Source organism: Alphaproteobacteria bacterium (assembly GCA_024244705.1).
Classification (GTDB): domain Bacteria; phylum Pseudomonadota; class Alphaproteobacteria; order JAAEOK01; family JAAEOK01; genus JAAEOK01.
On record JAAEOK010000036.1, the window covers coordinates 1 to 57,671 of the forward strand.

The 57,671-nt window shown below is 62.7% G+C and carries 54 protein-coding genes and 3 pseudogenes (1 of these 57 running past the window's edge); 27 read left to right on the plus strand and 30 right to left on the minus strand.

The window, feature by feature from the left end; all coding sequences use genetic code 11:
• The 3 genes from GY791_04515 to GY791_04525 form a co-directional block, all read left to right on the plus strand.
• Nucleotides 1–120 (plus strand): IS630 family transposase (locus GY791_04515; GenBank protein ID MCP4327685.1); only part of this gene is annotated, 120 nt, incomplete at its 5' end.
• Between the two features lie 83 nt (nt 121–203).
• The gene (locus tag GY791_04520; protein MCP4327686.1) at nt 204–1,319 is read left to right on the plus strand and encodes a hypothetical protein; all 1,116 of its coding nucleotides are present in this window, start codon (nt 204–206) and stop codon (nt 1,317–1,319) included.
• A gap of 134 nt (nt 1,320–1,453) precedes the next feature.
• Nucleotides 1,454–1,810 carry a hypothetical protein gene (locus GY791_04525; protein MCP4327687.1) on the plus strand — a complete coding sequence of 119 codons (357 nt, stop codon included), beginning with the start codon at nt 1,454–1,456 and terminating at the stop codon, nt 1,808–1,810.
• A 30-nt stretch (nt 1,811–1,840) separates the two neighbouring features.
• Here GY791_04525 and GY791_04530 read toward each other — a convergent pair whose 3' ends face one another.
• The 6 genes from GY791_04530 to GY791_04555 form a co-directional block, all read right to left on the minus strand.
• Nucleotides 1,841–2,869, minus strand: a complete 1,029-nt coding sequence (locus tag GY791_04530) for a hypothetical protein (GenBank protein ID MCP4327688.1) — start codon at nt 2,867–2,869, stop codon at nt 1,841–1,843.
• A gap of 6 nt (nt 2,870–2,875) precedes the next feature.
• Entirely contained in the window at nt 2,876–3,517 is a 642-nt protein-coding gene (gene can / locus GY791_04535) for a carbonate dehydratase (protein ID MCP4327689.1), read from the minus strand.
• Between the two features lie 18 nt (nt 3,518–3,535).
• Nucleotides 3,536–3,781, minus strand: coding sequence for a hypothetical protein (locus GY791_04540; GenBank protein ID MCP4327690.1), 246 nt, complete (start codon nt 3,779–3,781; stop codon nt 3,536–3,538).
• Between the two features lie 91 nt (nt 3,782–3,872).
• A complete protein-coding gene (locus GY791_04545) occupies nt 3,873–4,631 on the minus strand; it encodes a lytic transglycosylase domain-containing protein (protein MCP4327691.1) in 759 nt (252 codons plus the stop codon).
• Between the two features lie 93 nt (nt 4,632–4,724).
• Nucleotides 4,725–5,378, minus strand: coding sequence for a hypothetical protein (locus GY791_04550; protein ID MCP4327692.1), 654 nt, complete (start codon nt 5,376–5,378; stop codon nt 4,725–4,727).
• Between the two features lie 53 nt (nt 5,379–5,431).
• Nucleotides 5,432–6,433, minus strand: coding sequence for a 4-hydroxyproline epimerase (locus tag GY791_04555; GenBank protein ID MCP4327693.1), 1,002 nt, complete (start codon nt 6,431–6,433; stop codon nt 5,432–5,434).
• 192 nt (nt 6,434–6,625) lie between these two features.
• Between GY791_04555 and GY791_04560 the strand changes: the two genes are divergently transcribed.
• The 6 genes from GY791_04560 to GY791_04585 all read left to right on the plus strand — a co-directional run bounded on the left by GY791_04560 (nt 6,626) and on the right by GY791_04585 (nt 11,580).
• On the plus strand, nt 6,626–7,441 hold the full coding sequence (locus GY791_04560) for an N-formylglutamate amidohydrolase (GenBank protein ID MCP4327694.1): 816 nt from the start codon (nt 6,626–6,628) through the stop codon (nt 7,439–7,441).
• A complete protein-coding gene (locus GY791_04565) occupies nt 7,438–8,577 on the plus strand; it encodes a carboxylate-amine ligase (protein MCP4327695.1) in 1,140 nt (379 codons plus the stop codon). The genes GY791_04560 and GY791_04565 overlap by 4 nt, the downstream gene beginning before the upstream one ends.
• Before the next feature lie 104 nt (nt 8,578–8,681).
• On the plus strand, nt 8,682–8,978 hold the full coding sequence (locus tag GY791_04570; protein ID MCP4327696.1) for a DUF1244 domain-containing protein: 297 nt from the start codon (nt 8,682–8,684) through the stop codon (nt 8,976–8,978).
• 41 nt (nt 8,979–9,019) lie between these two features.
• Nucleotides 9,020–10,360, plus strand: coding sequence for an 8-oxoguanine deaminase (locus GY791_04575; GenBank protein ID MCP4327697.1), 1,341 nt, complete (start codon nt 9,020–9,022; stop codon nt 10,358–10,360).
• Nucleotides 10,361–10,427: 67 nt separating this feature from the next.
• Complete coding sequence (locus GY791_04580; protein MCP4327698.1) at nt 10,428–10,670, plus strand: DUF2312 domain-containing protein; 243 nt, start codon at nt 10,428–10,430, stop codon at nt 10,668–10,670.
• A 55-nt stretch (nt 10,671–10,725) separates the two neighbouring features.
• Entirely contained in the window at nt 10,726–11,580 is an 855-nt protein-coding gene (locus tag GY791_04585) for a sulfotransferase (protein ID MCP4327699.1), read from the plus strand.
• Nucleotides 11,581–11,805: 225 nt separating this feature from the next.
• On the opposite strand, the gene GY791_04590 is transcribed toward GY791_04585, so the two are convergent.
• On the minus strand, nt 11,806–12,570 hold the full coding sequence (locus tag GY791_04590) for a TVP38/TMEM64 family protein (GenBank protein ID MCP4327700.1): 765 nt from the start codon (nt 12,568–12,570) through the stop codon (nt 11,806–11,808).
• Between the two features lie 161 nt (nt 12,571–12,731).
• Here GY791_04590 and GY791_04595 point away from each other — a divergent pair, with 161 nt between their 5' ends.
• Nucleotides 12,732–14,468 (plus strand): potassium transporter, encoded by a 1,737-nt coding sequence (locus GY791_04595; protein MCP4327701.1) that lies wholly within the window; start codon nt 12,732–12,734, stop codon nt 14,466–14,468.
• Between the two features lie 987 nt (nt 14,469–15,455).
• Here GY791_04595 and GY791_04600 read toward each other — a convergent pair.
• Both GY791_04600 and GY791_04605 read right to left on the minus strand, forming a co-directional pair.
• Nucleotides 15,456–16,055 (minus strand): hypothetical protein, encoded by a 600-nt coding sequence (locus GY791_04600; GenBank protein ID MCP4327702.1) that lies wholly within the window; start codon nt 16,053–16,055, stop codon nt 15,456–15,458.
• A 33-nt stretch (nt 16,056–16,088) separates the two neighbouring features.
• The gene (locus tag GY791_04605; GenBank protein ID MCP4327703.1) at nt 16,089–17,159 is read right to left on the minus strand and encodes a hypothetical protein; all 1,071 of its coding nucleotides are present in this window, start codon (nt 17,157–17,159) and stop codon (nt 16,089–16,091) included.
• Nucleotides 17,160–17,562: 403 nt separating this feature from the next.
• Here GY791_04605 and GY791_04610 point away from each other — a divergent pair, with 403 nt between their 5' ends.
• Nucleotides 17,563–17,859, plus strand: a complete 297-nt coding sequence (locus tag GY791_04610; protein MCP4327704.1) for a hypothetical protein — start codon at nt 17,563–17,565, stop codon at nt 17,857–17,859.
• On the plus strand, nt 17,819–18,319 hold the full coding sequence (locus GY791_04615) for a hypothetical protein (protein ID MCP4327705.1): 501 nt from the start codon (nt 17,819–17,821) through the stop codon (nt 18,317–18,319). The genes GY791_04610 and GY791_04615 overlap by 41 nt, the downstream gene beginning before the upstream one ends.
• 140 nt (nt 18,320–18,459) lie before the next feature.
• Here the strand turns inward: GY791_04615 and GY791_04620 are convergent.
• The 4 genes and pseudogenes from GY791_04620 to GY791_04635 form a co-directional block, all read right to left on the minus strand.
• Nucleotides 18,460–18,924, minus strand: a pseudogene (locus GY791_04620) (DUF4863 family protein).
• A 340-nt stretch (nt 18,925–19,264) separates the two neighbouring features.
• A complete protein-coding gene (locus tag GY791_04625) occupies nt 19,265–19,858 on the minus strand; it encodes a GNAT family N-acetyltransferase (protein MCP4327706.1) in 594 nt (197 codons plus the stop codon).
• Nucleotides 19,859–19,999: 141 nt separating this feature from the next.
• Nucleotides 20,000–20,431: an SRPBCC family protein gene (locus GY791_04630; protein ID MCP4327707.1), complete on the minus strand. Its 432-nt coding sequence runs from the start codon at nt 20,429–20,431 to the stop codon at nt 20,000–20,002.
• Nucleotides 20,432–20,640: 209 nt separating this feature from the next.
• On the minus strand, nt 20,641–21,360 hold the full coding sequence (locus tag GY791_04635) for an SDR family NAD(P)-dependent oxidoreductase (GenBank protein ID MCP4327708.1): 720 nt from the start codon (nt 21,358–21,360) through the stop codon (nt 20,641–20,643).
• 357 nt (nt 21,361–21,717) lie between these two features.
• Between GY791_04635 and GY791_04640 the strand changes: the two genes are divergently transcribed.
• Entirely contained in the window at nt 21,718–25,017 is a 3,300-nt protein-coding gene (locus GY791_04640) for an AAA family ATPase (GenBank protein MCP4327709.1), read from the plus strand.
• A gap of 167 nt (nt 25,018–25,184) precedes the next feature.
• Here the strand turns inward: GY791_04640 and GY791_04645 are convergent, their stop codons facing one another.
• Both GY791_04645 and GY791_04650 read right to left on the minus strand, forming a co-directional pair.
• Nucleotides 25,185–25,931, minus strand: coding sequence for an SDR family NAD(P)-dependent oxidoreductase (locus GY791_04645; GenBank protein ID MCP4327710.1), 747 nt, complete (start codon nt 25,929–25,931; stop codon nt 25,185–25,187).
• Between the two features lie 4 nt (nt 25,932–25,935).
• Nucleotides 25,936–29,418: an indolepyruvate ferredoxin oxidoreductase family protein gene (locus GY791_04650; GenBank protein ID MCP4327711.1), complete on the minus strand. Its 3,483-nt coding sequence runs from the start codon at nt 29,416–29,418 to the stop codon at nt 25,936–25,938.
• Between the two features lie 249 nt (nt 29,419–29,667).
• Between GY791_04650 and GY791_04655 the strand changes: the two genes are divergently transcribed.
• Together GY791_04655 and GY791_04660 are read left to right on the plus strand one after the other, a co-directional pair.
• A complete protein-coding gene (locus tag GY791_04655) occupies nt 29,668–30,648 on the plus strand; it encodes an SDR family NAD(P)-dependent oxidoreductase (protein ID MCP4327712.1) in 981 nt (326 codons plus the stop codon).
• Between the two features lie 154 nt (nt 30,649–30,802).
• A complete protein-coding gene (locus tag GY791_04660; GenBank protein ID MCP4327713.1) occupies nt 30,803–31,270 on the plus strand; it encodes a DUF4440 domain-containing protein in 468 nt (155 codons plus the stop codon).
• 77 nt (nt 31,271–31,347) lie between these two features.
• Here GY791_04660 and GY791_04665 read toward each other — a convergent pair whose 3' ends face one another.
• Nucleotides 31,348–33,141, minus strand: coding sequence for a long-chain fatty acid--CoA ligase (locus GY791_04665; protein MCP4327714.1), 1,794 nt, complete (start codon nt 33,139–33,141; stop codon nt 31,348–31,350).
• Nucleotides 33,142–33,262: 121 nt separating this feature from the next.
• Between GY791_04665 and GY791_04670 the strand changes: the two genes are divergently transcribed.
• The 3 genes from GY791_04670 to GY791_04680 are packed head-to-tail and all read left to right on the plus strand — an operon-like array spanning nt 33,263 to nt 36,679.
• Nucleotides 33,263–35,068: a M3 family oligoendopeptidase gene (locus GY791_04670; GenBank protein MCP4327715.1), complete on the plus strand. Its 1,806-nt coding sequence runs from the start codon at nt 33,263–33,265 to the stop codon at nt 35,066–35,068.
• Nucleotides 35,065–36,429 (plus strand): AarF/ABC1/UbiB kinase family protein, encoded by a 1,365-nt coding sequence (locus tag GY791_04675; protein MCP4327716.1) that lies wholly within the window; start codon nt 35,065–35,067, stop codon nt 36,427–36,429. Before GY791_04670 ends, GY791_04675 begins: the two co-directional genes overlap by 4 nt.
• A 40-nt stretch (nt 36,430–36,469) precedes the next feature.
• On the plus strand, nt 36,470–36,679 hold the full coding sequence (locus GY791_04680) for a DUF3565 domain-containing protein (GenBank protein MCP4327717.1): 210 nt from the start codon (nt 36,470–36,472) through the stop codon (nt 36,677–36,679).
• A 35-nt stretch (nt 36,680–36,714) separates the two neighbouring features.
• Here GY791_04680 and GY791_04685 read toward each other — a convergent pair whose 3' ends face one another.
• Nucleotides 36,715–37,362, minus strand: coding sequence for a cysteine hydrolase (locus GY791_04685; protein MCP4327718.1), 648 nt, complete (start codon nt 37,360–37,362; stop codon nt 36,715–36,717).
• A 312-nt stretch (nt 37,363–37,674) separates the two neighbouring features.
• Here GY791_04685 and GY791_04690 point away from each other — a divergent pair.
• A pseudogene (locus tag GY791_04690) lies at nt 37,675–38,241 on the plus strand (glycosyltransferase).
• An 859-nt stretch (nt 38,242–39,100) separates the two neighbouring features.
• Here GY791_04690 and GY791_04695 read toward each other — a convergent pair.
• The 3 genes from GY791_04695 to rpsU form a co-directional block, all read right to left on the minus strand.
• Complete coding sequence (locus GY791_04695; protein ID MCP4327719.1) at nt 39,101–40,765, minus strand: DUF427 domain-containing protein; 1,665 nt, start codon at nt 40,763–40,765, stop codon at nt 39,101–39,103.
• Between the two features lie 405 nt (nt 40,766–41,170).
• A complete protein-coding gene (locus GY791_04700; protein ID MCP4327720.1) occupies nt 41,171–41,599 on the minus strand; it encodes a hypothetical protein in 429 nt (142 codons plus the stop codon).
• Between the two features lie 240 nt (nt 41,600–41,839).
• Nucleotides 41,840–42,043 carry a 30S ribosomal protein S21 gene (gene rpsU, locus GY791_04705; protein ID MCP4327721.1) on the minus strand — a complete coding sequence of 68 codons (204 nt, stop codon included), beginning with the start codon at nt 42,041–42,043 and terminating at the stop codon, nt 41,840–41,842.
• Between the two features lie 152 nt (nt 42,044–42,195).
• Between rpsU and def the strand changes: the two genes are divergently transcribed.
• Nucleotides 42,196–42,756: a peptide deformylase gene (gene def / locus GY791_04710; GenBank protein ID MCP4327722.1), complete on the plus strand. Its 561-nt coding sequence runs from the start codon at nt 42,196–42,198 to the stop codon at nt 42,754–42,756.
• Nucleotides 42,743–43,384 (plus strand): COQ9 family protein, encoded by a 642-nt coding sequence (locus GY791_04715; protein MCP4327723.1) that lies wholly within the window; start codon nt 42,743–42,745, stop codon nt 43,382–43,384. Before def ends, GY791_04715 begins: the two co-directional genes overlap by 14 nt.
• Here GY791_04715 and GY791_04720 read toward each other — a convergent pair.
• From GY791_04720 to GY791_04730, 3 genes are all read right to left on the minus strand, one after another.
• A complete protein-coding gene (locus tag GY791_04720) occupies nt 43,381–44,496 on the minus strand; it encodes a 5-(carboxyamino)imidazole ribonucleotide synthase (GenBank protein ID MCP4327724.1) in 1,116 nt (371 codons plus the stop codon). The genes GY791_04715 and GY791_04720 overlap by 4 nt on opposite strands.
• On the minus strand, nt 44,493–44,996 hold the full coding sequence (gene purE / locus GY791_04725; protein MCP4327725.1) for a 5-(carboxyamino)imidazole ribonucleotide mutase: 504 nt from the start codon (nt 44,994–44,996) through the stop codon (nt 44,493–44,495). Before purE ends, GY791_04720 begins: the two co-directional genes overlap by 4 nt.
• 76 nt (nt 44,997–45,072) lie before the next feature.
• Nucleotides 45,073–45,279: a DUF465 domain-containing protein gene (locus tag GY791_04730; GenBank protein MCP4327726.1), complete on the minus strand. Its 207-nt coding sequence runs from the start codon at nt 45,277–45,279 to the stop codon at nt 45,073–45,075.
• A gap of 175 nt (nt 45,280–45,454) precedes the next feature.
• Between GY791_04730 and GY791_04735 the strand changes: the two genes are divergently transcribed.
• Entirely contained in the window at nt 45,455–46,006 is a 552-nt protein-coding gene (locus GY791_04735) for a TIGR02444 family protein (protein ID MCP4327727.1), read from the plus strand.
• 45 nt (nt 46,007–46,051) lie between these two features.
• Here GY791_04735 and GY791_04740 read toward each other — a convergent pair whose 3' ends face one another.
• Both GY791_04740 and GY791_04745 read right to left on the minus strand, forming a co-directional pair.
• The gene (locus GY791_04740; GenBank protein ID MCP4327728.1) at nt 46,052–46,357 is read right to left on the minus strand and encodes a hypothetical protein; all 306 of its coding nucleotides are present in this window, start codon (nt 46,355–46,357) and stop codon (nt 46,052–46,054) included.
• A gap of 350 nt (nt 46,358–46,707) precedes the next feature.
• The gene (locus GY791_04745) at nt 46,708–47,745 is read right to left on the minus strand and encodes a hypothetical protein (GenBank protein ID MCP4327729.1); all 1,038 of its coding nucleotides are present in this window, start codon (nt 47,743–47,745) and stop codon (nt 46,708–46,710) included.
• Nucleotides 47,746–47,987: 242 nt separating this feature from the next.
• Between GY791_04745 and GY791_04750 the strand changes: the two genes are divergently transcribed.
• Nucleotides 47,988–48,500: an SgcJ/EcaC family oxidoreductase gene (locus GY791_04750; GenBank protein ID MCP4327730.1), complete on the plus strand. Its 513-nt coding sequence runs from the start codon at nt 47,988–47,990 to the stop codon at nt 48,498–48,500.
• 22 nt (nt 48,501–48,522) lie between these two features.
• Here the strand turns inward: GY791_04750 and GY791_04755 are convergent, their stop codons facing one another.
• The gene (locus GY791_04755) at nt 48,523–49,122 is read right to left on the minus strand and encodes a UbiX family flavin prenyltransferase (protein MCP4327731.1); all 600 of its coding nucleotides are present in this window, start codon (nt 49,120–49,122) and stop codon (nt 48,523–48,525) included.
• A gap of 270 nt (nt 49,123–49,392) precedes the next feature.
• On the opposite strand from GY791_04755, the gene GY791_04760 reads away from it, so the two are divergent.
• Nucleotides 49,393–49,560 carry a DUF465 domain-containing protein gene (locus tag GY791_04760; protein MCP4327732.1) on the plus strand — a complete coding sequence of 56 codons (168 nt, stop codon included), beginning with the start codon at nt 49,393–49,395 and terminating at the stop codon, nt 49,558–49,560.
• Between the two features lie 45 nt (nt 49,561–49,605).
• Here GY791_04760 and GY791_04765 read toward each other — a convergent pair whose 3' ends face one another.
• Nucleotides 49,606–51,195, minus strand: a complete 1,590-nt coding sequence (locus tag GY791_04765; GenBank protein MCP4327733.1) for an AMP-binding protein — start codon at nt 51,193–51,195, stop codon at nt 49,606–49,608.
• Between the two features lie 5 nt (nt 51,196–51,200).
• Nucleotides 51,201–52,823, minus strand: a complete 1,623-nt coding sequence (locus tag GY791_04770; GenBank protein ID MCP4327734.1) for an acyl-CoA synthetase — start codon at nt 52,821–52,823, stop codon at nt 51,201–51,203.
• 136 nt (nt 52,824–52,959) lie between these two features.
• Between GY791_04770 and GY791_04775 the strand changes: the two genes are divergently transcribed.
• Entirely contained in the window at nt 52,960–53,727 is a 768-nt protein-coding gene (locus GY791_04775; GenBank protein MCP4327735.1) for an SDR family oxidoreductase, read from the plus strand.
• 50 nt (nt 53,728–53,777) lie between these two features.
• Nucleotides 53,778–54,221 (plus strand): cupin domain-containing protein, encoded by a 444-nt coding sequence (locus GY791_04780; protein MCP4327736.1) that lies wholly within the window; start codon nt 53,778–53,780, stop codon nt 54,219–54,221.
• Between the two features lie 62 nt (nt 54,222–54,283).
• Here the strand turns inward: GY791_04780 and GY791_04785 are convergent, their stop codons facing one another.
• Together GY791_04785 and GY791_04790 are read right to left on the minus strand one after the other, a co-directional pair.
• On the minus strand, nt 54,284–55,012 hold the full coding sequence (locus tag GY791_04785) for a DUF1013 domain-containing protein (protein ID MCP4327737.1): 729 nt from the start codon (nt 55,010–55,012) through the stop codon (nt 54,284–54,286).
• 138 nt (nt 55,013–55,150) lie between these two features.
• Nucleotides 55,151–56,482 (minus strand): annotated as a pseudogene (locus GY791_04790) (adenylate/guanylate cyclase domain-containing protein).
• Between the two features lie 164 nt (nt 56,483–56,646).
• Between GY791_04790 and GY791_04795 the strand changes: the two are divergent.
• On the plus strand, nt 56,647–57,671 hold the 5' portion of the coding sequence (locus GY791_04795) for a thiamine pyrophosphate-binding protein (protein MCP4327738.1). Its footprint extends 571 nt past the window's final position; 1,025 of the gene's 1,596 nt are visible here — the first part of the coding sequence; its start codon is at nt 56,647–56,649; the stop codon falls past the right edge of the window.

Genomic DNA, 57,671 nt, shown 5'->3' on the forward strand with positions numbered 1-57,671 from the left:
CGCGTCTTCAACTCATACGACGACATCGTCGACCACTGCTGTGACGCCTGGAACAAGCTCATCGATCAGCCCTGGAAAATCATGTCGATCGGACACAGGCAATGGGCACATAGGTCATGATCAACGGGATTTGGTATAACACTCCAGATCGGCGGCACGGCCAGCGAAGAATTCATCTATTTTCAATTCTGAGGACGAGCGTGATGGACCCGCGGTGGCGGAACTATTGGCGGACGGCGATCGGCACTGCATTGGGGCTGACCGTCGCCCTCTACGCGCTTGTTGTCCTGGTCGATCCGGATGATTCGCTTGCCCTTTCATTGCCGTTCGAGCGTGTGCCGGTCACCGGCAACCAGCGCTATCCCTATCCGGCCCTAGCGCGGAAGCCAAATTTCGACAGTGCCGTCGTGGGGACGTCGACGGTCCGTTTGCTTCGCCCGGACAAACTGAACGAAACGTTGGGCGGCCGCTTCGTCAACCTGTCGATGGACAGCGCGACCGCTTACGAGCAGGTCGAGTTGCTGGCGGTCTTCGCCCGCAACCATGCCAATGCCCGAAGGATCCTGATCGGTGTCGACAGGGTCTGGTGCGAGGTCGGCGACACATTGGTCAAGACCACGTTCCGGGACTTTCCGGAATGGCTCTATGACGACAATCCGTGGAACGACTACGTCAACCTGTTCAATGTCCGGGCCTTACAGGACACCTATCGCACACTGCGCTTCGCCTTCGGCCTGCGCGCGGGCCGGTTCGGGCGGGACGGCTACGCCAACTTCCTGCCGCCGGCCTCCGAGTACGATCTCGCGTGGGCGCAGCGGAAAATCTACGGGGAAAAGGGACCGCGTCGCCCGGAGCCGGCCGATGGCGCGTCGCGGCCGAGCCCGGAAACCCGCGCGGCCTGGCACTTCCCCAGTCACACCCTGATGAAGAAAGCACTCGATGCATTGCCCGTCGAGTCCGAAAAGGTCTTGTTCCTTGTCCCCTATCACCATTTCACACAAGGCGACTCCGGTTCCGAAAAGGCGGCCCGAATGGAGGAATGCAAAGACAGACTGACCGAAATTGCGGCACGGCACCCCAATACCGCCGTCCTCGACTTCATGATCCCGTCCCGGATCACGCTCCGCGATTCGAACTACTGGGACCCGATCCATTACACGGTCGAGATTGCCGACCGCCTCGCCGAGCTTATCGCGGTGGGGATCACGAACGACTGCGCCGTCGATGGTGTCATGCACCACCTCAGCAATGAAATGGCGACCGATGATGAAGGTAGCGTCACCCTGTGTGAACTCGATACGGGCACAACGCATCGTTGAATCGAACCCCAACTTTGGGTTCGGCTTGACCTGTTTCCGCGGGAAGTGCCACTCGCTAGTTGAACGGGCCGCTGAATGAGCTGATACCAAATGCAAGACCAACTGGCTAGAGATTCTCAGGGGGATTGGTAAGGGTGCGGCGCGGGTCCCACGCGGTCTTGTGGCGTCATTGGCTGCATCGAAATGGGAACACCTGTGACGCCGACGCCGAGGATCCTGCCTGTCTGCCACGCAACCAACATGGCTCCCTCAACGTCGTCACCGACGCGGCCGGGCTCTTGGTCGAACGCCTTTCCTTCGACGCCTGGGGCAAGCGCCGCGAGGCCGGGTGGACGGCGATGGCCGACCCGCTCGTCTATCAGCCGATCGTCACCCCGCGCGGCTTCACCGGCCACATCCGAAACCGCCCGCCGCGGGATGGCGTCGGGATAGGGGCATCGAGTTCGCCTCGATGCCCGGTGGCGGGGCGGGCGGCTCGGTGGTGGCGATAGGCCGCTGATCTCCCAGACCGCGCCGCATCCCTAGTACAACACGCCGTCGATCGGTTGCAGCGGCGGCGGCACCTCTTCATCGCCGGCCATTTGAAGCAAGTCGATTTCGATGGTTCGGGTTATCGCGCTGATCGGCACGTCGGTGGCCCCGCCCTCGAACGGGTCCTCGGTGCTGTCGCTCACCTTTTCCATGATGAAAAAGACCCACGAGATCAGGACCGTGAACGGGACCATGGTGAACATGTACTCGTGGCCGAGCAGCCCCGACAAGCGGTGAATCGTCAATTCGGCCTCGAAGGTATCGACGAATGCGAGCGGCAGGAGAAGGATGAACACCCAGGTGAACATCAATCCGAAATTCGCGACCTGGCGCGGAAACGGCGTGTTCTTGAGGCGCTCGCATTTGCCCTGATAATTATGGAACTCGGTAAGCAGGCCCATCATCTCGACCAGGCGGTAGCTGTCGAGAAAGCCGTCTTGGGCCAACTCGCGCAGGCGCTTGGCTTGTCGGTTGAGGATGTGTGTCGCCGGGTTGGCATAGCGCTCCATCTCCTCGACCTCGGCCGGCGACAGGTATCGGCGATAGGATTCCGGATCCTGATGAAAGGCCGGATCGTCGAACACCTTGCGATGGTCGAACAGATGCGTGACGTGCGATTCCTTCAACCGTCCGGTCTTGCGAAGTTGGTAGGCGAGCGCGTTGACCCAGGCCAGGTGGCGCCTGATCAGCTCGCGCTGAACCGTCGGGTCGACCTCCTTGTCGGGCGCATAGATCAGGTTCTGTGCGGCACTGGCCCAAGCGCGGCTGTAATTGACGATCAGGCCGAAGAGCTGGCGCGCTTCCCACCACCGGTCGTAGGCCGAATTGCTCTTGAACCCGAGGTAGAGCGAGACCGCGATGCCGACCGTCGTTACCGGCAATAGCGGTATGGCGACGAATTTCAGACCAAGGATTTCGTGCACGTAGACGACCAGCGACGCCCACAGCGCCGCGAAAACGAGGAACAGCCACGAGTCTCGAAACAGATGTTTGGCAGTGATGCCGCTGCGGACATACATCGACGGTTACCCGGCCGCGTCCGGGCCGCCGGTCCCGATCGCCAGGGGATCGATTTCGCCTTTGCTCACGCACATGTCCTTCAAAAGGCCATCGCGGATGCTGTAGATCCAGCCGTGCACATGGAGGTCGGCGCCGCGGCGCCAGGCGTCGCGCACGATCGTCGTCGTGCACACGTTCCGCACCTGCTCGGTGACATTGAGCTCACACAGCAGATCGACCGCCGCGTCCTCATCGAGCCCGGCAAAGCGATCGCGGTGCAGGCGGTGGACGTCCCTGATATGGCGCAGCCAATTGTCGATCAGTCCATGATCGTCGTTCGACATCGAGGTCTTGACGCCGCCGCAGCCATAGTGGCCGCAGACGATGATATGCTTGACGTGCAGGATCTCGACGGCGAATTGCAGGACCGAGAGGCAGTTGAGGTCCGACGGCACCACGACGTTGGCGATGTTGCGGTGGACGAAGACCTCGCCCGGCGGCAGGTCGATGATTTGGTTGGCCGGCACGCGGCTGTCGGCGCAGCCGATCCACAGCAATTCCGGCGACTGCTGGCGTGAAAGGTTGAGGAAGAAATCCGGATCGCTCGCCTTGACGCTTTCTGCCCACGCCCGGTTGTGGTCGAAGAGTTTCTCATAGTCGATCGGCATGCCGGCACGCCTCCGCCTTCAATTGCGGCGGAATTCCACCAGATCGGCGGGCCCGGAAGCAAGCGATTTACGCGATGGCACGGCTAATAGGCGCGTGGCGACGATGGCGAGCAGGACCAGGGTGCCGACCGCGAATGAAATCATCGACGCCACCACCGGGTCGCCGGCGTGGCGGGCGAGCACCGCATTGATCGGCGACTGAAGGCTAAGCGTGATCCCGGCGGCGGCGACCGCCGCAATGGTCAACAGGAGATAGGGCGACATCGGTAGGACCTGTTTTGGCGATGAGCGTCGACGGCGTCGACTGTACGGGTCGCCCAGGGCCCAGGCAATCGGCGACCGCCGCGCCAATGTGCTAACAGTTCGACGCGCTTTTGCCGCCGTTGGCCGCCTTGAGCCAGGGCGCCGGGCTCCACAACGAAACCTCGCCGTTGCTCTGTGCGCCGAAGGCGACGATGCCGTCATAGAGCCACAGTACGCGACGAACATAGTCACGGGTTTCGTCATACGGCGGAATGCCGCCATGGGCGATGACCGCGTTTTCGCCGGCGTTGTATGCCGCCAAGGCCAACGGCAGGCCGCCAGAGAAGTGATCGAGCAGCCAGCGCAGATACTTCATGCCGCCGGTGATGTTGTGCCGCGCATTGAACGGATCGCCGACGCCGAAGCGGGCGGCAGTCGCCGGGATCAGCTGCATCAGGCCTTGCGCGCCCTTGGGCGAGACGGCACGGCGGTGGAAGCCGGATTCGACCGCCATCACCGCGATCACCAGACGCGGGTCCAAGTCGTATTCGGTCGCCAGTTCGGTGACGATCTCGACATATTGGCGGGGCGGCCTCCGGAGGCGCTGGACAGCGGTGCCGTCTTCGAGCAGGGCCTGTGTGCTGCCGCCGCCGAGATAAGACCAGCCGATATCGGTCTCGGGGTGAGAGGTGCCGTTCTGCCGGCTGCCGCACGGCGCCTCCACGCCGTTTCGCGGCTGATGGAGGGTATGCCCGTTGACTGCGTGATCCTGGGCCGACCGGAAAAGGGCGGCGGTTTCCGTGGAATCGGCAACTCCCGCGGCGAAAAACACCGCGACACTCGCAACACAAACCCCACATGCGCGCTTCATGACAACGCAAATCCAACCCAAGACAGAGCAACCCACCCCTATATTAGGACGGTTTGGTCGATTTTCATGGGATTTCTTGTCGGACCCCACGCCTCATTCGGGCGCGTCCTTAGAGCGACGCATGTCGTTTTTCGACCAGATCGTGGAGCGCCTGCAGCCGGCGGTCGGGAATGCCGGCGCCATCCAGCCCCTCGACCAATCGCGCCAGGTAGTCGGCGGCGCTGCCGAATTTGCCGTGGGCGGTCGCCAGGCGCTCGACGACCTCGATGATCGGCAGCTTGCCGAGATAGGCCTCGTAGCCGGGGTCGGCGACGAACGTGATCGCGCGGCGGGGTCGCGTTCGGTGTCCGCTTTCACCCAGACCGGGCGATAGACGCCGCTGTACATCTCACGCCGCCACAGCACGTCGGTTTCGGTCGCGACGTCGGCCGGTGCGATGCGCAGCGCGATTCCCCGGCACGAGCCGCCGCGATCGAGACCGAGGGCGAGGCCGGGCCGCTTGGGCGTGCCGCGGGAATAGATGGTGCGCAGGCAACACGCACAGTGATAACCATAGATCCGCGCCGGCTCCGCCCGGTCGTGGCGGATCTCCGGGTTCCAGATCAACGAGCCGTAGGCGAACACCCAGATGCCGTCATGCGGATCGGCTTGTTCGACGAAGGGCAACCGGGTGGTGTCGCGCTCGGCTTGGGTCAGCACGCGGAGCGGGATTCGCTGGGGCGCTAATTTTCCTCGATTGGTGGTCATGGACCCCGGCGAACGATGTTGTTGCTCGATCGTTGTTCTCGCCGGTCCCGGCGCTACACCACCTGGAAGCCGTGGGCGTAGGGGTCGCGGTCGTCGATGAAGATGGTGTTGAGCCCGGTGATCCGCGCCCAACCCTCGATCGACGGCACGATCGCGGGGTGGTTGCCGACCCGCGCCTCGGCCTCGACGCGGCCCTTGAACAAGCTGCCGATGATGCTCTCATGGACGAATTCGTCGCCGACCGCGAGCCGCCCCTGGGCCGCCCACTGCGCCATGCGCGCCGAAGTGCCGGTCCCGCATGGCGAACGGTCGATCGCCTTGTCGCCATAGAAGACGGCGTTGCGGGCGTCGGCCTCGGCCGCGGTCGGCGCCCCGGCCCACAGCACATGGCTGACGCCGCGAATGGTGCCGTCCTCGGGGTGGACCGGTTCGACCACGGCGTTGACCAGGTCGCGGACGATCGGACTGAGCCGCTGCACGCCGGCCGGGCCGAGGTCGGCGAGATCGCGGTAGCCTTCCTGTGGATCGACGATGGCGTAGAAGTTGCCGCCATAGGCAATGTCGAGGCGCAGCCGGCCGAGCTCCGGGCAGTCGATCTCGACGCCCTCGCTGTGAAGGTATGCCGGCACGTTGCGAATGCGCACCGCGTCGACATGACCGTCGTTCTCCCGATAAGCCGCCTCGACCACGCCGGCCGGCGTGTCGAGCCTCAGCAGGCCGGGCTCCTTGGCCGTCGCCAGGCCGCGCTCGAGGGCGACGGTGACGGTGCCGATGGTGCCGTGGCCGCACATCGGCAGGCAACCGCTGGTCTCGATGAAGACGATGCCGAGGTCGCAATCGTCGCGGGTCGGCGGGTAGAGCAGGCTGCCCGACATCATGTCGTGGCCGCGCGGCTCGAACATCAGGCCGGTGCGGATCCAATCGTAGCGGGCGAGGAAATCCTGGCGCCGCGCGCTCGCCGTGGTGCCGGCGAGCGCGGGCTGGCCCTCGGCGACGACGCGCACCGGATTGCCGCAGGTATGGGCGTCGATACAGAAGAATGTGTGGCTGGCCATGGCCGGTGATCTAATCCCACGGCTCGCGGTGCGTCAATCGGTATGCGCCGGGCGACTCATCCACCGCGATGACACCGCGATCCCTGGTGAAAAATCCGGGCTAGGGTTGCGCGTGGGCGCCGCAAGGGATACATCCTAGAGCGCCGGATCGAGCGATTCCGAGCCTGTGAATAAATATCTTTCGGGAACTGCATGTCAGCAGAATTGGCAGAATCCGGTGCCGCTGAACCCGTGCTCGGTGCCGATGACCCGCCGCCGTTCGATTGTCTCAACGGTGCGGCGCCGGCGCCCTATGTGCTCGTCTGCGACCATGCCAGCAACCGCATCCCGGGGCCGCTCGACCGGCTCGGCCTCGACGACGCGGCGCTCGGCCGCCATATCGCCATCGACATCGGCGCCGGCGATCTCACCCGCGCGCTGTCCGAACGGCTCAAGGCGCCGGCCATTGTCGCCACCTATTCGCGGCTGGTCATCGACAACAACCGCTACCTGCACGATCCGACCTCGGTTCCGGAGATCAGCGACGGGACGGTGATTCCGGGCAACCGGGGCCTTGCTCCGATCGATCTCGAAGCGCGGAGGGATCGGCTGTTCCGCCCCTATCACGCGGCGCTGGATACGGCGCTTGACGAAATGGTCGCCCGTGTTCCCCTGCCCGGACTGGTCTCCATTCACAGCTTCACGCCTTTTTTCAAAGGGATCGAGAGGCCGTGGCACGCCGGGTTGCTGTGGAACCGGGATCGGCGCCTGGTACGGCCGCTCTATGATGCCCTGGCCGCCAACCGCGGCGTCATCGTTGGCGAGAATGTCCCCTATTCGGCGCGCGACCCCTATGGCTACACGGTCGCCGAGCACGCCGACGTCCATGATCGGCCCAATATCCTGATTGAAATGCGGCAGGATCTTATCGACACTCACCAGGGCATCGAGACTTGGACCGAAATTCTCGGTGACGCCCTGGAACGGGCGCTGGCCGATGACGGACTCTATCAGGGAGAAACCCCGTGACGTCACTCAAGGAGCCGACCTTCACCGTCGGAATCGAAGAAGAATACCTCCTCGTCGACCGCGAGACGCGCGACCTCGCCAGCGACCCGCCGGCCGAGGTGTTGCGCGACTGCGAAAAGGTGTTGGAAGGGCAGGTCACTCCGGAGTTCCTGCGCTCCCAGATCGAGGTCGGCACCCGCGTCTGCGGTTCGATCAAGGAGGCCGCCGAAGACCTCAAGCGCCTGCGCCGTACCATCATCGATGTCGCCGATAACTATGGCCTCGGCATGATCGCCGCCTCGACCCACCCGATGGCCGATTGGGGCGAGCAGAAACACACCGACAAGGATCGCTACAACATCCTCGCCCGCGACCTCCAAGCGGTCGCCCGGCGGCTGCTGATTTGCGGCATGCACGTCCATGTCGGCATCGAGGACAATGACCTGCGCATCGACCTGATGAACCAGGTCACTTACGTCCTGCCCCATATCCTGGCCTTGAGCACCTCGTCGCCGTTCTGGCGCGGCGACAAGACCGGGTTGATGTCCTACCGCATCGCGGTGTGGGACGAATTGCCCCGAACCGGCCTGCCGGAACGGTTCGACGGCTGGGAGCACTACCAGCGCTTCGTCGACATGATGTGCCGTTCGGGCGTGATCGAGGACGCCACCAAGCTGTGGTGGGACGTCCGCCCGAGCGCCCGTTTCCCAACCCTGGAAATGCGGGTCAGCGACATCTGCACCCGGGTCGAGGACACGATCTGTATCGCCGCCATCTACATGTGCTGGCTCAGCATGCTCTATCGGCTGCGGCGGCGGAACCAGCGCTGGCGCATCTACTCGCCGCTGTTGATCCGCGAGAACCGGTGGCGCGCCCAGCGCTACGGCCACGCCGAAGGGTTGGTCGATTTCGGCCTCGGCCAAGTGGTTCCCTATAGCGGGCTGCTCGATGAGATCTTCGACCTGATCGGCGAGGACGCGGAGCGCCTCGACTGCGTCGAGGAGATCCGCCATGCGCGCAAGATCGTCGAGGATGGCACCAGCGCCCACCGCCAGATCGCGGCCTTCGACCAGGCTTGTGCCGACGGCGCCAGCCACCGCGAAGGTTTGATGGCGGTCGTCGACATGCTGATCGAGGACACCAAGGTCGGGCTATAGGCTCTGAGCGGTGTCTTAGCCCGCCAGGCTACGGACGAATGGCGACAGGTTGGCCGGTGCCGTCGGGCGGGCTATATAAGAGCAAACATTCGGGAGCAAAGAACATGGACGATTCCACACGCACCGAGCTCGAGGCGGCCGCCTTCCGCCACCTCGTCGGGCATCTTCGCGAGCGCAACGATGTGCAGAACATCGATCTCATGAATCTGGCCGGGTTTTGCCGCAATTGCCTGTCGAAATGGTACCGCGCGGCGGCCGAGGAAAAAGGCATCGACATGACCAATGACGATGCCCGCGAGATCGTCTACGGCATGCCCTATGACGAGTGGAAGGCGAAACACCAGACCGAGGCGACGGCGGAACAGAAAGCGGCCTACGAGCAGAACCGGCCGCGCGACTGAGCGCCGAGATATCGTGACGCGGTGAGACGGCGGGCGCTCCGGTGACGACCTGGATCAAGAATCCGCTCGCCATCCTGGCCGACGGCGCCGCCGGTGGCGTCGTCATCGACGGCGCCGAGATCGTCGAATTGGTGGCGGCCGGCGCGGCGCCGCGGACAGCCATCGATACGGTCTTCGATGCGTCGCAACATGTTGTCCTGCCGGGGCTGATCAACACCCACCACCATTTCTACCAGACCCTGACCCGCGCCCATCCCGAGGCGCTCGACAAGGAGTTGTTTCCCTGGCTGCTGGCGCATTATCCGGTATGGGCGCGGATGACGCCGGAATCGGTGCGGGTTGCGGTGCGGATGGCGATGGTCGAGTTGATGCTGTCGGGGTGCACGACGACCTCCGACCATCACTACGTTTTTCCGCGGCATATCGGCGACGCCATCGATATCGCGGTCGACGAGGCGCGCCGGCTCGGTATGCGGGTCGTTCTGACGCGCGGCTCGATGGATTTGTCGGAGAAGGATGGCGGGCTGCCGCCCGACGAGGTCGTGCAGCCGGCCGAAATCATCCTCGCCGACAGCGAGCGGCTGATCAAAGCCCACCACGAAACCGGCCCCGGGGCCATGGTGCAGATCGCCCTCGCGCCCTGCACGCCGTTCACGGCGTCGCGCGAGTTGATGCGCGATACCGCCGAGCTCGGGCGCCGGCTCGGCGTTCGCCTCCATACCCATCTCGCCGAGACCGAGGACGAGAACGCCTATTGCCTCGAGCATTTCGGCCACCGGCCGCTCGACTACCTGGATTCCGTCGGCTGGCTCGCCGATGACGTATGGCTGGCCCACGGGGTATTTTTCAACAGCGACGAACGAAAGCGTCTCGGCGCGGCGGGCACCGGGATTTGCCATTGCCCGAGTTCGAACATGATCCTCGCCTCCGGGTTCTGCCCGGTGCCGGATCTCGAGGCCGAGGGCTGCGCGGTCGGGCTCGGCGTCGACGGCTCGGCGTCGAACAACTGCTCCAACCTGATCCAGGAAGTCCGTCAGGCCCTGCTGCTGCAGCGGGTGGCGCGCCGCGACCCGACGATCAGTCACCGCGACGCCCTGCGCTGGGCGACGCGGGGGTCGGCGGCCTGCCTCGGCCGCACCGACATCGGCGAGATCGCGGTCGGCAAGCAGGCCGACCTTGGCCTCTACCGGCTCGACGATTTGCGCTTCTCGGGCCATGGCGATGCGCTCGCCGCGCTCATCCTGTCGGGCGCCCACGGGGTCGACCAGTTGATGATCGCCGGCCAGTGGCGGGTGGTCGACGGCGCCATTCCCGGTTTCGATGTGGGCCAATTGCGGGCCCAACACCAGGACGCCGCCGCGCGGTTGGCCGCACCGTCTTGATCGCCGCCCGGGGCGCCGCTATCGTGCCGCTCTCGCGCTCTCATATCCGGACAAACAGGAGTAACGCATGACCAATATCGGCGGCATCGCCGCGGACCAGTTGCGGTCCTACATCGAACGCATCGAGCGGCTGGAAGAGGAGAAGGCCGCGCTGGCAGCCGATATCCGCGAGGTCTTCGCCGAGGCCAAAGGAAACGGGTTCGACGTCAAGACGATGCGGCAGGTGCTGCGCCTCCGTAAATTGGATCGCGCCGACTTGCAGGAGCAAGAGGCGATTCTCGATGTCTACCGGCGCGCGCTGGGTGTGTAGGACGATGTCCGGTCCCGGTATCCCACCCGGCCCGCGGCAGCGATAGGCGAGGGTCATGCAAAGCCATGCCGACTCGCCCTGTATCTTTATCGGCGGCCGCCGTCGTACCGGCACGACGATGGTGCACGGCCTGATCTGCAAAAGCGACGACACCATCGAACTGACGCGGGAGTGCACCTATCTGTGGCAGTTGATGCACGCCTACGGCGTCTCGAACGCTCTGTTCGACGATCATGTTTCCGACTACTTCGAGTCCCGGGAGGAATTCACCGCGTTTCACCGCGAGGCCGTCGACCGCTATCTCGGCCATGTCGCGGCGCGCTTCGGCCCCGAGCGCCGGATCGTCCAGAAGGCGCCACGGCTGACGCCGCACTTCGAGGACCTTGCCGGCCTGTGCCCGAACGCAAAATTCCTGGTCATGATCCGCGATCCCCGCGATACCGTGGCCTCGCAATGGGGACGCTGGCATCGCATCAACAAGCGCCTCAACATCGTCGACGAATTGCAGCGCTTCGTCGGGCTTTATAAGTCTCTCAACCAATCACGGCAGGTCTTGGGCGGCGGGCGGTTGCTGTTCGTGCGCTACGAGGGGCTGGTCGTGTCGCCCCGCGAGACGCTCGGCGAAATCGCCAAGTTCCTCGATATCTCGCCGCCCGCCACCGACGACGATCTGTCCTGGCCGGTGAAGCGGCCGCCGGCGGACCCCAGCAGTACAGAGCTCGACGGACAGCCGCCGTCACGGTCGCGTGTCGGCGCCTACAAAGGCATTCTCAAGAAGGACATCCTCGACGCCATCGAACGCAACCGGGCGGTTATCGCGAAGGAAACCGGCATCGACTGCTTCGCCGCCGACGAGCCGGAAAACAAGGAACGCTTTGCCAACACCTGGCCGCTCGCCGCGCCGAATTAGGGCGACGGCCAGATGGCGGCCTGTTCATCGTCGGCGGGTTCGTAGCGCATGGCCCAATGCTCCGTTTTGGGGCTTGATTCACATTTGAACCATTGCGAACAACAACTGCCGCAAGTCCGAATATGGAAGCATAGCGGACTCATACCCGTGGCATTGGGGATGTCCGCTTTTGACCCTTTTGAGACGTTCCTCCACGAAACCGGGGCAGCTCCAACACAACCCAAGCTATCGTGCGTGCCTCCAGCCCTTGACCAATCGACGGGCACACCAAATCGCTGCGAAAAGCCAAAAGATCGCGACTGCAATCAAGCCGACCACATTGACCGTGGTTGGCTGATGAATTGCCTTGTCAGGCCTGTCTTCGAATATCGTCAGAACAATGATTCCTGGCACGGTCCCGAGCAGAGTCCCGACCGAGTAGCGCCCAAAGCCGATACGGAGGACGCCAGCGGCCAGGCCGCTCAGCATCAAATTTACGACCTGTGACCAGTTGACGGCCGCAACGGCCAAAATCTCGTGACCGGCGAGCATTGCGGTGACCTGATCCAACTGGCGACTGAACAGGAATCCCAGGCTCCTTCGTGCAAAGACTCGCCCCAAGCCGTAAAAGGCCAAAGCGTTCAGCAGACAGCCGAGGATCGCGTAAATGAAACCCCACAAGGGGCCAAATAACGCAAGACTCGCAAGGATGATCAACGTGGTCGGCAGCATCAGCAGCCCACTGACCGGATAAGCAGCCAGAACAACAATCACGGCCACCGGACTGTTCCCAAGGGCTCGCACTCGGTCGAGGAACTGGCCCAGGTCAACCCAGTCCCGAAGTGGCGTAACCTGCCACGCCACTGCAACTCCGCTGAGGACTCCGAAAGCCGCCAAGCCGATCAAAAGCCTTGTTACCGCCCAGCTTCGATCGTTGTCGGGGCCCCTGTCCTTCTTGATAGCGTCTTGATGATTGGTTGCCCTAATTGCAAGCTTCCTTGTCTTGATCATCTGTTAAATCGTCTCCCAAGCTCCCAGCCCGCGGCTATCAGAGTGGCAGTTTTCATGCCCTTGCTTTCGGGTGGCAGAGCCTAGCGAACGAGATACCTCTGTCCTTTTGGCCGCCGAGATGAGTTAAACGGTAGCAGGTCCGAGGGCGACTGGAGAAACGGATGCATGTTGAGACGCTAAATCTACGCGAGGTGGTGATTTTTCTCTTCGCCGCCGGCATCGTCGTGCCGCTAGTTCATCGCCTGAGAATCAGTCCGGTCTTCGGCTTTCTGATTGTCGGGCTTGCGATCGGACCCCATGGCGTGGCGCGCTTCGCCGACGCGCTGCCGTGGCTGCGCTATGCCGTGATTACCGACCTGGCCGGCGTCCGCCCCCTGGCCGAACTGGGCGTCGTGTTCCTGCTGTTCATGATTGGGCTCGGACTCTCGCTTGATCGGTTATGGGGAATGCGGCGCCGGGTTTTCGGACTAGGGGGCGCGCAGGTCGTCCTGACCAGCGCAGTGATTGCTGTTATTGCTTCGTTCTTCGATAATACCCTGGCCGCTGCAGTCGTGCTCGGCGCCGGCTTCGCGTTGTCCTCGACAGCGATAGTCATGCAGTTGTTGTCTGAGAAGCGCCGCCTGGGTACGGCAACGGGCCGCACCAGCTTTGCCATCCTTTTGTGCCAGGACTTGGCAGTGCTGCCAATCCTGTTTCTAGTCGGTGCCTTTACAGCCCAGAGCGACGGTCAGGTGCTGGCCGCATTTACCTGGGCGATCGGCCAGGCGTTTGTCGCGGTCGCGGCTATCCTGGCTATCGGCCGGTTGGTGATCCGACCGGTGTTTCGCTTCGTCGGCAGCACCGCTAGCCGTGAAATGTTTCTGGCGTTCGTTCTGTTGATCATAGTCGGCACCGCGCTCGCAACCGAACGGGTTGGCCTGTCAATGGCGCTAGGCGCATTCCTCGCCGGGCTATTGTTCGCCGAAACCGAATACCGACATGAAATCGAGGTCGACATCGAACCGTTCAAGGGCCTGCTGCTCGGCCTCTTCTTTGTTTCAGTGGGCATGAGTATCGACCTTGCCCAAGTGGCCGCCAAACCACTCTGGTTGCTTGCCTCGGTCTTCGGACTGTATCTCGTCAAAACACCAATCGTTTACGCCCTTGCGCGATGGTTCGGCGAGCCCCGATCGGTGGCGCTGGAAGCTGGTCTACTGTTGGGCCAGGGTGGTGAGTTCGCCTTCCTTGTTGTCGGCATGGCCTATAGGCTTGGCCTGATGCCATACGATACCGCCCAGTTCATGCTGATCGTCACTGGCATAACGATGATCGCGACACCGCCGGTGGCCCATATCGCCCGCAAGCTGGCCCACGCTACTGAAACCCGAGAAGCGGACCGTGGCCAGCGCGACAGCGATATTCCGACTGGACTTTCCGGCCATGTCATTGTTGTTGGCTATGGCCGCGTCGGCCAGATGCTCGGCTCAGTGCTCGCCGGTCAAGAGATCCCGTATGTCGGGCTCGATGTCGACGCAGATATGGTCGCACGCTTCCGGGCTGCCGGCGCCGGCATCTTCTATGGGGACGCGAGCCGAGCAGACATGTTACGCAGGTTCGACGTCGACAAGGCCGCGGCGCTAGTAGTGACTATGGACAGCCCGCATACTGCGGAGCATGTGGTCGCGACCGCCCGCCAGCACTGGCCGGATCTCATAGTCTACGCGCGCGCCCGTGACCGCGCGCATGCGGCACGGCTTATTGCCCAGGGCGCCACCCACGTTATCCCCGAGACCATCGAGGCGAGCCTGCAACTCGGCGAAATGGTGTTGATGGGTATCGGTATCCCGGATCAGGCGGCCCGCCGCATCATCGAGGCGCGCCGCCAAGCAGAGCAGGTCGCGGTAGACGAGAGCCGGTGAGCAAAGGCTGAGTGAACTCGCGACTGCCGCGAAAGTAAGAGATCAGCTTGGCGCATGGGGCGCAAAAGCGTCAGCGTGTTGTGCTGCCTGTCTCCTTTTCCGAAGCCACCCAGTCGGCGGGCAATCGCTCCTGCATGTGTTTGAGTGGGCCCGCCCTTCCCCCATTTTGCCGCGTGATACGGCCAAGGACGCTTCGCGGTTCCGCCGTACCAACCAATTGTGTATGGCCGGTAATAGCTAGGAGCCGTCGTTGTCGGCGACGGCCGACAGGGTCGCCATGGGGTGCTAAGCGGAAAGTCCGCAAAGTTTCGGCCGATCCCCGTTATTGAGTAGGCGGCCCAGAACTTCTCGACTCAGGGCCTGAGGTCGAGCTCGTGGGTCCAGGCGCTGCGCGCCCGGTGGTTGAGCTGGAAGTAGGTTTCGGCGATCGCCTCCGGGGCGAGTAGGGATTCGGGCCCGCGCTCCCGATCGCCTCTCTTGACCGAAACGACCGCCCGCGATGATGTCAGTCGTTTGCCAAACCAAGGTGTCGATCACGTGTAAAGCGGTCCAACACTCCGCTGTTATTCCATGGCCTTGATCAAGTCAGACCATTCATCGATTGATTTGGCGAATGCGCGTTCGGTGAGGTCTTCGATATATGAGCGACCTTGGTCCGACAGCGCTTGAACTTCATAAGCGACGCGAACGCGGGTCCGGTCAGGTCCTTCCGGTCTACATTGCACATCGACGAACGCCACGCGGGAAGCGGGCATCAGTCTCAGATAGCGCACATGCCATTGATCGGGTTGCCAAGCGACCCATCATCGCACCGTCCTCCTGCAAGTAAGCAGGAAGCACGGAATCACGGCTCGAAATCGATTACAACAGCGACTTTATCAACGGTATCGACCCTAAGGCGACATGCACAGGCTTCGCATGTAGGTCACGCGGACACCCGCGGTGCCTTGATGACGTGTCTCAGTAGAAATCGAGGGAGATTCGCCCTCAGGCGCTCGGCCGATGGGTTTTGACAAACTGCTCGATGGCCCTGAGATATTCCTCGCCAATCGCCCTGAGGCCGCTCTCGCCGTCAGTTATGCGTGATGAATCGGCTAGATCGTCCAGATTCGTCGTCTCGCTCTCGCCCGCGGCGATGATGTGGATAAACCACTCCGATGAGCTCGTATATTCATCCCAGATGAGATAGCCGCTGGCGGGCACGTCAATGCCGGCCGGGGTTGTGGCGCGCTTTGCGCTAACACTCTCGAACAGATTTCGACGTTCGATCATCGAGACGAAGCCTTGGTGGAAAATGGCTTCTCCGCTCGCAGCATAATCGATGGCTTCGGCAGGTTGGTATGGATAGTCGGAACGGAAAATCGCGCGGAGATGCGATTGTGGCGGTCCAACTATGATTACGGGGCCGCCGATCGGCGATGATAGCGGTGTCACCGGTTCAACCATTGCCCGATGGGTTAACTCCTCAATATGATCGAGCGCCGCTTCGGTGCCGTGGAATATCTGACCGTCAAGAGTAATTCGGGGACCACAAGCGCCGACGGCGAGCGGCAGGAAAACCAGGATCAGACCAGCAATCGCTCTCATGGCGACCTCCCATGACAGAGTCCACCTTTCCCCTCAGTTCATCCGGTAGGGCGTAAACTCTTGTGCCGGTCCACGCAGCGGGATCTCCATCGTATAAACCGTCTTCGTTTCGACGTCGGCAACCGGGACGATCAACGTCGCGTCGAGGATCGGACCATCGAAACCGCCCCGATGGAAATAGACGAACCCGTCGGCGATCTCGCTCGGCTCGAGCTTTGCGACCTCGAACGCGCTCGCGTCGAGGACGCGAGTTGCGGCTTCGCCTGTGTCGATCGCCTCCTGCCGCCTTGCGGCATCGAGTAGGCCCATGAACAGAAACGGCACCATCGCCAAGCCGGGTCCCGCCGGGACGTGAGGGAAGGAGCCGCCGTAATAGGGCGCCAGAAGTGCGCTCAGTTCGTGCTCGTCGAGCTGCTCGACTTGTGTCCCGTCGTCGAGCCTCGCGACGATCCGCGAGCGGTGGGTTTCGAGTATGCCCGGACCGTAGTTCCTCATGTGAACGCGGATCGGGACGACTTGGGATCGGCGCAGATCGAGTCCGGGAAATTCTGCGGCTTGCCGGTCAGTTTCAAGATAGGGATCGACGACAACTGAGACGAAGTTTTCCAATACACCTGCGACGGCCGCCGGCCCGAAACCTTCCGGAAGGTCCGCGGGCTTCAGGACTCGGGCCGCCACGGCGGCGGTCGCATAAGGGAACGCCCCAGGCCCCCAACGCCCTTCGGCAAACTGATGAAATTTTTGTGCGAATTCCAATGCTGCATTTTCCATCGCCGCCTTTGTTGCGACGCCGATTTGCCCCTGGTACTCCTGCCCACGCCCGTGTGCAATCAACTTGTCGATACGTGCTCCGTCTCTGCTAAAGAGGTCGAACTCGTAAGTGATCTTCGCTACAAACGGCGGCCTTTCAAAAATCGATACCTCATAAGCCCCAAGATAGTGTTCGAAATTACTGATCCTGGGCGCAATGATAGCATCTATTCCCGGATGGTCACTCGGCGCGAGGGATGTGCCAGGCAGTTCAACGGCGTTTTCAAAGAGAGCCGCGAACATATCTCGGAACATCGCGATGCTATCCTTGCCGAGAGCGTAGCCATCGCCCACCGGCGCCCACTCATAATCGCGAAGATCGGGACTGTAATAGACGCCCACGGTCTTGCTCACGACCTCGGGGAAGGCCGGAGCGTCCGCACTCGGATTTACCCGCCGTATTTCGCATCCGCCTGCAAACAGGGCGATTAGCAAGGCACCCACGCCAACCCATCGTGTCAATATCTTTGATTGCGGTCGCATTTCGTCGTTCCACCAATGCGACATTCCGTAGCGTGCCCCGACCTTCGCCGCATTGATGTGTATCAGCCCCCGGTTGCCGAGCGAGATCGTTTTCCGATAGGAACGTCTAGAACAGGGAAGGTCTATCGCAGCGGGACGTTGACGCATATCAACGCGTCCGAGTGCGATCTACGCTAGCCGTGTTTTCTTAATGCGTAGGATGTTGAGCCTCCTTATGAAGTCGACCTTGCCCTTGGGTTTTGGCGTTGTCCTAACGGTTCTCGTCGTCGCCTGTGCGATTCAACGCACCGATCTCTCCGTTGTTAGGGAAGGCGCGACCCGCGCGCAGGTTGAGCGCGTCCTCGGAAAGCCGATCAAGAGCGTCGGCATAGAGAACGGGCGGATCGACATTTACGAGTACAACCGAGGGTATGAACCGAAGCCGAGGAGAACCGCCGACTTGGGCAAAAGTGCTGCAGGGTTGGATATTGTTGCCTATCATCATCCCTGTCGCTCATTCGATCAACTATGAGGGACAGCGGGCGGAGATCGCTATCTTCTATGGGCCTGACGGACGTGTGGAAAAGACGGTCCGCAAGCAAGCAGGGAAACCGGGACTTGCCCACGAGCGTTATTGGAAGGAAGAGCAAGGCAGAGCGGACAAAGGCGATGCGAATGCCCAATGGAACCACGCCATAAACTATGCCATGGGCCCGGAACGGATTGACTACATTTGTCGCGCAGCAATGCAAGGACAGCCGGTGGCACTATATTCGCTCGGTCGCATGCGAGCAGAAGGTGACTACTTCTCCGATGCACCTGTCACAGCTGATTCGGTTCGCGCCTACATGTGGTACACGCTGTCTGACGAGAAGGCCTTTGCCAAGGCAGCGAACTACCGCAACGATCTCAGCAAGTCCATGACTCCCACCGAAATCGCCGAGGGCGAGCGTCTTGCTGCCGAGTGGACTCCCGTCCGCCCATGTCCGTGAAATGACCGGTTCTCGCTAGGGAGCGAAGTTCGGCAGGGTTTCGTAATTAGTCCGGCTTCGGGCGGCAAGCTGGCACAATGACCGAGTGCGCGCCACCGGTCCGCGCTCGACTTTGTTCCGCTTGCAATCCTAATCGATCTCTATTCGGTGAAATCTATCCGACCGTCCGGCAGCATATAGAGAATCAGCGCCCGGCCGCCCCTGACTTCTGGGTGATGGTCAGAGCCCGGCTCGAAAACGCACCAGCCGCGGCCTTGTCCGCAGAAAGTAGTCGTTTCCATGACCGGCATGACCATGCAGGTTTCGCCTGTCGGATGACGGTGGTGGGGGCCGCGAAAGTCGGTTATGTCGACAACATCAACGCTGAACCCAGCGCTTGCAGGTCCGGGCTCGATGACGCGGCCAAAGCGTCACCCCTCACCACCCTCTTGGCACATCCAACCGGCCGCAATCGCCGCGTGGCAGGCCCGCTCGATGGCATTGAATTGCTCGCCGTTGGCGGGAAAGAGCCGGTTCAAATCTTCCGCCAGGTCAGCATTGATCGGCGCTCCCCGAATCGCTTGTGTCACCGGTTGAATCAGGATCTCGAAGTCCTCAATGTCCATAGTAGGCTCCCTACTTTGCACCGGGCACTCTCCACCGGCCGTCTATAACGGACTGATCCACAGCGTGTCCGCTTCGCCCATGATTTCGTTTGCGCCGCCGCCATGATCAGACTTTCCTGGCAGTATAGCCGAAGGCCTGTTTCTGACCCTTTCCGGATCTTCAGCGGACACGGGTTTCTGATGATTCTCGACAGCGAGAGATGACCTCGGCGACGCATTAATCGCGCGATGCTTTTGGCGGCACGTCCAAACCCGCCCGGCGCAGCCCATCCATCAAGCCCTCGATAAGCTCCGAAGGCATGCCGCGCGTTCGAAACGGCGCACGAGGGACCGCACAAGATCAGGCGGTGAGGTCCTTGACCAGAAGCAGCGATTCGGTGCTGTCACAAACCCAGCCGTCCTTGATAATCGGGCGCCGGGCGACTTCGCGATAACCGTGGCACTCGTAAAGCCGACGTGCTCCGATGTTCCGGTCGAAGACGATGAGGCTCGTTTGCTTGCAGTCCCGGTCCCTCGCGAACCTTTCGGCCGCGCCCAGCAGGTGGCCGCCGATTCTTCCGTTGCGAAATCCCGGAAGCACGGCCAGCGCGTTGATGTACCAGCTTCCGGGAGCGAGGTCTTCGAGCTCCTGGAGGGGCACGAACATGGCCGGAAAGTCGGGTCCGATCACGACCGGTTCATCCGGCAAGGGATACCCGACGAGACCGCCCGCCGCGGTGCCGTCGATTTCCGCAATGTGACCATTGAGATAAGAAAACCCGCCCTCGCGCCGCCGGGCTCGGCGTTCCCCGACATCCCACAGGCTTTCGTCGGGGTCGGCCATCTTGGCCCATAGGTGTGCGGTCAGGCCCTCCGAGGCCATATCGATGAAACGCGACAGGGCGGGCGCGTCGTCGGGCGTGGCAGGGCGTAGAGATATCTGGAATGAGGTCAATTTATGAGGCCTCGCCGAATCCAAGAATACCGAATTGGTCGACAGCGACCCAGCCGGAACCGCCATGACCGCCCGCGATGATCTCAGTCGTTTGCCAAACCAAGGTGTCGATCAAATGCAAAGCGGTCCGACACTCCGCTGTTATTCCATGGCCTCGATCAGGTCAGACCATTCATCGATTGATTTGGCGAATGCGCGGTCGGTGAGGTCTTCGATATATGAGCGACCTTGGTCCGACAGCGCTTGAACTTTATAAGCGACGCGAACGCGGGTCCGGTCAGGTCCTTCCGGTCTACATTGCACATCGACGAACGCCACGCGGGAAGCGGGCATCAGTCTCAGATAGCGCACATGCCATTGATCGGGTTGCCAAGTGAGACAGGTCCAGAACGTCTTCTCGTCGCCCTCTCCGGTCGTGAAGATCATTTCCTCGCATGTTTCGCCGGACGCAGGTCGAATATAGGTGGGGTTCCATCCCGGTACCCATGCCTCCTCACCTTTTGGCGTGAATAACGGGAATGCCTCGGAAGCGGGGTAATCCACTACGATTTCGTGGGAGAATTCCTTTTTCATCGGTCACTTCAAATAAGGAGTTCTGACGATGGTCGGCGATCTTGAGATCATAGTCCCGTATCGCCCGCGGCGTCAAAATCGTGATCCGAGATTCGTCCGCTTTCGGCTAAGAGCCGCCCTTCGGGGCAACGAACGGCAGGACCCCTTGGGGAGTTTCAAAGCGAAAGGCGCAATAGATATTAGCCGATCCCGGTTATTGACTAGGCGGCCTAAAACTTCTCGACCCAGGGCCTGAGGTCGAGCTCGTGGGTCCAGGCGCTGCGCGCCTGGTGGTGGAGCTGGAAGTAGGTCTCGGCGATCGCCTCCGGCGCGAGCAGGGATTCGGGTCCGCGCTCTTTCTGCAGGTGGGCGTACTTGTCCGACAGGATCTGGCCGTCGATGATCGTATGGGCGACGTGGACGTTCTGCGGCCCAAGCTCGCGCGCCAAGCTTTGCGCCACCGCCCGCAAACCGAACTTGGGCGAGGCCAAATTGACGAAATTGGCGCCGCCACGTATTGAGGCGGTCGCGCCGGTGAAAATGATCGTGCCCTTTCCGCGGTGGGCCATCCGCCTGGCCGCCGCCTGGCCGACGAGGAATCCGCCATAGCAGCCGACCCGCCAGCAATGCTCGAAATCCTCGGGGGCGATATCGAGGACCGAGGCGCGGACGAAAGCGCCGGCGTTGTAGACGACGAGATCGGGCTCGCCCAACTCCTCGACCGCCGCCTCGAAGAACTTGTCTACGTCCTTGGCCTTGGTCGAATCGCAGTCATAGGCGCGCGCCTTGATCGTCATGTAGTTGTTGATCTCCTTGGCCAGGGGCTGGAGATGGCTTTTCTTGCGCGCCGCCAGGCCGACATTCATGCGGGCGTTGGCGAAGCGCCGTGCCAAGGCCGCGCCCAAACCGGGCCCGACGCCGACGATGAACGCTGTTCCGCTGGGCTCGATCGGCTCCGGCTCAGAGGTCTTACCGGCGCCCACGACGAATTCCTCCTCGCCGCCACCGTCCAGAACCTCAGACGCTTGGCAAAGCTCGCCGCCATACCACCGCCAAACCCGAAACCAGCGTAATTGCCATGCAAGGAGACCGATGAAGTAGAGGCAAAAAACACCTAAGACCCGCCCGGGAGTAAGTACGGGCGGAAACCAAAGGTCCGCTTCTACTAAGAGCGGACGGTCAGCGCGGTCTCATCGCCCACTTTATCAACGGTATCGACCCTAACCAGTCGTCGCGGATTTCGCCTAATAACTGCACCGGACGCATGCTAGGGTTCGGTTGAGACCAGTAGGATTGGTGCTTGGATTATGGATGTTGGAGCCTGGCTGAGGGGGCTTGGGCTGGAAAAATACACCGAAGCGTTCGCTGAGAATGGGGTGGACGCGGCCTTGCTTCCTGAACTCACCAACGATGACCTAAGAGACTTAGGGGTAGTCCGACTGGCCGATCGAAAGCGGTTACTCAAAGCCATTGCAGGTCTATTTGAGGGCGATGGACACGGCGGGATAATACAGGCTCAGCCAGTGGCGCCCATGGGTGAGCGCCGCCAGGTTACAGTACTGTTCGCCGATCTCTCAGATTTCACCCGGCTGTCAAGTGAACTCGGCGCTGAGGAGACCCATGCGCTCCTCAACCGTTATTTCGAGACGGTTGATGGCATTGTCGAAGGGTACGGCGGGACGGTCGATAAGCACATCGGCGATAACGTGATGGCGGTCTTCGGCGCACCTGTCGCCCACACTGACGATCCAGAGCGCGCCATACGGGCTGCCACCGACATCCATCAGGCCATGACGGGTTTGAGCGACGAGCTGGGTCGAGATCTGACGGCCCATATCGGCATCGCCAGCGGCCAGGTAGTAGCCAGTGGGACGGGTAGCGACACTCACCGCGAATACACCGTGACAGGCGATACAGTCAATCTCGCCTCGCGCTTAGACGATATGGCCGAGGCGGGCGAGACCTTCATTTCGGAGGCTGTGTGGCGCGCTGCCTCGCACATGGCCATCTATTCGTCACGCGGCCAAGTCTCGATCAAGGGTATTAGCCGGAAGATCGAAGTCTGGGCAGTTCAACAGCTAGTCCCGGAGCCATCATCTGACCGCCTGACAGCCTTCGTCGGTCGCCGCATGGAGCTGCGCCAGTTCGTGGTCTTGCTTGACGAGGCATTGGAGCACGGGACGGGTCACAGCCTCTTGGTTCGTGGCGAGCCCGGGATTGGCAAGACGCGCTTGATCGAAGAGTTCGTCAGGATCGCAGCCGATAATGGATTTGCGCCACACAAGGCTCTGATCTTCGATTTCGGTGTTGGCAAGGGACAGGACGCCATTCGCGCTTTGGTGCGCAGTGTGCTGGGGATTCCTCCTGGAAGTGGTAAGAGCAGTCGGCAAGCGGCTGTCGAGGCGGCCGTCCGCAATGGCGCCGCTGACCCCGACCAGAGGGTCTTCCTGAACGATCTGTTGGATCTACCGCAACCGGTGGCGCTGCGCTCCATCCACGATGCCATGGACAACACTACCCGCATCCACAGCACGCAAATGCTGGTTAGCAGACTCGTCAAGCAGGCTGGCGGGCAGCGTCCCATTCTCATGGTCGTCGAGGACGTGCATTGGGCTGACGGGCTGACGCTGGCCCACCTGGGCAACCTTGCGTCAACGGTCGCCCACTGCCGCGCCGTCTTGGTCATGACGTCGCGTGTGGAAGGCGTCCCACTCGATCAGGACTGGCGTGCGTCTCTAGCGAGCAGTTCGCTGACCACGATCGATCTCGGACCACTTCAAGACGTCGACGCGAGGAAGATTGCCGGTCACCTGCTCGAGCGCACAAGCCCACTCGTAGAAAGCTGCATCATCAAGGCCGGGGGCAATCCACTGTTTCTCGAAGAGCTGCTCCGCAACGCTGATGAGGGCACCGGCGAGGATATGCCTGGCTCGATTAGGAGTCTTGTGCAAGCCCGGATGGATCGTCTGCCGCCCTCGGACAAACAGGCCCTACAGACTGCCTCCGTGGTCGGCCAGCGGTTTACTTTGCCGATCCTCAGGCATTTGCTGAATAGCCATGACTACGACTGCGGGAAACTCGTCGAGCATCACTTGGTCAGACGGGAGGCTGACGACTACTTGTTCGCGCACGCGCTCATCCGGGAAGGAGTCTACGCCTCGCTGCTCACAGCTCGCCGCAAGAAACTGCACAACAGGACTGCCGAGTGGTTCTCGGAGCAGTGTCCTGATCTGAAAGCGGAGCATTTGGACCGCGCCGAAAATCCGGCAGCGGTGAGGGCCTACCTCGCAGCAGCCGAAAGCGAGGCCAAGCTTTATCACTATGAGCGTTCCATGGAGCTTGTAGCGCGGGGGCTTGAACTCGCTGAAGATCAGGGCGAGCGATATCTTCTGACATGCCTCAGGGGCGACCTACTGCATGAGGTTGGCGAAATCCGAGCATCAATTGACGCTTTTACCGAGGCTCGAAACCTTGCGATCGACGACCTTGAACTTTGCCGGGCCGAGATTGGCTTTGCCAGTGGAATGCGTATGATCGACGACTATGATGAGGCGTTCGCTGTGCTCGACCGAACAGAGCCATTGGCGAGAAGCAACGGTTATCACTTGCAGCTTGCGCGTCTTCATCACCTAAGAGGAAATCTTTGTTTCCCATTGGGGCAGATCGATCGCTGCTGGGAGGAGCACAACCAGGCGCTCGCGTGCGCCCGCTCAGCGGGATCACTGGAATGGGAAGCGCGTGCCCTGGGTGGCCTTGCCGACGCTGAGTACGCCCGGGGCCGTTTGTTGACGGTGGAATGCTACCTCGATCGCTGTATGGAAATCTGCCGGAGCGAGGGGTTCGGTCGGATTGAAGTCGCGAATATCTCCATTCTTGGTGGCGGGGGCAGCCGTTACTATAGGGGAGACCTTACGGGAGCGCTTGAGGTGAGCCTCGAGGCCGAGGCTTTGGCAAGGAAGGTGGGCCACGAGCGGGCGGAAATCCTTGCGCAAATCGGATGCTACATCAGCCTGGTCGCTATGGCCGAGATGGACCGAGCCCGCCAACATATAGCTCGGGCAAAGGAACTCGCGGAGAGGCTTGGCGCCAGGCGGTTTGTTGCACGTGCCTTGCAATTCGAGGGCAGAATAGACCATTGGAACAGCAACATGGATGCGGCACTCAACAAATTTCGAGAGGCTATGGCGATCAGCCGCGAAACGGGTATTCGATACGCGGGACCTGCTATTCTAGCGGATATTGCACTTACGACCGGTGATGGTGTCGAACGCCGCGAAGCACTTGAGGAAGGCGAATACTTGCTGGAAGGCGGTTGCGTAAGCGCCAGCTATTTCGAGTTCTATATTGGGGCGATGGAAACGTCGCTTCGAATTGGAGACTGGGATCGTGTGGATCGCTACGCCGCGGCTCTGGAAGACTATACCCGCGAGGAGCCCCTTCCGCTCATTGACTTCTTCATCAAGCGGGGACGCGCGCTCGCAGCTTTTGGGCGCAACAACCACAACGAAGACGTGGTCTCTCAAATACAGCGCCTACGCGACACGGCCGAACAGATGAATCTACAAACGGCCTCGCCAGCGATTGAAGCGGCGTTGCGTACACTCTAACGGTCGTGGAGCAGAGGTCTTGGAGCGCTGGTGGGGGAGCGTGCCGGTGCAGCCGAAACCGCTCTAGGAGCCGACGTTGTCGGCGACGGTCGGCGAGACCGCTTGGGGAGATTCAAAGCGAAAGACGCGCAAACGTTTCAGGCGATCCCCGTTTCTGAGCGCGCGGCCTAGAACTTCTCGACCCAGGGCCTGAGGTCGAGCTCGTGGGTCCAGGCGCTGCGCGCCTGGTGGTGGAGTTGGAAGTAGGTCTCGGCGATCGCCTCGGGCGCGAGCAGGGATTCGGGACCGCGCTCCTTCTGTAGGTGGGCGTATTTGTCCGACAGGATCTGGCCGTCGATGATCGCATGGGCGACGTGGACGTTCTGCGGCCCAAGCTCGCGCGCCAAGCTTTGCGCCACCGCCCGCAAACCGAACTTGGGCGAGGCCAAATTGACGAAATTGGCGCCGCCACGTATTGAGGCGGTCGCGCCGGTGAAGATGATCGTGCCCTTTCCGCGGTGGGCCATCCGCCTGGCCGCCGCCTGGCCGACGAGGAATCCGCCATAACAGCCAACTCGCCAGCAATGCTCGAAATCCTCGGGGGCGATGTCGAGGACCGAGGCGCGGACGAAGGCGCCGGCGTTGTAGACGACGAGATCGGGCTCGCCCAACTCCTCGACCGCCGCCTCGAAGAACTTGTCGACGTCCTTGGCCTTGGTCGAATCGCAGCCAAAGGCGCGCGCCTTGATGGTCATGTAGTTATTGATCTCCTTGGCCAGGGGCTGGAGATGGCTTTTCTTGCGCGCCGCCAGGCCGACGTTCATGCGGGCGTTGGCGAAGCGCCGTGCCAAGGCCGCGCCCAAACCGGGCCCGACGCCGACGATGAACGCTGTTCCGCTGGGCTCGATCGGTTGCGTCTTTGACACTTTGGCCATGGCTCTACTCCGCTGCCGTCATATGCGGTGTGGGGTTGAGGAGGTTCTCGAGCATTCTCGCGCGGTCGGCTTCGGCGGCCGCGACATGACGTTCTTTGACATGGCCATAGCCGCGAATGTGTTCCGGAAGCGACGCAATCTCGACTGCCAGCGAATGATTGTCGTGGTTGAGATTTTCGAGCAGGGTCTCGACGGTGGTCTCGTACTCGCCGATCAGGGCGCGCTCCCGTTTCCGCTCCGCGCTGCGGCGGAAGACGTCGAACGCGGTCCCGCGCAAGCCCTTGAACCTGGCCAGCACGCTGAAAGCACGCAGCATCCAGGGCCCAAAGGTGCGCTTCTTGAGGTGCCCGGTCTGCGGATCGCGCTCCGCCAACAGCGGCGGGGCGAGGTTGAATTCGAGGCGGTAGTCACCTTCGAACTGGTCGCCGAGGTGGCGCAGGAAATCGCCATCGGTATAGAGCCGGGCGACCTCGTACTCATCCTTGATCGCCAGCAGCTTGTAGTAATAGCGCGCGACCGCCTCGGTCAGGCCGGTCATGCCAGCCGCCTTGTCCTTCTCGACAGCCGCGACGCGCGCGACGAGGTCGGCGTAGCGTTGCGCATAGGCCTGGTCCTGGTACGCGGTGAGGTCGGCCACCCGTCGCGCCACGGTCTCGTCCAGGGACACGGACAGATGGTGTTCATCGTTGGGCGCCTCTTCGGGCAGCGCCGCCTGGCGCACCGCTTCGAGGTCGACGGCAGCCCGGCGGCCCCACTGGAAGGCGCGTTTGTTGGCATCGACGGCGACGCCGTTGAGCGCGATCGCTTCCATCAACGCCTCCTCGGAGACCGGGACCAGGCCCTTCTGCCAGGCAAATCCGAGCATGAACAGGTTGGTGGCGATCGAGTCGCCGAGCAGCGCCGTCGCCAGCCGCGTCGCGTCGACCGCGTCGGTCGCGTCGGGTCCTACCGATTGGCGTAGAATGTCGACCATTTCGGCGCCCGGAATCCGGAGATCGGGGTCGTGGGTGAAGTCGCCGGTGATCGTTTCCTGGGCATTGACGACAACACGCGTCGAGCCGGCCCGCATCTTGGACAGCACGTCCCGGCTGGCCGCGACGACCAGGTCGCAACCGAGGATCAGATCGGCTTCGCCGGCGGCGATACGGACGGCGTGGATGTTATCGGGCGTGGGCGCAATGCGAATATGGGAGGTGACGGCGCCGCCCTTCTGGGCCAGCCCGGTCTGGTCGAGCACGGTGATGCCTTTGCCTTCGATATGGGCCGCCATGCCGATCAGCGCGCCGATGGTCACCACGCCGGTGCCGCCGATGCCGGTGACTATGATGCCGTACGCCGGCTGGTCGATGGCCGGCAGCTCCGGCGCCGGCAGAGCCTCGGCGGCGGCCGCACTCTGTCCCTCGGCCTTGCGTTTGCGCACCCGGCCGCCGTGCACGGTCACGAAGCTCGGGCAGAAGCCCTTGAGGCACGAATAATCCTTGTTGCAGGATGACTGGTCGATCTTGCGCTTGCGGCCAAACTCGGTCTCGACCGGGATCACCGACAGGCAGTTCGATTGCACGCTGCAGTCGCCGCAGCCCTCGCACACCCGCTCGTTGATGAATATCCGTTTCGGCGGGTCGGGAAAAAGGCCGCGCTTGCGCCGGCGCCGTTTCTCGGCGGCGCAGGTCTGGTCGTAGAGCAGGACCGACACGCCCTTCCACTCACGCAATTCGCGTTGCACGGCATCGAGATCGTCGCGATGGTGGAAGGTGACCCCGGCGGCGAAGTTGGTGCCGACCGGGTACTTGTCGGGCTCGTCGGACACGACGGCGATGCGGCCGACGCCCTCGGCTGCGACCTGACGGGAGATATCATCGACCGACAGCCCGCCTTCGACCGGCTGGCCGCCGGTCATGGCGACGGCGTCGTTGTAGAGGATCTTGTAGGTGATGTTGACGTCCGCGGCGACCGACGCGCGGATCGCCAAAACCCCCGAATGCTTGTAGGTTCCGTCGCCCAGGTTGGTGAAAATGTGGTCGGTCGAGACGAATGGCGATTGGCCGACCCAGGGCACGCCCTCGCCGCCCATATGGGTGAAGGTGTCGGTTTCGCGGTCCATCCATAACGACATGAAATGACAACCGATGCCGGCCGTCGCCCGGCTGCCCTCGGGCACGCGGGTCGACGAATTGTGCGGGCAACCCGAACAGAAGTAGGGGATGCGGGTCACCGTCGGCGGGATGATTTCGAGCGCGCGCTCTTTCTGGTCGAGGAATTCGAGCCGTTCCTTGATCCGCGAGCTGGTATAGAAGCGGTCGATCCGGGCCGCGATGACGCGGGCGATATGCGCCGGCGTCAGCTCGTCCATCGAGGGGATCAGCCATTTGCCGTCCTCGTCGAATTTGCCGACGACGCGCGGCCGAACGTCTTCGCGCCAATTGTACAAATGCTCCTTGAGCTGGTTCTCGATCACCGCGCGCTTCTCTTCGACGACGAGGATTTCCTCAAGCCCTTCGGCGAAGTGGCGCATGCCCTCGCGCTCGATCGGCCAGGTCATGGCGACCTTGTAGACCCGGATGCCGATCTCGGCCGCGTGGGCGTCGTCGATGCCGATATCGTCGAGCGCCTGCATGACGTCGAGGTAGGCCTTGCCGGTGGTGATGATGCCGAGTCGCGGATTGGGGCTGTCGATGACGGTGCGGTCGAGTTTGTTGGCGCGGGCGAAGGCGATCGCCGCATAGAGCTTGTGTTTCTGCAGGCGGATCTCCTGATCCTGCGGCGGCCAGTCCGGCCAACGGATGTTGAGGCCGCCCGGCGGCATCTCGAAATCGTCGGGCAGGACGATACCGGCGCGATGAGGGTCGATATAGACGGAGGCCGAGCTCTCGACTGTTTCCGCGGTCACCTTGAAGCCGATCCAGCAGCCCGAATAGCGTGACATCGCCCAGCCGTAGAGCCCGAAGTCGAGGAACTCCTGGACGCCCGCCGGGTCGAGGATCGGCATCATCGCCGACATGAATTCGTGCTCGCTCTGGTGGGGCAGGGTGGAGGAGCGGCAGGCATGATCGTCGCCGGCAATCGCCAGGACGCCGCCGTATTTCGATGTCCCGGCGGCGTTGGCGTGTTTGAACACGTCGCCACAGCGGTCGACGCCGGGACCCTTGCCGTACCACATGCCGAATACGCCATCGACGGTGGCGTCGCCGTGGAGGCCGACTTGCTGGCTACCCCACACCGCGGTCGCCGCCATGTCTTCGTTGACGCCGGGCTGAAAGTGGATCTTGTTGTTTTCGAGGAATCGCCGCGCCGCCCACAACGATTGGTCGAGCCCGCCGAGGGGCGAGCCGCGGTAGCCGGAAATGAAACAGCCGGTGTCGAGGCCGGCCGCCACGTCCCGCTGGCGCTGCATGATCGGCAACCGCACCAGGGCCTGAATCCCGCTGAGGAATATGCGTCCCGATTCGAGTTGGTATTTGTCGTCGAGTGAGACGGCGGCAAGGGCCATGCCTCGGTACCTCCCAAAGAATGCGCGCGGCGAGTCAAAAGTAGTGCCGGGACGGGATAGTGGCAACGGCCACCGAGCCGGCTCACGGCATTTATGTCAGTATTATTGACCTAATTGGCTTCGCCGTCAAGGGATCCGCAAGCGCGCGCCGCGAAATCGGTCCCCAGGGCAAATGATCCATCAGTGGATGATTTTGTCACCGTTTGCCGCTATACGGTCGCGGTCCCTCACTCGCACGGAGCCGGTTACATGAAAGTCATTGTCACGGGCGCGGCCGGCTTCATCGGCTACCACGCCGCGGTCGCGTTGCTCGACGCCGGCGCCGCGGTGGTCGGGGTCGACAACCTGTCACCCTATTACGACGTCTCCTTGAAAGAGGCCCGGTTGGCGAATTTGACCGACCGCGAGGGGTTCGAGTTTCGCCGCCTGGATATCACCGACCACGACGGGATGGTTGCCCTGACCGAGGCCCATCCGGATACCTCCCACGTCCTTCACCTCGCGGCGCAGGCGGGGGTCCGCCACTCGCTGACCCATCCCGAGGACTATATCCAAATCAATCTCGTCGGCCATTTCGAGGTCCTCGAGGCGTGCCGGCGGCTGGGTGGCCTTGACCATCTCGTCTATGCGTCGTCATCGTCGGTCTATGGCGGCCTGCCCCATTTGCCTTATAGCGAATCCGATCCGGTCAACACGCCGGTCTCGCTCTATGCCGCGACCAAGAAGGCGGATGAATTGATCAGCCACAGCTACGCCCATCTGCACCGTATGAAGATGACCGGGCTGCGGTTTTTCACAGTCTACGGCCCGTGGGGGCGGCCGGACATGTCGGCCTTCATCTTTACCAAGGCGATCCTCGGCGGCGAGCCGATCGAAGTTTTCAATCACGGCGACATGCGGCGCGATTTCACCTATGTCGACGACATCGTCGCCGGCGTCATGGCGTGCCTCAAGGCGCCGCCGGAGGACGATGGGACCGCCGCACCGCACCGCATCTACAATATCGGCAACAATCGGGCCGAGGAATTGATGCATTTCGTTGGCCTGATCGAGGAGGCCTGCGGCCGCAAGGCCGAGATCCGCTTCCAGCCGATGCAGCCCGGCGACGTCAAGGAGAGCTGTGCCGACATCAGCGCAATCAAGCGCGACCACGGTTTCGAGCCGACCACCGACATCGACGTCGGCATCCCGCGCAGCGTCGCCTGGTACCGCGAGTTCTACGGCGTCTGATTGCGCGGCCGAAGGTCGCACAGCCTATCCGGACGGATAGGTGCGGGGCCATGTCCGGCCGGGTACATTTGTGTTTGGGCCGCGAATAACGCGGCCCGGTGAGGCTGACGCCGGCAACTCGCCGATAGATTCACGCTGAGGAGAAATAACCGACATGCGATTTGCACACATTGCCAAGATATGGACTGTCGTCCTGGGCCTTGCCATCGCCATAGCGGCGGCACCGGTATCGGCCGGGGACGCCCGGCAGGAACTCGACGCACTCAATGCCGACTGGGTCAAGTTGTTCAAGGACAAGGATGCGGCGGCCATCGCCGCGTTCTATGCCGACGACGGATTGTTTTTGCCGCCAAACGCGGCGCCGATCCAAGGCCAGGGACCGATCGGCGAGATGTGGACCACGCTGACGCAGATGCCGGGCGTCGCGTTCAGCATTGCGACCGAACGCCTCGAGATCGCGGCTTCCGGCGACCTGGCCTACGATTACGGGGTCTATGATCTCGCCTACGACGGCGATAACGGCCGCGTCACCGACCGGGGCAAATATGTCGTCGTGTGGAAGCGTGTCGACGGCGGGTGGCGCGTGGCCGCCGACATATTCAACAGCAACGGTGCGCCATAGACCTGTTTGGATTTCGGTGAGGCCGCGGCACGACCGTCCCATCGGCGGCTTCTCCGATACCACGATTCCGGCGGCGTCTATTTCCCGTAGAGGGCGTCGAGCTGCGGCCCGTATTCGGCGCGGACGACGTGTCGCCGTATCTTCAAGGTCGGCGTCATCATGTTGTTTTCGACCGTGAAAGGGTCCGGTGCGATGAGGAACCGTCGTACTTTCTCGATCGACGACATTTCGCCGTTGACCCGATCGATCGCCGCCGCGACGACGTCCCTGAAACCGGGATCGTCGGCGAGAACGGCGAGGTCGGCAGGCATGCCATTCGCTTTCGACCAGCTCTCGACGATTTCCGATTCCGGGACGATCAAAGCCACCAGGTACGGCCGCCGATCGCCGTAGACCATCGCCTGGCTGATCTCCGGCTGCAGGGTCAGAAACCCCTCGACGCGCTGCGGCGACACGTTATCGCCGCCGGAATTGACGATCAGGTCCTTCTTGCGGTCGGTGACCTGGATATAGCCGTCCTCGTCGATGCGGCCGACGTCGCCGGTATGGAGCCAATCGTCGCGAATGGTCGCCGCCGTCGATTCGGGATCGTTCCAATAACCCTGCATGACCAGTTCACCGCGGATGAGAATTTCTCCGTCGTCGGCGGTCCGCACTTCGACACCGGTGAGCGGCGGCCCGACGGTGTGCAGTTTGAGCTTCTCGACCGGGTTGCAGCTGACGATGGGCGCCGCCTCGGTCTGACCATAGCCCTGCAGCAGACGCACGCCGAGCGCGGTAAAGAAGCGGCCGACCTCGTAGTTGAGCGGGGCCCCGCCCGAGACGAAGAACTTGAGCCGACCGCCAAACCGCTCGCGCACCTTCTTGCGCACGAGTAGATCGAGGATATTATCGACGATTCGTTCGAGCAGGGTTAGGCCGTCCGCGTTCTCATAGCGTTTGGAACCGAGGATGACGGCGCGCTCGAAAAGGCGCTCCTTGACGCCGCCGCTGCGTTTCAGCTGGGTCCTGATGCGTTGCAGGATGGTCTCGTAGAGGCGCGGCACCGCGGTCATGATCGTTGGCCGTGCCTCGGCCATGTTGGCGACCAGGCTCTCGACACCCTCGGCGTAGTAGATTTGGGCGCCGATACAAATCGGAAGGAACTGCCCCGCGGTGTGCTCGTAGGCATGGGATAGCGGCAGGAAGCAGAGGAAGACCTCGGAATCGATCGCGACGTGCTTCTTGAAGATGTTGAACGCGCCGTCGCAGTTCGAAATCACCGCGCCGTGGCTGAGCATGACGCCCTTGGGCGAGCCGCCGGTGCCGGAAGTGTGAATGATGCAGCACGTATCGGTGCGCTCGATGCGACCGACCGCGTCGGACAGATCGTCCGGCTGCGCCGCCCCCTTGGCCTTGATTTCGTCCCAGCCGAAAACGGTTGGGCCGATATCCTGGTGCAATTCGAGGGGCTCCATCGAGATCACGGAATCGACGCTCTGCGCCGTGTGGGCCGCCGGCAAAAGGGCGCGCGCCAACTTTCGGTCGGATACGAAAACCGCCTTGGCGCCGCTGTTGTTGAGGATGTGGAGGTGGTCTTCGACGGTGTTGGTCGTGTAGGCCGGTACGGTGATAGCGCCGCACGCCATGATGGCGCAATCGGCGATCAGCCACTTCGGTTGGTTTTCGGCGACCAGGGCGACGCGGTCGCCGGGCTCGATTCCAATCGCCTTGAGACCACGATAGATGTTGCTGATTTCGTCGCGGACTTCGATCCAGCTCTGCGGGGAATAGTTTCCATCTCGCTTCGACCATAGGAAGGGCCGGTCGCCCAGGCGCCCGACGGAATCGAGAAGAAGCGAGAGCAGGTTGGGTGCTTGCTCGAAACTCATGAGCCGCAATCTCGTGCCATTTCGTTCGTCGGGCCCCGCGCTTCCGGGTTCTGGTCGTCAGTTCCCGCTTGGTTGGCCGACAATCCAGTCCTATATCCGATGAGAACTCAAGGAGGAACTGATGACCGTCACACCCGCCGCCACCCGATCGCCCGATCTCGGCACCTTGCCCGAATGGGATCTGAGCGATCTCTACCCGGGGCCGGAGTCGACGGAATTGCAAAATGCCCTCGCGCGCGCGCGCGATGACGCCAAAGCCTTTCGCGACCGTTACCGCGGCCGTCTCGAATCCCTCAGCGGTGATGACCTGGCCGCGGCGATCGCCGCCTACGAAGCGATCGAGGAAGTCCTCGGCCGGGTCATGAGTTTTGCCGGCCTGCGTTACGCGGCCGACGTCGCCGATCCGGACCGGGCGCGGTTCAATCAGGACATGCAGGAAGCGGTCACCGATATCTCCACCCAATTGTTGTTTTTCACCCTCGAGATCAACCGGCTCGGCGATGCCGTCATGGAGGGCAAGCTCGAGTCGCCGGAGTTGCGGCATTACGCGCCCTGGATCCGGGACGTTCGGGCGTTCCGCGATCATCAGCTGGCCGACGACATGGAGGAGCTCCTGCATGAGAAATCGGTCGCCGGGCGCGCCGCCTGGGTCCGCCTTTTCGACGAGACGATCGCGGCGCTGCGGTTTCCGGTCTACGACCGGGAGCTGACCAGCCAGGAAGTGCTCAATCTGCTGACCGACACGGACGAAAATGTGCGGCAGCAGGCGGCCGAATCCATCGGCCGGGTACTCGGCGTCCATGCCCGGACCTTTGCCCTGATCACCAATACGCTGGCCAAGGACAAGGAGATCGAGGACCGGTGGCGCCACTATCCAAGGCCGGTATCGTCGCGGAACCTGGTCAACCAGGTCGAGGATGAGGTCGTCGATGCCCTGGTCGCGGCCACGCGCGCCTCGTACCCCCGCCTCTCGCACCGCTACTACGCGCTCAAGGCCAGGTGGCTGGGCAAGGATCGGCTCGCCTATTGGGATCGCAACGCGCCGTTGCCGGAGAGCGAGGACCGGCTCATCCCATGGCCCGCAGCCGCGGACATCGTGCTCGGCGCCTATGGCGCGTTTTCGGGCGAGATGGCGGATATCGGCCGGCGCTTTTTCGGCACCGGGTGGATCGATGCGCCGGTAAGGCCGGGCAAGTCGCCGGGAGCCTTCTCCCACTCCACCGTGCCCAGCGTGCACCCCTATATCCTGGTCAACTACCAGGGCAAGACCCGCGACGTCATGACCGTAGCCCACGAATTGGGCCATGGCGTTCACCAGGTGTTGGCGGCTCCGCAAGGATTGTTGCTGGCCGATACGCCGTTGACCCTCGCCGAGACGGCATCGGTGTTCGGCGAGATGCTGACTTTCCAGGCATTGTTACGCGCGACCGATGACGCGGCCCGTCGCCGCGCCCTGATCGCCGCCAAGGTCGAGGACATGCTGAACACGGTGGTCCGGCAGATCGCTTTCCACGAGTTCGAGCGCAAGGTCCATGACGAGCGTCGCGCGGGCGAATTGTCGATCGATCGTCTCAACGAGATATGGTTCGAGGTCCAAGGCGAGAGCCTGGGCCCGGCGATCGAACTGGATGGCGATTATCGCTACTATTGGACCTATATTCCGCACTTCATCCATTCGCCGTTCTACGTCTACGCCTATGCCTTCGGCGATTGCCTGGTGAATGCGCTTTATGCCGTCTATCAGGAATCGGAATCGGGCTTCGCCGACAGGTACCTGGATATGTTGCGTGCGGGCGGCACGAAGCGGCATCGCGAACTGCTCGAGCCGTTCGGCCTCGATGCCGGGGATCCGGCGTTCTGGCAGCGCGGACTCGGCGTCGTCGAACAATTGATCGATGAGCTGGAAGCGCTCGACGGGGCCGTGTGAGCGACGATCCGGCGGACGACGGCGACCCGCTCTCCGGCGAGGATGACAGCCTTGGCGGTCGGGTTCGCCGTTATGCCCAGGTCGGCACCGCAGTCGGTACACTCGCGGCGCGCCTGGCCGGCCAGCGTTTCTTCGGCGTGTCGATCGACCGCGGCCTGCACGCCAAGGAGTTGACCACCGCGCTCGGCGGACTCAAGGGGCCGTTGATGAAGGTCGCTCAGTTGATGAGCACGATCCCCGATATGCTGCCCGGCGAGTACGCCGAACAGTTCACCGAACTGCAGTCGAATGCCCCGGCCATGGGGTGGGTCTTCGTCCGCCGCCGCATGGCGACCGAACTCGGTGGCGATTGGCAGAAGCGGTTTGCGTCATTCGGCCGCGAGGCCGCACGGGCGGCATCGCTCGGACAGGTCCATCGCGCCACAGGGCTCGATGGGCGGCAGCTCGCGTGCAAGCTGCAATACCCCGACATGGCGTCGGTCGTCGAAGCCGACCTGCGGCAGCTCCGCATCATTTTCTCGATCTACGAGCGCTACGACAAGGCGGTGTCGACCGGTGAAATCCACAAGGAGATTTCGGCCCGCCTGCGCGAGGAATTGGACTACGCCCGAGAGGGCCGGCACATGCGGCTCTATCAGCTCATGCTGGCCAAGGAGCCGGGGGTCTTCGTGCCCGAACCGGTCGACGAGTTGTCGACCGACCGCCTGCTGACGATGACCTGGCTCGATGGCGAACCGCTGCTCGATTTCGTCGATTCCCACCAGGACATGCGCAATGCCGTCGCCTACAACATGTTCCGCGCCTGGTACGTGCCGTTCTACGATTACGGCGTGATCCATGGCGACCCGCATCTCGGCAACTACACCGCGCGCCGCGACGGCACGGTCAACCTGCTCGATTTCGGCTGTATCCGCGTCTTTCCCCCGTCCTTCGTCGGCGGCGTGATCGATCTCTATCATGCGTTGCGCGACGACGATCAGGACCTGGCGGTGCATGCATACGAGACTTGGGGTTTCCGCGATCTCGGCAAGGACGTGATCGAAGTGCTCAACCTGTGGGCGCGGTTCGTCTACGCGCCGCTGATGGAGGACAAGGTGCGCCGCATTCAGGCCGAACAGGGCACCGTCTACGGCGCCCGAGTCGCCGAAAAGGTGCATAGCGAGCTGCGCCGGCTCGGCGGCGTCATGCCGCCGCGGGAGTTCGTCTTGATGGACCGCGCGGCGATCGGTCTCGGCTCGGTCTTCCTGCGCCTCAATGCGGAGATCAATTGGTACCGGATGTTCCACGAACTGATCGGCGACTTCGACCTTTCCGCCTTGGCGAAGCGTCAGAAATCCGCCTTGAAAAAGGTCGGGCTGTGAGCGGTTGGGCGTCGCGTCGCGACCGCAATCGTTGATCCCCATGCGACGGCGCATCGTCGGTTTCCACCGTGACGAGGACGGCCATTGGGTGGCCGACCTCGATTGCGGCCATGCCCGCCACGTTCGCCACCATCCGCCGATGGCCGAGCGCCCCTGGGTGCTGACCGAGGATGGCCGCGAGGCCAAGATCGGCGCGGTCGTCGATTGCATAACCTGCGACGATGACGCAACGGGTGCCGGCGGGGATTGATCGCCTATGCGATGCTCCCGGCCTCCGCTCCCGTCTTAAGCTGGGATTTCCTTGCCGGCGATCATCGTTCCTTCGGTCAACGATCGTGCAACCTCGTCCGCCTCCGACACCCAGCCGAAATGCGTCGCGATATCGTAGAGGCTTGATTCCTGTTCACGCGGTCCCGTCGCCGCGACACAGTCGTCCGGCACGACAATGCGGTAACCATGAAAGAACGCGTCGTGGGCGGTCGAGCGCACACAGATATTCGTAACCACCCCCATGACGACGACGGCGTCGACCTCCATGTCCTTCAAAGTGAGGTCGAGGTCGGTGTTGAAGAAGCCCGAAAAGCGTCGTTTGACGACGCGGATATCGCTGTCTTGTTGGTCCAGCGCGTCGACAATTTCGGCACCCCAGGTTCCTTCGATACAATGTGGTTCCCTTTTGAGAAACTCGCGGTCCCGCCGCATCTCGGGGCGGTGGCAATCATTGACGAACGCCACCGCGGCTCCACCCGCGCGAGCCGCAGCGATCACCGTATTCTGAGGCCCGTAGAGCCGCTCCGCGCCGGGCAACACCATGGCGCCGCCTTCACTGCAAAAATCGTTGAGCATGTCGACCACGAGTATGGCCGTGTGATGCGGCGACAGGATCAGTGTGTCATGGTCGTGACGATGAGCTGAAAAGGTGTCCTTCGGCATTTGCGTTCTCCCGACGGTTCCAGGACCGTAGTCTCATGCATATGCTTTTTGGGCTAGTTTGCGTTCTAAGTTTCAGCAAGGTGGCCTGCAATGGAGAAAGCGGTCTGGACTGATAGGCCGATGCTTCCCGAATAGCGCCTCCAACCGACCAAAGACGGTAGCAAATCCAACCCTTGAGGTCCATTTGACTCCTGGTTGGAACATGGCATGGCGATCTGGGGGCAGCCGTTGCCGAATGCGAGGACGCCCTATATACGTTGATTGCAGCCGCAGCCCACGGCGGATGACCGGAATCATGCCAAGTGAGAGACCATGAGCGTGCATCGAATCTTCATCGGCTACGACCCGCGCCAGCCGCTCGCCTATAACGTCGCGCAATTCTCGATTGCGCAGCGCGCCAGCGAACCGGTTTCGATCAGCCCGCTGATGATCCGCCAATTGCCGCTCACCCGCACCGGCCTGACCGCCTTCACGTTCAGCCGATTTCTCGTGCCGTGGCTCTGCGATTACGAGGGCTGGGCCCTGTTCATGGACTGCGACGTCATCGTCCTCGGCGACATCACCGAGCTCTTCGCTTTGGCCGACGACCGCTACGATGTCATGGTCGTCAAGAACCCGCGCTATTTCGAATGGCCCTCGGTGGCACTGTTCAATTGTCCGCGGTGCCGCACGTTGACACCCGAGTTCGTCGAGGATCCGGCGAACGTCCCGCTCGATCTCAAGACCTGGATCGACGAGGAACGCATCGGCGACCTTCCCGAAACGTGGAACCATCTGGTCGGTTACGATCCGCCCAGAGAGGGAGTCAGGCTGGCCCATTTCACCCAGGGCGCGCCGTTCTGGCCAGAGGTCGAAGGCTGCGAGTTTGAACTCGAGTGGTTCCGCGACCATCGCCGTATGAATCATGTCGAGCCGTGGGCCAGCATCATGGCGAAGTCGGTCCATGCCGCGAACGCCGGGGGGAGGCGGGTGGCCAATCTTCAGCTGCCCGACGGCGGGCGAGCGGCGGAGGCGGACCGTCAAGGCGTCTCGGCGGTGCCGCGCATCCCAACTCCGATTTTCGACCCTGAGTTGAGCCGTCATTCACCGAGCCCGCGCTACCGGGAATTGATCGCGCTCTACCGTGAAATGCATGAAATGGGCATGCCCGACCAGGGTCGATCGCCCGAGCAAACCTTCGACGGCGCCAGCCTCGGCACGCATGCCGCGCGCATCAAGACACTGGTCGACGCCCATCACACCGAAACCCTGCTCGACTACGGTGCCGGCAAGGCCAATTCTTACGACAACATCCCGATCAAAGCTCTGGACGGCGAAGTATTTCAAGGTCTTCGCCAATATTGGGGAATCGAAGATATCACCCTCTACGACCCCGCCTATGCACCCTACGACGCGGTCCCCGAGGGCCGCTTCGACGGCGTCATCTGTACCGACGTTCTCGAGCATTGCCCGGAACAGGATATGGGCTGGATCGTCGACGAACTGTTTGGCTATGCCAACAAATTCCTCTTCGCAAGCGTCGCCTGTTTCGCCGCGAAGAAGACGCTACCCACCGGCGAGAACTGCCACATTACGATCAAGGTGCCGGAATGGTGGACGGCGGTGTTTCGCGCCGCCGCCCGCAACTATCCCGATGTGCGTTGGACGCTGGCGCTCGGCGTCCCGACGCCGCGTGTCGATGCGGCCAATGAAGTCCAAGCGATCTTCGTCGACGGCTGACGCCGCTACACGCAGCACATCATGATGCGGTGACGGTCGCTGTTGGGTTTGCGGGAACTGCTGTCGATATGCCCAGATCGGGCGCGTCAGGCAACGAGAATATTTCGCGTTTGCCGCGTACGCCACGGAGTTCGTGTTCGCCGAGGGAAACCAGCTCGTGGTCGACGCTGCCTGCAATGGCCGAAGAAAGCAGCACGGGAACGCCAAGCGGCTTGGTCAGCGCTTCGATCCGGGATGCTTCGTTGACCGCCGGACCGATGACCGTAAAGTCGAGCCGCCCGACGGTGCCGATATTGCCGAACGTCAGATCGCCACGATGCAGCCCGGTGCCGAAAACCAGTGGCGGCTCGCCGCCGGCCACACGTTCGAGATTGTTGGCCGCCATTCGGGCTTGGGCATCGCGGACCGCGGCGAGAGCCCGGGCGCCGGCTTCCGGATTGGGCGTGTCGGGGTCGGTGATCGGAAAAATCGCCAGCACCGCGTCGCCGATGAATTTCAGAACCTCGCCGCCATGGTCGATGACCGCGCCGGCGACGGCGTCGAAATACTGATTGAGGGTCGCTAGAAAGTCCTCACGCGACAGCGATTCCGCCAGCGATGTCGAATTGCGCAAATCCGAAAACCAGATCACCGCATGCAGATTCTCCCCATCGCCGCGCTTGACGAGGCCGTTCATCACGCGCTCGCCCGCGTTGCGGCCGAGATAGGTTTTCATCAACGTCATCGACGAAACGCGATGGGCATGGGCTTCGAGTTGCCGACTGAGACTCGGCAGAATCTCGTAAATTTGTCCCAAATCGTCGGTCGAAAATCCGCCGCGCCGATCCGAGACCAGGGTCATGATATTGACCTGTCCGTCCGAGAAACGCAGCGGCATGGCCACGTAATCGGTGGCGCCTTCTTCGACCAGATCGACCAGGACCGGATAGTCGAGCCGCGGGTCGTCCCCTTCGAGCCGGCGGCGGATGCCGCCTTCGCCGTTGAGGATCGCGGCGAACGGACTGTCCTGGAAGGCCGCGGTTTGGACCGCCTCGTGCGAGGCCTCGTACTCAGAAATTCCGTCGACACCGCGCTGCCACGTATAGCCGCGGGCCACCAATTGAGGGTTCAGGGTGCGCACGAGCAGACGCAATCGCCACAGCGGAAATCCGTGTCTCACGAGGGCGTCTGCCAACCGCGCGACGAAATCCTTGGTCGTCTTCGCCTGCCAAGCTTCCTGAACCAGCCAATCGACGAACGGGTTGGATTTGGTCGACGAATCGTCGGCCGGTTGCTCGGCCAGCGCGCTGTCGCCGACGTACCAGGTGTCGACCGCGTTCCAGTCGAAGGCGATGTAGTCCTTGACCAATGCCGATTCGTCGAACGGCTCCTCATAACTCCAGGCGGCATTCGCGGCGGAACGGTCGCCGACGGTCAGCGTCCAATAGGAGGCGTCGCCCTTGAACGGGCAATTGGTGTGGTGGCTGCTGCGTTCCATGAGGTCCGTGCGGACGTCTTCGCGCGGGAAGTAATAGACCCACGGCAGCCGGGTCTCGCGCATGACCAGAGACCGCTCGCTGTCGGCCACAACGGTGCCGTTGACCACCGCCCGCACGCGGCTGGCGGCGGGTTCGATGACCACGCGATAGCCGGCGTGCGCCGGCTGCCGATCGGAGGCGGCGGCCATTTCCAAGACTTCCGGCATGGGCTCGATCCGTTCGAATGAATTTCGAAAAAGCGGGCAATACCGCGCCCGGTTACGGATCATAGATTGTGATCGGTTGGCGCTTTGTCCAGCGCCCAACGCGCCCTACTCGACCGGCGAATCCGCCGTCCGTCGCTCTTCTTCGGGGGTCTCGACCGCTTCGGTACCCTCCGCCGCTTCGGTACCCTCGGCTGCTTCGGTGCCCTCGACCGCTTCGGCGCCCTCGGCCGCTTCGGTGCCCTCACCGTCGTCGGCTCGGCGCTGCTCGGCGCGCGCGGCTTTGGCTTCGGCGCGCGCCGCCTTCTTGGCGGCCTTGGCCCGTTGGCGCTCCATTCTATCGAACTTGTAATTCGGTTTGCGTGCCATTCCTTCTCCTACGACTTGTTCGAACTTTCGGCGGTCGCCCTATCTGTCCCGGCGCGCCGTAATCCGATTTTCCAATTGCTGACGGAATTCGTCCTCGATTTCCTGATATTGCCGCATTTGCGCCGAACTCAAGATCGGCCGAAGCTTGTTTTCCGTTCTTTCATTGATCCCGTGCAGCTGTTTGATGAGGTCCCATTTTTGCCTCAGGGTCATGTACTTGGCCGATTTCAGGTCGCCCTGGAGCCCGAAATTTCCCAACACCTTCTCGCGTTCCTGGACGCTGGCGACGAGGATGGGTCGGACTTTCGATTTCTGTTCCGGTGTCAGATCGAGCCGGTCCTTGGCATCCTGAAGCTGCGTCAGCAGTCCGTCGAGTGACTGAGACGCGCTCGGCAGAGCCGGCGCCAAGATCAAGGCGACCGCCAGCGCGACATATTTTATCGTGTGCAATGGCCGAAGGTGCGTCATTTCCTGCCTTCTCCTTGTGCCCATGATCGCGCGCCGAATTCACGACCGCATTGGCGCTGTCGCGCCCTATCGCCGGTCGGGCTTGAGTATATCCGTGCCAAGCCGTTTTTGCTGCTGTGATTTGCGCCTGGCGCATGAAGCCGGCGTGGCGCGCCCGAATTCGGCGGCGAACGTGGGGAAAGAATCAAAAACGCCCGCCATCACGGACGGGCGTCCCGACGATGCTTTCCGACGAACGGTCTAATAGCCTTCGCGTTCCATTCGTTTGCGGGCCAGCTTGCGGGCGCGGCGAACCGCTTCCGCTTTTTCGCGGGCACGCTTTTCGGAGGGCTTCTCGTAACTGCGGCGGAGCTTCATTTCGCGAAAAATGCCTTCGCGCTGCATCTTCTTCTTGAGTGCGCGAAGGGCCTGATCGACATTGTTGTCGCGTACGATAACTTGCACGTCGAAACACCTCGTGAATTGTTCAAAGGCTGTTCGGACCACATCCCTTGAGGATGGGCGCGGTACATAACACACCGGCGTAGCCCTGTGAAGGGGGGAGTTCCCCGCGTCCGGCGCTTTATGTGGCGGCCGATAGGCCCTATATCCATGCCATGGCGATCCTGAAAATAGCCCGCATGGGGTACCCCATCCTACGCCAATCGGCGCTGCCGGTGGACGACCCGTCGGCGCCCGAGGTCCACGCGCTTGTCGCCGATATGGAGACGACATTGCGCGATAGCGGGGGTATCGGGCTGGCCGCGCCGCAGGTCCATGTGCCCTTGCGTCTTGTCATCCTGGAGGTTCCGGCCGAACGGTCGGGTGAGGATGCGATCCCGCTGATGACATTGATCAATCCCGAAATCGACGTTCTGAGCGACGAGCAGGAGCTCGGCTGGGAGGGCTGTCTGTCACTCCCCGATATGATCGGCGCGGTCCCGCGTTACACGCACATCCGGTATCGGGCCACTGGATTGGATGGCGAAACGATCGACCGCGAAGCCCGCGGCTATCATGCCCGCGTTATCCAGCACGAATGCGATCACCTCGACGGCGTGCTGTATCCGATGCGTATGGCCGATTTGTCGTTGTTCGGCTATGTCGAGGAGTTGGAAAAGGGGCGAGGTGCCGCGCCCGATCCGGTGCCGGAGGAGGAACCAGATGACCGACCGTGATATCCAGAACGCGGCGCTTCTCGAGGCGACGCTCGCCCACGTCCCCTTTGACGGCTGGACGGCGGCGGCGCTGAAACATGGCGCCCGGACGCTCGGTTTGAGCCGCGCCGATGTGCTGATCGCCTTTCCCGGCGGCGCCATCGACGCGCTCGAAGCATTCCTGCGCCGAGCGGACATTCACATGTTGGAGACGATGTCCGATCACGACCTCGATGCCATGCGCGTTCACGAGCGGGTCACCCTTGCGGTGCGGCTGCGCCTCGAAGCCAATGCGCCCTACCGAGAGGCCATTCGCCGCGGCCTATCGGTTTTGGCGCTGCCACAGAATATCGGGCTCGCCGCGCGCAGCCTCTATCGCACCGTCGACGCTATCTGGTACGCCGCCGGCGACCGCGCGACCGACTACAATTACTACACCAAGCGCATGCTCCTCGCTGGGGTCTATAGTTCGACCCTGATCTACTGGCTCGACGATTCGTCGGACGATTTCGCCGACAGTTGGGCCTTTCTCGACCGGCGTATCAAGGACGTGGGGCAGGTTCCGAAGGCGATCGGTCGGATCAAGAAGCTGGTCGATGGCCTGCCCGATCCGTTCCGCATGATGCGGCCGCGCCCGAGCCGGCGTTAGCAGTCAGAACGCCGGCGACTGGTGTCGGCGATCGGGAAAACCCGCGTGACGTGCCCCATCTTGCGCCCGGGCCGCGCCTCGCGCTTGCCATAGAGGTGGAGGTGGGCGCCGGCTTCGGCGAGGTAGAGGTGCCAGTCGTCGACGTCGTTGCCGAGCAAGTTGATCATTTCGGCGTCGGAATGGCGTTGCGTGGCGCCCAGAGGCAGGCCGCAGACGGCGCGGACAAACTGCTCGAACTGGCTTGTCGCGCAGGCGTCGATCGTCCAGTGGCCTGAATTGTGCGGCCGCGGGGCAATCTCGTTGACCAGGAGATGCCCGTCGCGGGCTACGAACAATTCGACCGCGAGAAGGCCGACAAGATCGAGGGCCTCGGCAATCCGTGCCGCGACCGCCTCGGCCTCCGCCGCCAGCTCCGGTGAGATCTTCGCCGGCGCCACGGTGGTGTGGAGAATGTGGTCGCGGTGCCGGTTCTCGACCGGGACATAGGACGCGACCGAGCCGTCGAGGCCGCGCGCAACGATCACCGAAGCCTCCATGACGAAATCGACAAAGCCCTCGAGGAGGCCTTCGTCGGAGCCCATCTCGGCCCAAGCGGCGGCGGCATGCGTATCGTCACCGATCATGACCTGGCCCTTGCCGTCATATCCGAACATGGTCGATTTGAGGACCACCGGACGACCGATTTCGGCCAGCGCGACGTCCAGGTCGGCGATCCCCGTCACGCCTCGATACGGGGCGGTCCGGGCGCCGTACCGGTTCAGAAACTCCTTCTCGCGCAATCGGTTTTGAGCCAGATAAAGCGGTGCCGGGCCCGGGCGCACCGGGACCGCTTGCTGCAGGAATTCGACGCTCGCCGCGGGGACGTTCTCGAATTCGTAGGTGACGACGTCGACGGCGGCGGCGAATCGGGCCAGCGCGGCACGGTCGTCATAGGCGGCGACCGTTGCCGTCGCCGCAACCTGCATGGCCGGGCTGTCCGCTTCCGGGCCATAGATGTGGCAGCGGTAGCCGAGCCGCGCCGCCGCGAGCGCGGTCATCCGGCCCAACTGTCCGCCGCCAAGGATGCCGATCGTGCCGCCGGGAGCGACGACGCCACGATCGGTGTCGGTCACGTCTTGTCCGCGGGTGTCTCCGCAACCGCCGCCGTCTGCCGCGCCCGCCAATCGTCAAGCGCGGCGGCGACAGCCTCATCGCCCAGCGCGACAATGGACCCGGCCAACAGGGCCGCGTTTTTGGCGCCGGCAACGCCAATCGCCAACGTCGCAACGGGAATACCGGCGGGCATCTGGACGATCGACAACAGACTGTCCAGTCCGTTGAGCGATTGGCTTTCGATGGGCACGCCGAGCACCGGCAGCGGCGTCATCGATGCGGTCATCCCGGGCAGGTGCGCGGCCCCGCCGGCGCCCGCGATGATGACCCGCAGTCCACGACCGCGTGCTTCCTTGGCATAAGCGTAAAGTCGGTCCGGCGTCCGGTGGGCGGAGATTATCCTCGTTTCATAGGCGACGCCAATGGCGTCAAGAACATCGGCCGCCGCCTTCATCGTTTTCCAGTCGGACTGGCTGCCCATGATAATGCCGACCGGAGGTGCTGATGCCGCTTCGTTCATGTGACAGGCGTCCCCTTGCGGAAAAGCGCGGGATTATACGTCCGTGCCCCGGTTTGGCAAGCAAGCGCCGCATCGGTCACGCGACTATGTCCGGGAAGAGCTGGTCTTCGAGCCGCTGAATCTCGTCCTTGAGGCGCAGCTTGCGTTTTTTCAGGCGCTGAATCTGGAGCTGGTCGAACGGTCCCTTCGAGGTCAGATTTCCAATGATATCATCGAGGTCGCGATGCTCGCTACGCAACCCGTCAAGGCGCCGATGCAAGGCTTGCGTATCCCGTTCGTCCATAGGCCGGTGTGATTATCGTAGGATCGGAAAGTGTAACAAAACTTCGCTCGAAGTGACAGCGCGGCCTCGATCCGATTGTCGGCTTCCGAGTCCGGCGATCCTCCTGCCGGCGGACTTGATGATGCGCCGAGGATCGGGGAAACTGTGCGCAAAAGGGGTTGCCGCCGCGATTCGGATGACTGATTTCCCACCCACCGAGTTCTGGGACTTTTCCCTGGCGGTCTATGGCCATGACGGCGTCGCGGAGGCTTGCCTCGGGTTTCAGGACAACTATGGCGTCGATGTCAATTTACTGTTGTTTTGCGCGTGGATGGGGGCCAGCGGGCGCGGCCATGTCGGTGGCCCGGATCTCTATGAGCTTTCCGACATGGTCGAAGATTGGCATCATTCGGTGGTCCGCTATCTGCGCACCCTGCGCACCGACCTTCGCGACGGACACGAACCGTTTCCCGACATACTCGTCGAGTCGGTGCGCCGGCGCTTACAAAAGGTCGAAATCGATACCGAACACGCGGAGCAGGTCGTTCTCGCCTCGTGGGCCGATGACCGGCCACCGCATGAAGTCAGCACCGAACAGGCACTGATCGACGCCGATTCCAACATGATGGTCTATCTCGGCGCGTTGACGCCGCGGCCTTCGACGGGCGATCACGAAAACGTCGAAATCATTCTGTCCGGGTGCGCCGCCTGGCTCTCGGACCGGGCCGAAGAGACGACCGCGACATGATCGCCGAAAACGTGCATACGTTTTTCCGTCGGCGCCATTCGCCCACTACCACGGCCTGACGAACAGCGCCCACAGAGCGGCGACAATGGTACCCCCGCCGGCGGCCGAGACGAGGACGATGGCCGCCCAAAAAGCGCGCGGCTGGGTGCGGCGCTGAATCACCGCGGTTTGGAACCTGATCTGTCCTTTCGCCACGCCGCCGCCGGCCATCGCCAATCCGAAACAGCCGAGGCACAGCGTGCTCAGACCAATGGCAAGGTTCTGCGAAACATCGTCTTCGGTGACCAGCAAGGCCAAACCGAAGATGACGAACAGAGCCGCACAGGCCCACATCACGCGGTCGAAAGACATCGCAAGACACTACTCGGTGGTTGGGCCCGAATTCGAGGAAGACGGGCGATGAGTCATAAAATGCACCTAATTTCCGCCGCTCACAATCGGGATGCACGCCGGTTTGGCAGGGCTTTCGGCACCGTCCCAAGATATCCGCCGATGCTCCATCGACCGCGGGTCGGAAGCTATGATTCTACGACGATCGATCGAATTCGCGGAAAGGCGCCATCATGTCGTGGCGGCGGTGCTTGGTACTCGTGTCCTTGATTCTGACCGTCGAGGGCGACTGGATGACGACATCACAGAAGGTTTCGATGAGTGACGAAACGGCGGTTAGGGAGGCGGTCGATCCGACAATTCTTCGAACCCTAACACGCGCGTAGTTTCCGCAGCGCGGATACAGCACTTTCGCCTTCGAGCGCCAGAAATTCCAATCGGGCCTTGATGGCGCGGCAAGTGGCTATCGCTTCGGGAAAGTCGGCATCGGTCCAGAATCGCTTGGCATTGTCCCAATAGCCGGCCGCATCGAGGAAAGACACGCCGAAATAGTAGGCATCGGAGGTTCGGTTGTAGAATGTCTGGTCGACGACGAACGAGCCGTCGGACGCCAGCGACTGGCTCACCGTCCAATGTACCAACTCGCCGATTTGCTGGGCGGTCAGAGCTTTTTCGGACTCACTCAATAGGGGCCAACCGAGAGCGAATATCCTGACGACATCGTAGTTGTTGTGATTGTTGTACCGGCCACGGTGCAGCCAGCCATATGGATAGTCCCTATCCTTGATTTCCAGTGTCGTGCGGACGATTCGATCCAGGTAATTCACTTGCCCGCGCCGATAGGCCACCGTGTGATACGTGAAACTTAGATCGGCGCTCCTATACAGCTTGCCCCGTGATATGTACCACGCACCCCAATAGCCTGCGCGCGAGTCCTGCCATGAGTCGAGGAAGCCCCGATAGACACCGGCCAGGCTATGGTCGATCCCAGGGCTCCGTCCATGTTCCCGATAGAGTCTACGCAGATTGGACTTGAATAGGACCTGTGAGACCACCGTCGTCGCGGCGCCGAGCTCGTCGCGATTGTCACGTCCGGTACTGGCAATTTCCGAAACACGAAGGGCCTCGAGGTAAGCGAGCAATGCATTTGGCGATGAAATTCGATCGAGAAAGCCCAAGTCGTGCTCGGGTGGCCTGCCTTGTTCGCTCAGTTCGTTGAGGCCGTCGAGGCCTCGTTGACGCACTTCGCGATTACGTTCGTAGTCCGCATCGTAGGCGATGAAATCTCTCAATATGAGGGCATCAAAATCGACGTCCGTCGCCGAGGTCGACTGCGCCCTGGCCGGATCGGCCGCGATCATTGACAACAGAGCGGACGCAATAAGCACAGCGACAAATCGATAGGACAATGGCGGACCTCCTCGGATTAGATATGTGAGCTTGTCCTGGCAGAAATAAGGCCCAAACCGTTCCGACGTTCAACACCCGGATTTCCTAGATGTATTTCTACTTCGATGACGTGCGTTGGTGAGGTCATCCGGTGAATGTCGAGGGGGCCCGGGCTGTCGGGCGAACCTTTGGTCGACCGGCTGCCGAACAGGGGTTAGAATTCCGCCGGTGTATATCCAATTGGTTGAATGGCACAATCCTGTTGAAACGGTGGGCTGTGGTGCTGGTGTTCGTGTTGCTGACGGGCGCTGCAGGCGCCGGCGGCGAAAAGATGGCGACGGACCAGGAGGATTCGATGGACGACGAAAAGGCGGTCAGGGACGCGGTCGATCAATGGTTCGTAGTCTTGAACGCGATGTTGAACGGCGATCCGAAACCCTTCGCGGAATTGTATTCGCACGCCGATGACGCCACCTATATGGGTGCCGAGGGCACCTTTCGGATCGGCTGGGACGCAATCCATGCCGACTGGACGGCGCAGGCCGAAAAGAGCTCTAGCGGCACTGTGGAAGGTCACGACATTCATATTGTCGTCGGCGGCGACATGGCGATGGCCGCGCACTACACCAAGGGCGCGGTCAAGCGGCCCGATGGGCAAATCGCGGAAAACCTCCTTCGGGAAACCAGCGTCTTCCGCAAGGAGGACGGCCAGTGGCGCATAATCGGCCATCACGCCGACGGACTTCCGTACTGGGAAAAAGCGTTCGACGAATAGGCAGCCGGGCACCCGGCCCAATCTAGCCGGTCTTCGACCTTTTGCGTTTGCCGCTGAGCTCGCCCCAGCGTCGGACCTTGCCGGTATCGATGCCGAAAAGATCGAGCACTCGGCCCACCGAATGGTCGAGGATGTCGTCGATCGATTGCGGCGCGGCATAGAAGGCCGGTAACGGCGGGGCCACGATCGCACCCATCTCGGAGACCGTCAGCATATTGCGCAGGTGGACGTTGTGGAACGGCGTCTCGCGCACCATCAACACCAGGCGGCGGCGCTCCTTGAGAACGACGTCGGCGGCGCGGGTCAGCAAATTCGAGGTTACACCCGAGGCAATCTCGCCGAGCGTTCGCATCGAACACGGGGCGATGACCATGCCCGAGGTCCGAAAGGACCCGCTCGATACGGCGGCGCCGACATCGTGCACCGGATAGACCCGATCGGCGAGGGCTCGAATGTCCGCCATCTTGCGATCCATCTCATAGGCGATGGTCAACTCCGCCGATTGTGAGACGATGAGGTGGGTTTCGATCGGCAGTGGTTTCAGCGTCTCGAGCATGCGGACGCCATAGGCCACGCCGGACGCGCCGCTGATCCCCACGATGAGCCTTGGATGTTCCGACATCATCGGTCTTTACCATGCGTCGCGGCGCAGGGTAAAGCGGGGCTGGCGACTCCCAAGAGCGCAATATTGTTGCGTTTTCAGGCTCCCGGGACCGGCAAAATTGACGACCGACCGGTGCCGGTTCTATCTTGAATCGGGAAATCGGGTCCAATCGCGGCGGTGCCGTTTACGCGCGAGGTCATCCCCTTGCAAAGGTCGGCGCCGGGCGCGCGGTAGATCACCGCGACTTTGGCCCGAGGACGACACAGTCCGAATTGGAGGGAGGACAGCGTGACGCAAGATGATCGGATCAGGGCTCTCCACGACAAGCATGCCGAACTCGAAGCCACCATCGAGGAAGAGGAGCGCCGCCCCATGCCGGATGCCGCCACTCTACAGGATTTGAAGCGGCAAAAACTGGCAATCAAGGATCAGATCGCGAATATGGAAGATCACTAACGAAACGGCGGTCGCCGCGATTCAGGCGCTGCGGTCGCCGGTAGTTTAGATTGTCTCGGTCAGGTGTTGCCGCGCCATTGCGCGCAATGTGCCGCGCTGGATTTTCACACCGTTGGGACTCTGCGTTACCGGAAAGGCGTCGATGGCGACGATCGCGGCCGGGACCTTGAACCCGGCAAGGTTCCGCCGGCATCGAGCCGTTAGCGCCGCGCCGTCGACGGCCGCTCCTTCGGTGGCGATCACAAAGGCGACGGCGCGCGGCCCGTCGCGCGTGTCGACGCCGACGACCTGGCATTCGGCAACGCTGGGGTGGTCGGTGATTTGTGTCTCGATTTCGGCCGGGCTGACGAGGTAGCCGCCGAGCCGCAGCACGTCGCCCATCCGCGAGAGGAACACGAACCCGCCATCGCCTGTCGTGTGGCCGAGGTCGCCCGTGCGCAGGAACCCGTCATCGGTCATGGCCGCAGCGGTCGCCTCGGGGTCGCGGTCATAGCCGCTCATCAGGCTCGGACCCGACACTTCGAGTTCACCGTTCTGGCCATGGGCGAGTGTCGCGCGCGACTCGGGATCGACGGCGCGTACCCGCGCGGTTTCCGCCGTCAGCAGGCCGCCAGCCAAGGCCCGTTCGGCCACCGGCCGCTCCGGCGGTTGCCGGGAAAACAGGGCCTGGACCTCGCTCATGCCATAGAGCCCGTGCAACCGCACACCATGCCGCTCGCCGTCAATGACGATGCCGCCGAGCGACGGGTCGAAGGCCGCGAAGCCGCAGGCCACGAGCGACCGCAGCGCAGTGCGGTCGCGGTCGGCGTCGAACAGGCGATGGAACATTTCGTCCGAGCCGTTGAAATGGGTGACATGGCATTCCCGTATCATGGCACAGGCCGCGGGGCCGTCGAACGCCGGCAACAGGATGGACGGCCGGCCCGCCGCCAGCCCCGCCATCATCTGGGCGTGGCCGAACGTTCCGCAGAGCGGAAGGGCCTGAAGCAGAACGCTGCCGGAGGCGGCATAGGCGAAGGCGCGCGACGTGTTTCCCGCGTGGGCGACCAACGACCGCTGGGCGTGGAGGACGAATTTCGGCGCCCGCGTCGTCCCCGAGGTGGTGAAGATCACGGCGCCGGCATCGGCGCCAACGCGGCCGTCGGCGAGCGGCGGCCGTTCGAACAGGTCGCTGTAGCGGATTGCCGGCCAGCTTAAATCCGCTGCTCCCGCACCGTCCTCTTCATAGAGGAGCAGGGTCTCGAGCGCGGGCAGGTCTTGGCGCGGGATGTCGGCGAGGATGCCGGGAAAATCGATGCCCTTGAATCCGGGCCAGAACGCCAGGATTTTAGCGTCCGAGCGGCCGACGATGTCGGCGACCTCGGCGCTGCGGAACCGCGTATTGACGGCGACCGCGATCGCGCCGAGACGGGCGCAGGCGAAAAACAGGACCGGCCATGCCGGCACGTTGGGCAGCCACAAGGCAACCCTGTCGCCGGCGGTCACGCCCAGGTCGGCGAGACCCTGGGCGGCGCGGCGGCTTTCCGCGGCAAGAGCGTGAAAGGAAATCGGTTCGTCGCGATAAACAAATGCCGGCGCCGCGCCGTAACGGGCCGCCAGGTTGTCGAGAAACGCCCATGCCGTGTCGCCGGGCATTGGCATTACAGCGCGGCCGCGCGGTCGCGGAGGACGAACTTCTGGACCTTGCCGGTCGAGGTCTTTGGCAGGTCGGCGAAGACGACCGTCTTGGGGCATTTGAAATGGGCCAGGTTGTCGCGGCAGAACGCGATGATGTCCTCGGCGGTCGCCGCTTCGCCGTCTTTCAGGGTGACGAAAGCGCAGGGTGTTTCCCCCCATTTCTCGTCGGGTCTTGCCACCACCGCCGCTTCGAGCACCGCCGGGTGGCGAAAGAGTACGCCCTCGACCTCGATCGTCGAGATGTTCTCGCCGCCGGAAATGATGATGTCCTTCGACCGGTCCTTGAGTTCGATATATCCGTCGGGATGCATCACGCCGAGATCGCCCGAATGGAACCAGTCGCCGGCGAAAGCTTCCTCGGTCGCCCGTGGGTTCTTGAGGTAGCCCTTCATCACGATGTGGCCCTTCATCATCACTTCGCCCATGGTCTCGCCATCCCACGGCACCGGCGCCAGGGTCTCGGCGTCGGCGACGGTCAACGCCTCGAGCATCGGATAGCGCACCCCCTGGCGCGACTTTACGCGGGCCCGTTCGGCGGCCGGCAGCCGATCCCATTCGTCATGCCAGGCACAGACCACGGCCGGTCCATAAACCTCCGTCAGGCCGTAGACATGGGTGACGCGGATGCCCATCTCCTCCATCCGCTCGAGCACTGCCGGAGGCGGTGGCGCCGCCGCCGTCATGAATTCCACTTGCTGAGAGAAATCCCGCCGCTCGGCCTCGGTCGCATTAATCAGCATACCGAGGACGACGGGCGCGCCGCAGAGGTGGGACACGCGGTGATCCGCGAACGCCGCGAACATGGTCTTCGCCTCGACCCGGCGCAGGCAGACATGGGTACCGGCCATCGCCGTGATCGTCCACGGGAAGCACCAGCCGTTGCAATGGAACATCGGCAGCGTCCACAGATAGATCGGGTGGTGGGGTAGGGCCCAGACCATGATGTTGCTGACCGCATTGAGATAGGCGCCGCGATGGTGATAGACGACGCCTTTCGGGTTTCCCGTGGTGCCCGACGTGTAGTTGAGGGCGATCGCGTCCCATTCGTCAGCGGGCAACGACCAGTGGTAATCGGCGTCGCCCTCGTCGAGGAAGGCCTCGTAGTCCTTTTCGCCGAGCAGGTCGCCGCCCACCGCCGCCGGATCGTCGATGTCGATGATCAGGATGTCGCGTTCGACCTTTGCCATCGCCTCGGCGATGATCGGCGAGAACTCGCGATCGGTGATGAGCACCTTCGCTTCGCCGTGATCGAGGATGAAGCCGATGGTCTCCGCGTCCAATCGGCAGTTGAGCGCATTGAGCACGGCACCGGTCATCGGGACGCCGAAATGGGCCTCGAATATCTCCGGTATATTGGGCGCCATAACGGAGACGGTGTCGCCTTTTCCGATACCGCGCCGGGACAGCGCCGAGGCCAGCCGCCGGCAGCGGTCATAGGTCTCACGCCAAGTGAAGCGCCGTTCGCCATGGATGACCGAGGTCCGATCCGGGTAGACCGCCGCCGCCCGTTCGAGAAAGGTTAGCGGCGACATCGATGCGTAGTTGGCGGCGTTCTTGCCGAGGTCCTGGTCGTAGATTTTGGTCATGCCGCCTCACCGCACGGTTTGGGTCGTTCCTCGACCCATTATAGAAAATTTCTCCGCTTTGCCATCGTTCGGCTTGGCAACGCCCGATCAATGCGGGTATCCCTGTGTTTGAGATCTTTCGGCGCGGGAGGAAAGCATGCGGCTCAAGGACAAAGTGGCGGTTATCACCGGCGGCGCCGACGGGATCGGGCTGGCCTGCGCCGAGCGGTTTGTCGCCGAGGGCGCCAAGGTGGTATTGGGCGACATCAACGAAGAGAAGGGCGCCGCCGCCGCCGCCCGGCTGGAGAACACGATCTTCAAGCGCTGCGACGTATCGCGGAAAAGCGATGTCGAAGCCCTGATCGCCGCCGCCGTCGAGGCCTTCGGAAGGATCGATATTTGTGTCAGCAACGCGGGGACGATCCACACCGCGGATTTCCTGGATATCGAGGAAGCCGATTTCGACCGCGTCATCGCGGTCAATCTCAAAGGCGTGTTCCTGTCCGGACAAGCCGCCGCGCGGCAGATGGTGGTGCAAGGCCATGGCGGAGTCATTATCAACATGTCGTCGGTGAACGCCGAGCTGGCGATCCCCAATCAGGTGCCCTACGTGACCAGCAAGGGCGGGGTCCGGCAGCTGACCAAAGTAATGTCGCTGTCGCTGCTGCCGCACGGTATTCGGGTTAACGCCATCGGCCCGGGCAGCATTCGTACGGAAATCCTCAAGAACGTCATGACCGACAAGGCGGCACGCGACAAGATCATGTCGCGCACGCCGATGGGTCGAGTCGGTGAGCCCGAGGAGATCGCGTCGGTCGCGCTGTTCCTGGCGAGCGACGATTCGAGTTACTTGAGCGGACAGACGATCTATCCAGACGGTGGTCGCATGGGCCTCAACTACGTCGTCCCGGTGACGGAGGGATAGAATTATCTGGGGTCGATCGGCGGGCGCGATCGATCTACGGCACCAAGGCAATGACGGGAGGCTTGGACGTGACCGATTCTGAAACGCACGGCTCACCAGCAAGCGGCCCGGTGCCGCCGGGATTCTCGGTCAGTCACGCCAAGGACACGCCCTTCGTTTCGGGCGGCCTGCGCGCCTTCTTCGAGTATCGCGACTTGGCGATCAAGGGCGCGACGACGGGTCGATTCGGGGCCCACGTCATTCGGGCACGGGCGGGGACCGAGGCGGTGCCGCAATGGCATACCCACGACGTCGAATTTCAAATGGTCTACGTTACCCGCGGCTGGGTCGTGTTCGAATATGAGGGCGTTGGCGAGGTGCGGCTCGAACCCGGGTCATGCGTCCATCAGCCGCCCGGCATCCGCCATCGCGAACTCGCCCATAGCGATGACCTGGAACTGATCGAAATTACCCTGCCGGCCGAGTTCGAAACGACCACGTTGGATGACGTCTAGACGATTCCGAATCGACGAAACCCGAAAACGGCTCGGGTTCCGCCGACCGTCCGACGCGTCGCCTATGGTGCCGTGTCGTCGCCCTCCGCGGGAGCCGGGGCCTCGGCTTCCGGAGCCGGCGTCTCGGGTTCCGGAGCCGGAGCCTCGGGTTCCGGTGCGGCCTCGGATTCCGACGCGGCCTCGGGAGCCGCGACAGCCGGAGTGCTGGCCTTCGCCGACGCGGTCTCAGCCCGTCGCGCTTCCCGCTCCGCCTTGTTCTTCGCCCGCTCGAGCTTCTTGCGCGCCTGCATGATCACGCCTTCCAGCTCATCCATCGTGCATATGCCCAGTTCGACCGGGCTGCGTTGGCGGATGTTCGACGCATTCCAATGGGTGCGCTCGCGGACCGCGGTGATCGTGTTCTTCGTGGTCCCAATCAGCTTGCCGATTTGCGCGTCGGTGACCTCGGGGTAATTCTTCAGAATCCAGGCGATCGCATCGGGTTTGTCCTGACGTTTCGAGACCGGCGTGTAGCGGGCGCCCTTGGGCCTCGCCACCGGCTCCGGCAACCCGGTCTGCAACAGATTCATGTGGGCCTTCGAATTGGATTCGGCACGAACGATTTCATCGCGCGTCAGCTGACCGCTGGTGATCGGTGATAACGGTGTCACGGCGCCGGCATCGCCGTCGGCGATGGCCTGCACCTCGAGCAGGTGCAAGCCGCAGAATTCGGCGATCTGCTCGAAGGTCAGTGTCGTGTTATCGACCAGCCAAGCGGCGGTCGCCTTGGGCATCAACGGCAACTTCGCCATGTGTCCTCCGAATCATGGGACGCCGCGGCGTACGCGGCAAGGTGTCTGTTAGATTGCGCCGTTATATAGGGGATTATGCCGCGGTGCGAAAGCCTGCAAACGCCGTCAAAGAAAGCGTGCTGCCGCCGCCGACCCGCGCTACCGCATCGCGGCGCGGTAAAGCTGCCAGGGTTCGGGCACCCCTTTCAACTCATGAACACCCGCATCGTCGAAGGCGATTCCGGAGCCGGCAACCAGGTCTTTGACGGTCCGGGAAACCAAGATCTCATCGGCCCCGGCGATGGCGGAAACCCGGGCCGCGATATGCACCGCCAGACCGGCCAGGGTGTCCCCGGAAATCTCGCATTCACCGGTATGCAGCCCGACCCGAATATTGAGGCCAAGCCGGCCGACCACCTGGATTGCGGCGTTGGCGCACTGGATCGCGCGCGCCGGGCCATCGAAGGCCGCGACGAAGCCGTCGCCGGTCGTGTCGATTTCATGGCCATGAAAGGAGGCAAGCTCGGCGCGTACGGCCGCGTGATGGGCATTGAGCAGGTCGGTCCAGTCGAGATCGCCGGATTCGGCGGCTTTCCGCGTCGAGTCCACGATGTCGGTGAACATGATCGTGTACAGGGCGCGGTCGCTTATTGCCGGTGATGGCCGGGCCCCAGTGAGGAACTCCTCGACGCAGCGGAGGATCTCGTCCGATCCGTCGAGCCATGGCAGATGGTCGTCGGAATCGATCTCGCGGAATATGGCGCCCGGAATTTGGTCGGCCAGATAATGGCCGTGGCCGATCTCGAGCGCGCGGTCGCCCGTTGCATGGACGATCAGGGCGGGGATGCGAATCGTCGGCAGGACGTCGCGGATGTCGATCTCCATATTGGCCCTCGTCAGTGCTGAGGCGGAGGCCGGGCTCGCGCTCATGCGCAAGAAACGCGCCCACCACTGCCGGAACCGCTCGTCGTCGACATGGCTTGGCGCGCGTTCCTCGAGGGCGAAAGGCGTTCCCCACGATTTCTCGATCAAACCAATCCAGGCTTCGATTTCGGCGCGCTCCGGCCCATAAGGCTAGTGCGCCGTTCGCGTCCGCCGGGCATAGCTGCCGATCATGATGAGGCCGGTCGTGCGCTTGGGGTAGGTCGCGGCAAACAGAGCGCACATTGACCCGCCTTCCGAATATCCGAGCAACGCCGCCTGCTTCGAACCGACGGCGTCCATGACCGCGCGCACGTCATCCATGCGCTCCTCGAGCGTGGGCGTATCGGTGACCCGGTCCGACAGGCCGGTGCCCCGCTTGTCGAACAGGATCAGGCGCGAGAACGACGCCAGCCGGCGCAGAAACCGCTCCATGGTCGGCTCCTCCCAGAGGACGTCGATATTGGAGATCCAGCCGGGGACGAATACGAGGTCGATGGGGCCGTCACCCACGACCTGATAGGCGATATTGACAGAGCCACTGCGGGTGTATCTGGTTTCCGGGGTCACTATGGCCTCTAAAAAACGGCGGAACGAATGCGCGACCAAGCTCGATCGCAGTCTAGACCGGCTAAGCGGCGTCCGAAAGCCGTCCGTCCCAGGGCCGATGCTACGCAGCAGCCGAGCATCGACGTCGATATGATTGCTTGGTTCGGGTCGACGAACCAGCGGCGATGACGGTCACGACAAAGACGCTGGCCGAAGGGATCGCCGATCGCCTCGCCGATACGTGCGTTGGTCGTATCTTCGGCATTCCGGGCGGCGGATCGAGCCTCGATCTCATCGACGCGGCGGCGGCGCGCGGGATCGATTTCGTTCTTACTCGAACCGAGACCGCGGCGGCGTTGATGGCCGCGGTGACCGGCGAACTGACCGGGACGCCAGGTGTCGCGCTGGCGGGGATCGGCCCCGGGGCGGCCAGTATCGTCAACGGCGTGGCCTATGCCCAGCTCGAACGGTCGCCGCTGATCCTGTTCACCGATGGTCCGGCATCCTCGCAGCATCAGGCGTTCGATCAGAATGCCTTGTTTCGGCCGGTGACCAAGGCGCAGGGGCGGCTCCGTCCGGCGACCGGCCTAGCCGATCTCGCAGTCGGTATTCAGGCGACGTTGACGCCGCCCTTCGGACCGGTGCAGTTCAATCTCAGCGCCGAAGACGCGGTTGCCCCCGTTTCGGACCCCGCCGATGGTGAGGCGCGCCCGCCGCGTCCGCCGCCCGCGGTCGAGATTCCCCCCGATGCCGTCGAATTGCTCCACAATGCGCGTCGGCCGGTGGTCATCGGCGGGCTCGAAGCGCGCTATGGCCGGAATCCGGCCGCTCTGCGGCGGTTGGCGGAAGCGCTCGCATGCCCGGTGTTCTTGACCTACAAGGCCAAAGGCGTCATCGCCGATTCGTCGCCGTGGCTGGTCGGGCTGTTCACCGGCGCGGAGGCCGAGGCCGAAAGCCTGGACCGAGCCGATCTGATCCTGTGCTTCGGTCTCGATCCGGTCGAAATTATTCCCCGACCGTGGCGCTACCGCGCGGCGGTTCTCGATCTGCGCCTGTGTCCGGAACCGGTATTGCCGATGGAACCTGCAGGCCGCATTATCGGCGACTTGAGTTCGATCGCCGATGAATTGATCGGGCTCGTCGAGAGGTCCGAGTGGTCGGTTGCGGAGGTCGCCGCGCTCCGCCGAGGCATGCGGGACCGGCTCGCTCT

Coding starts and splice junctions, on each gene's coding strand:
- GY791_04775 (MCP4327735.1), top strand. CDS start 52,960: ATGCGGCTCAAGGACAAAGTGGCGGTTATCACCGGCGGCGCCGACGGG.
- GY791_04770 (MCP4327734.1), bottom strand. CDS start 52,823: ATGACCAAAATCTACGACCAGGACCTCGGCAAGAACGCCGCCAACTAC.
- GY791_04680 (MCP4327717.1), top strand. CDS start 36,470: ATGCGACGGCGCATCGTCGGTTTCCACCGTGACGAGGACGGCCATTGG.
- GY791_04580 (MCP4327698.1), top strand. CDS start 10,428: ATGACCAATATCGGCGGCATCGCCGCGGACCAGTTGCGGTCCTACATC.
- def (MCP4327722.1), top strand. CDS start 42,196: ATGGCGATCCTGAAAATAGCCCGCATGGGGTACCCCATCCTACGCCAA.
- GY791_04665 (MCP4327714.1), bottom strand. CDS start 33,141: ATGAGTTTCGAGCAAGCACCCAACCTGCTCTCGCTTCTTCTCGATTCC.
- GY791_04645 (MCP4327710.1), bottom strand. CDS start 25,931: ATGGCCAAAGTGTCAAAGACGCAACCGATCGAGCCCAGCGGAACAGCG.
- GY791_04520 (MCP4327686.1), top strand. CDS start 204: ATGGACCCGCGGTGGCGGAACTATTGGCGGACGGCGATCGGCACTGCA.
- GY791_04545 (MCP4327691.1), bottom strand. CDS start 4,631: ATGAAGCGCGCATGTGGGGTTTGTGTTGCGAGTGTCGCGGTGTTTTTC.
- GY791_04600 (MCP4327702.1), bottom strand. CDS start 16,055: ATGAGAGCGATTGCTGGTCTGATCCTGGTTTTCCTGCCGCTCGCCGTC.
- GY791_04550 (MCP4327692.1), bottom strand. CDS start 5,378: ATGACCACCAATCGAGGAAAATTAGCGCCCCAGCGAATCCCGCTCCGC.
- GY791_04655 (MCP4327712.1), top strand. CDS start 29,668: ATGAAAGTCATTGTCACGGGCGCGGCCGGCTTCATCGGCTACCACGCC.
- GY791_04540 (MCP4327690.1), bottom strand. CDS start 3,781: ATGTCGCCCTATCTCCTGTTGACCATTGCGGCGGTCGCCGCCGCCGGG.
- GY791_04715 (MCP4327723.1), top strand. CDS start 42,743: ATGACCGACCGTGATATCCAGAACGCGGCGCTTCTCGAGGCGACGCTC.
- GY791_04670 (MCP4327715.1), top strand. CDS start 33,263: ATGACCGTCACACCCGCCGCCACCCGATCGCCCGATCTCGGCACCTTG.
- GY791_04700 (MCP4327720.1), bottom strand. CDS start 41,599: ATGACGCACCTTCGGCCATTGCACACGATAAAATATGTCGCGCTGGCG.
- purE (MCP4327725.1), bottom strand. CDS start 44,996: ATGAACGAAGCGGCATCAGCACCTCCGGTCGGCATTATCATGGGCAGC.
- GY791_04695 (MCP4327719.1), bottom strand. CDS start 40,765: ATGCCGGAAGTCTTGGAAATGGCCGCCGCCTCCGATCGGCAGCCGGCG.
- GY791_04650 (MCP4327711.1), bottom strand. CDS start 29,418: ATGGCCCTTGCCGCCGTCTCACTCGACGACAAATACCAACTCGAATCG.
- GY791_04590 (MCP4327700.1), bottom strand. CDS start 12,570: ATGATCAAGACAAGGAAGCTTGCAATTAGGGCAACCAATCATCAAGAC.
- GY791_04530 (MCP4327688.1), bottom strand. CDS start 2,869: ATGTATGTCCGCAGCGGCATCACTGCCAAACATCTGTTTCGAGACTCG.
- GY791_04570 (MCP4327696.1), top strand. CDS start 8,682: ATGGACGATTCCACACGCACCGAGCTCGAGGCGGCCGCCTTCCGCCAC.
- GY791_04735 (MCP4327727.1), top strand. CDS start 45,455: ATGACTGATTTCCCACCCACCGAGTTCTGGGACTTTTCCCTGGCGGTC.
- GY791_04765 (MCP4327733.1), bottom strand. CDS start 51,195: ATGCCCGGCGACACGGCATGGGCGTTTCTCGACAACCTGGCGGCCCGT.
- GY791_04585 (MCP4327699.1), top strand. CDS start 10,726: ATGCAAAGCCATGCCGACTCGCCCTGTATCTTTATCGGCGGCCGCCGT.
- GY791_04630 (MCP4327707.1), bottom strand. CDS start 20,431: ATGAAAAAGGAATTCTCCCACGAAATCGTAGTGGATTACCCCGCTTCC.
- GY791_04685 (MCP4327718.1), bottom strand. CDS start 37,362: ATGCCGAAGGACACCTTTTCAGCTCATCGTCACGACCATGACACACTG.
- GY791_04780 (MCP4327736.1), top strand. CDS start 53,778: ATGACGGGAGGCTTGGACGTGACCGATTCTGAAACGCACGGCTCACCA.
- GY791_04755 (MCP4327731.1), bottom strand. CDS start 49,122: ATGTCGGAACATCCAAGGCTCATCGTGGGGATCAGCGGCGCGTCCGGC.
- GY791_04640 (MCP4327709.1), top strand. CDS start 21,718: ATGGATGTTGGAGCCTGGCTGAGGGGGCTTGGGCTGGAAAAATACACC.
- GY791_04660 (MCP4327713.1), top strand. CDS start 30,803: ATGCGATTTGCACACATTGCCAAGATATGGACTGTCGTCCTGGGCCTT.
- GY791_04595 (MCP4327701.1), top strand. CDS start 12,732: ATGCATGTTGAGACGCTAAATCTACGCGAGGTGGTGATTTTTCTCTTC.
- GY791_04785 (MCP4327737.1), bottom strand. CDS start 55,012: ATGGCGAAGTTGCCGTTGATGCCCAAGGCGACCGCCGCTTGGCTGGTC.
- GY791_04555 (MCP4327693.1), bottom strand. CDS start 6,433: ATGGCCAGCCACACATTCTTCTGTATCGACGCCCATACCTGCGGCAAT.
- GY791_04740 (MCP4327728.1), bottom strand. CDS start 46,357: ATGTCTTTCGACCGCGTGATGTGGGCCTGTGCGGCTCTGTTCGTCATC.
- GY791_04560 (MCP4327694.1), top strand. CDS start 6,626: ATGTCAGCAGAATTGGCAGAATCCGGTGCCGCTGAACCCGTGCTCGGT.
- can (MCP4327689.1), bottom strand. CDS start 3,517: ATGCCGATCGACTATGAGAAACTCTTCGACCACAACCGGGCGTGGGCA.
- GY791_04730 (MCP4327726.1), bottom strand. CDS start 45,279: ATGGACGAACGGGATACGCAAGCCTTGCATCGGCGCCTTGACGGGTTG.
- GY791_04610 (MCP4327704.1), top strand. CDS start 17,563: ATGAAGTCGACCTTGCCCTTGGGTTTTGGCGTTGTCCTAACGGTTCTC.